The organism is Pseudomonas sp. GL_093 (assembly GCF_057837605.1).
In genome coordinates this window covers 2,241,812-2,295,656 of the sequence record NZ_CM174448.1, presented here as the reverse complement: position 1 = coordinate 2,295,656, position 53,845 = coordinate 2,241,812, and the positions used below count along the sequence as shown (strand labels likewise).

General features: G+C 59.1%; 62 protein-coding genes and 1 pseudogene (2 of these 63 cut by a window edge). 24 read left to right on the top strand and 39 right to left on the bottom strand.

The window, feature by feature from the left end; all coding sequences use genetic code 11:
* The 22 genes and pseudogenes from AC3IUE_RS10405 to AC3IUE_RS10300 all read right to left on the bottom strand — a co-directional run.
* A pseudogene (locus AC3IUE_RS10405) lies at nucleotides 1–69 on the bottom strand (phage tail assembly protein); its annotated part reaches 204 nt to the left of the window's first position; the annotation flags it as partial.
* 14 nt (nucleotides 70–83) lie between these two features.
* Nucleotides 84–587 carry a phage major tail tube protein gene (locus AC3IUE_RS10400; protein WP_347804527.1) on the bottom strand — a complete coding sequence of 168 codons (504 nt, stop codon included), beginning with the start codon at nucleotides 585–587 and terminating at the stop codon, nucleotides 84–86.
* Nucleotides 588–599: 12 nt separating this feature from the next.
* Nucleotides 600–1,766, bottom strand: a complete 1,167-nt coding sequence (locus tag AC3IUE_RS10395) for a phage tail sheath subtilisin-like domain-containing protein (RefSeq protein WP_489267172.1) — start codon at nucleotides 1,764–1,766, stop codon at nucleotides 600–602.
* 104 nt (nucleotides 1,767–1,870) lie between these two features.
* Nucleotides 1,871–2,302, bottom strand: coding sequence for a phage tail protein (locus AC3IUE_RS10390; protein ID WP_489267170.1), 432 nt, complete (start codon nucleotides 2,300–2,302; stop codon nucleotides 1,871–1,873).
* Nucleotides 2,299–4,686, bottom strand: coding sequence for a phage tail protein (locus tag AC3IUE_RS10385; protein ID WP_489267168.1), 2,388 nt, complete (start codon nucleotides 4,684–4,686; stop codon nucleotides 2,299–2,301). Before AC3IUE_RS10385 ends, AC3IUE_RS10390 begins: the two co-directional genes overlap by 4 nt.
* Nucleotides 4,679–5,290 carry a phage tail protein I gene (locus AC3IUE_RS10380; protein ID WP_489267166.1) on the bottom strand — a complete coding sequence of 204 codons (612 nt, stop codon included), beginning with the start codon at nucleotides 5,288–5,290 and terminating at the stop codon, nucleotides 4,679–4,681. Before AC3IUE_RS10380 ends, AC3IUE_RS10385 begins: the two co-directional genes overlap by 8 nt.
* A 1-nt stretch (nucleotide 5,291) precedes the next feature.
* A complete protein-coding gene (locus tag AC3IUE_RS10375; RefSeq protein ID WP_489267164.1) occupies nucleotides 5,292–6,173 on the bottom strand; it encodes a baseplate assembly protein in 882 nt (293 codons plus the stop codon).
* Entirely contained in the window at nucleotides 6,170–6,496 is a 327-nt protein-coding gene (locus tag AC3IUE_RS10370) for a GPW/gp25 family protein (RefSeq protein ID WP_489267162.1), read from the bottom strand. The genes AC3IUE_RS10375 and AC3IUE_RS10370 overlap by 4 nt, the downstream gene beginning before the upstream one ends.
* Nucleotides 6,497–6,500: 4 nt before the next feature.
* Nucleotides 6,501–6,779, bottom strand: a complete 279-nt coding sequence (locus AC3IUE_RS10365) for a hypothetical protein (protein WP_489267160.1) — start codon at nucleotides 6,777–6,779, stop codon at nucleotides 6,501–6,503.
* A gap of 56 nt (nucleotides 6,780–6,835) precedes the next feature.
* Nucleotides 6,836–7,369 (bottom strand): phage baseplate assembly protein V, encoded by a 534-nt coding sequence (locus tag AC3IUE_RS10360; RefSeq protein WP_489268784.1) that lies wholly within the window; start codon nucleotides 7,367–7,369, stop codon nucleotides 6,836–6,838.
* 29 nt (nucleotides 7,370–7,398) lie between these two features.
* Nucleotides 7,399–7,914 (bottom strand): hypothetical protein, encoded by a 516-nt coding sequence (locus AC3IUE_RS10355; RefSeq protein WP_489267158.1) that lies wholly within the window; start codon nucleotides 7,912–7,914, stop codon nucleotides 7,399–7,401.
* Complete coding sequence (locus AC3IUE_RS10350) at nucleotides 7,907–8,572, bottom strand: hypothetical protein (protein ID WP_489267156.1); 666 nt, start codon at nucleotides 8,570–8,572, stop codon at nucleotides 7,907–7,909. Before AC3IUE_RS10350 ends, AC3IUE_RS10355 begins: the two co-directional genes overlap by 8 nt.
* The gene (locus AC3IUE_RS10345; protein WP_489267154.1) at nucleotides 8,569–8,889 is read right to left on the bottom strand and encodes a head-tail joining protein; all 321 of its coding nucleotides are present in this window, start codon (nucleotides 8,887–8,889) and stop codon (nucleotides 8,569–8,571) included. The genes AC3IUE_RS10350 and AC3IUE_RS10345 overlap by 4 nt, the downstream gene beginning before the upstream one ends.
* A gap of 2 nt (nucleotides 8,890–8,891) precedes the next feature.
* On the bottom strand, nucleotides 8,892–9,887 hold the full coding sequence (locus tag AC3IUE_RS10340; protein WP_489267152.1) for a major capsid protein: 996 nt from the start codon (nucleotides 9,885–9,887) through the stop codon (nucleotides 8,892–8,894).
* A gap of 62 nt (nucleotides 9,888–9,949) precedes the next feature.
* Complete coding sequence (locus AC3IUE_RS10335) at nucleotides 9,950–10,294, bottom strand: head decoration protein (protein ID WP_489267150.1); 345 nt, start codon at nucleotides 10,292–10,294, stop codon at nucleotides 9,950–9,952.
* On the bottom strand, nucleotides 10,291–11,433 hold the full coding sequence (locus AC3IUE_RS10330) for a head maturation protease, ClpP-related (protein ID WP_489267148.1): 1,143 nt from the start codon (nucleotides 11,431–11,433) through the stop codon (nucleotides 10,291–10,293). The genes AC3IUE_RS10335 and AC3IUE_RS10330 overlap by 4 nt, the downstream gene beginning before the upstream one ends.
* Nucleotides 11,430–12,911, bottom strand: a complete 1,482-nt coding sequence (locus AC3IUE_RS10325; protein WP_489267146.1) for a phage portal protein — start codon at nucleotides 12,909–12,911, stop codon at nucleotides 11,430–11,432. The genes AC3IUE_RS10330 and AC3IUE_RS10325 overlap by 4 nt, the downstream gene beginning before the upstream one ends.
* Nucleotides 12,911–13,117 carry a phage head-tail joining protein gene (locus AC3IUE_RS10320; RefSeq protein ID WP_095128709.1) on the bottom strand — a complete coding sequence of 69 codons (207 nt, stop codon included), beginning with the start codon at nucleotides 13,115–13,117 and terminating at the stop codon, nucleotides 12,911–12,913. The genes AC3IUE_RS10325 and AC3IUE_RS10320 overlap by 1 nt, the downstream gene beginning before the upstream one ends.
* 1 nt (nucleotide 13,118) lies before the next feature.
* A complete protein-coding gene (locus tag AC3IUE_RS10315) occupies nucleotides 13,119–15,134 on the bottom strand; it encodes a phage terminase large subunit family protein (protein ID WP_489267143.1) in 2,016 nt (671 codons plus the stop codon).
* A 4-nt stretch (nucleotides 15,135–15,138) separates the two neighbouring features.
* A complete protein-coding gene (locus AC3IUE_RS10310) occupies nucleotides 15,139–15,741 on the bottom strand; it encodes a terminase small subunit (protein ID WP_489267141.1) in 603 nt (200 codons plus the stop codon).
* Nucleotides 15,742–15,986: 245 nt separating this feature from the next.
* Nucleotides 15,987–16,487 carry a hypothetical protein gene (locus AC3IUE_RS10305; protein ID WP_489267139.1) on the bottom strand — a complete coding sequence of 167 codons (501 nt, stop codon included), beginning with the start codon at nucleotides 16,485–16,487 and terminating at the stop codon, nucleotides 15,987–15,989.
* A 36-nt stretch (nucleotides 16,488–16,523) separates the two neighbouring features.
* A complete protein-coding gene (locus tag AC3IUE_RS10300; protein WP_489267137.1) occupies nucleotides 16,524–16,868 on the bottom strand; it encodes a phage holin family protein in 345 nt (114 codons plus the stop codon).
* A gap of 67 nt (nucleotides 16,869–16,935) precedes the next feature.
* Between AC3IUE_RS10300 and AC3IUE_RS10295 the strand changes: the two genes are divergently transcribed.
* Nucleotides 16,936–17,235 (top strand): DUF1883 domain-containing protein, encoded by a 300-nt coding sequence (locus tag AC3IUE_RS10295; RefSeq protein ID WP_489267135.1) that lies wholly within the window; start codon nucleotides 16,936–16,938, stop codon nucleotides 17,233–17,235.
* Between the two features lie 355 nt (nucleotides 17,236–17,590).
* Here the strand turns inward: AC3IUE_RS10295 and AC3IUE_RS10290 are convergent, their stop codons facing one another.
* The 5 genes from AC3IUE_RS10290 to AC3IUE_RS10270 form a co-directional block, all read right to left on the bottom strand.
* Nucleotides 17,591–18,073: a hypothetical protein gene (locus AC3IUE_RS10290; protein WP_489267133.1), complete on the bottom strand. Its 483-nt coding sequence runs from the start codon at nucleotides 18,071–18,073 to the stop codon at nucleotides 17,591–17,593.
* A 328-nt stretch (nucleotides 18,074–18,401) separates the two neighbouring features.
* Nucleotides 18,402–21,101 carry a bifunctional DNA primase/polymerase gene (locus AC3IUE_RS10285; protein ID WP_489267131.1) on the bottom strand — a complete coding sequence of 900 codons (2,700 nt, stop codon included), beginning with the start codon at nucleotides 21,099–21,101 and terminating at the stop codon, nucleotides 18,402–18,404.
* Nucleotides 21,098–21,304 (bottom strand): TraR/DksA C4-type zinc finger protein, encoded by a 207-nt coding sequence (locus tag AC3IUE_RS10280; RefSeq protein ID WP_290023711.1) that lies wholly within the window; start codon nucleotides 21,302–21,304, stop codon nucleotides 21,098–21,100. The genes AC3IUE_RS10285 and AC3IUE_RS10280 overlap by 4 nt, the downstream gene beginning before the upstream one ends.
* Nucleotides 21,297–21,785, bottom strand: coding sequence for a phage regulatory CII family protein (locus tag AC3IUE_RS10275; RefSeq protein ID WP_489267128.1), 489 nt, complete (start codon nucleotides 21,783–21,785; stop codon nucleotides 21,297–21,299). The genes AC3IUE_RS10280 and AC3IUE_RS10275 overlap by 8 nt, the downstream gene beginning before the upstream one ends.
* A gap of 323 nt (nucleotides 21,786–22,108) precedes the next feature.
* On the bottom strand, nucleotides 22,109–22,306 hold the full coding sequence (locus AC3IUE_RS10270) for a helix-turn-helix domain-containing protein (protein WP_489267126.1): 198 nt from the start codon (nucleotides 22,304–22,306) through the stop codon (nucleotides 22,109–22,111).
* 101 nt (nucleotides 22,307–22,407) lie between these two features.
* On the opposite strand from AC3IUE_RS10270, the gene AC3IUE_RS10265 reads away from it, so the two are divergent.
* From AC3IUE_RS10265 to AC3IUE_RS10220, 10 genes are all read left to right on the top strand, one after another.
* Nucleotides 22,408–23,070: a LexA family protein gene (locus AC3IUE_RS10265; protein WP_489267124.1), complete on the top strand. Its 663-nt coding sequence runs from the start codon at nucleotides 22,408–22,410 to the stop codon at nucleotides 23,068–23,070.
* A gap of 138 nt (nucleotides 23,071–23,208) precedes the next feature.
* Nucleotides 23,209–23,415: a hypothetical protein gene (locus tag AC3IUE_RS10260; protein WP_489267122.1), complete on the top strand. Its 207-nt coding sequence runs from the start codon at nucleotides 23,209–23,211 to the stop codon at nucleotides 23,413–23,415.
* Nucleotides 23,412–23,978: a deoxynucleotide monophosphate kinase family protein gene (locus AC3IUE_RS10255; protein WP_489267120.1), complete on the top strand. Its 567-nt coding sequence runs from the start codon at nucleotides 23,412–23,414 to the stop codon at nucleotides 23,976–23,978. Before AC3IUE_RS10260 ends, AC3IUE_RS10255 begins: the two co-directional genes overlap by 4 nt.
* 10 nt (nucleotides 23,979–23,988) lie before the next feature.
* Nucleotides 23,989–24,264 carry a hypothetical protein gene (locus tag AC3IUE_RS10250; protein WP_489267118.1) on the top strand — a complete coding sequence of 92 codons (276 nt, stop codon included), beginning with the start codon at nucleotides 23,989–23,991 and terminating at the stop codon, nucleotides 24,262–24,264.
* On the top strand, nucleotides 24,261–24,644 hold the full coding sequence (locus tag AC3IUE_RS10245; protein ID WP_145252686.1) for a hypothetical protein: 384 nt from the start codon (nucleotides 24,261–24,263) through the stop codon (nucleotides 24,642–24,644). Before AC3IUE_RS10250 ends, AC3IUE_RS10245 begins: the two co-directional genes overlap by 4 nt.
* On the top strand, nucleotides 24,641–24,883 hold the full coding sequence (locus AC3IUE_RS10240; RefSeq protein ID WP_489267116.1) for a pyocin activator PrtN family protein: 243 nt from the start codon (nucleotides 24,641–24,643) through the stop codon (nucleotides 24,881–24,883). Before AC3IUE_RS10245 ends, AC3IUE_RS10240 begins: the two co-directional genes overlap by 4 nt.
* Before the next feature lie 58 nt (nucleotides 24,884–24,941).
* Nucleotides 24,942–25,286, top strand: a complete 345-nt coding sequence (locus AC3IUE_RS10235; RefSeq protein ID WP_489267114.1) for a hypothetical protein — start codon at nucleotides 24,942–24,944, stop codon at nucleotides 25,284–25,286.
* Between the two features lie 51 nt (nucleotides 25,287–25,337).
* Nucleotides 25,338–26,159: a YfdQ family protein gene (locus tag AC3IUE_RS10230; RefSeq protein WP_489267112.1), complete on the top strand. Its 822-nt coding sequence runs from the start codon at nucleotides 25,338–25,340 to the stop codon at nucleotides 26,157–26,159.
* A gap of 77 nt (nucleotides 26,160–26,236) precedes the next feature.
* Nucleotides 26,237–26,653 carry a hypothetical protein gene (locus AC3IUE_RS10225; RefSeq protein WP_489267110.1) on the top strand — a complete coding sequence of 139 codons (417 nt, stop codon included), beginning with the start codon at nucleotides 26,237–26,239 and terminating at the stop codon, nucleotides 26,651–26,653.
* Between the two features lie 166 nt (nucleotides 26,654–26,819).
* Nucleotides 26,820–27,095, top strand: a complete 276-nt coding sequence (locus AC3IUE_RS10220; protein WP_123584670.1) for a pyocin activator PrtN family protein — start codon at nucleotides 26,820–26,822, stop codon at nucleotides 27,093–27,095.
* A 1-nt stretch (nucleotide 27,096) separates the two neighbouring features.
* On the opposite strand, the gene AC3IUE_RS10215 is transcribed toward AC3IUE_RS10220, so the two are convergent.
* Nucleotides 27,097–28,221 (bottom strand): site-specific integrase, encoded by a 1,125-nt coding sequence (locus AC3IUE_RS10215; protein ID WP_210688978.1) that lies wholly within the window; start codon nucleotides 28,219–28,221, stop codon nucleotides 27,097–27,099.
* 102 nt (nucleotides 28,222–28,323) lie between these two features.
* On the opposite strand from AC3IUE_RS10215, the gene dusA reads away from it, so the two are divergent.
* From dusA to tal, 4 genes are all read left to right on the top strand, one after another.
* Entirely contained in the window at nucleotides 28,324–29,334 is a 1,011-nt protein-coding gene (dusA, locus tag AC3IUE_RS10210; RefSeq protein WP_080932606.1) for a tRNA dihydrouridine(20/20a) synthase DusA, read from the top strand.
* A 37-nt stretch (nucleotides 29,335–29,371) separates the two neighbouring features.
* Nucleotides 29,372–29,560 carry an AbrB/MazE/SpoVT family DNA-binding domain-containing protein gene (locus AC3IUE_RS10205; protein ID WP_489267107.1) on the top strand — a complete coding sequence of 63 codons (189 nt, stop codon included), beginning with the start codon at nucleotides 29,372–29,374 and terminating at the stop codon, nucleotides 29,558–29,560.
* Between the two features lie 3 nt (nucleotides 29,561–29,563).
* Entirely contained in the window at nucleotides 29,564–29,875 is a 312-nt protein-coding gene (locus tag AC3IUE_RS10200; RefSeq protein WP_033061895.1) for a helix-turn-helix domain-containing protein, read from the top strand.
* Between the two features lie 208 nt (nucleotides 29,876–30,083).
* Nucleotides 30,084–31,010 carry a transaldolase gene (gene tal, locus AC3IUE_RS10195; RefSeq protein ID WP_046047819.1) on the top strand — a complete coding sequence of 309 codons (927 nt, stop codon included), beginning with the start codon at nucleotides 30,084–30,086 and terminating at the stop codon, nucleotides 31,008–31,010.
* 235 nt (nucleotides 31,011–31,245) lie between these two features.
* Here the strand turns inward: tal and rssC are convergent, their stop codons facing one another.
* The 3 genes from rssC to AC3IUE_RS10180 all read right to left on the bottom strand — a co-directional run bounded on the left by rssC (nucleotide 31,246) and on the right by AC3IUE_RS10180 (nucleotide 33,952).
* On the bottom strand, nucleotides 31,246–31,728 hold the full coding sequence (rssC, locus tag AC3IUE_RS10190; RefSeq protein ID WP_007935262.1) for an anti-sigma factor antagonist RssC: 483 nt from the start codon (nucleotides 31,726–31,728) through the stop codon (nucleotides 31,246–31,248).
* The gene (gene rssB / locus AC3IUE_RS10185; protein WP_309675646.1) at nucleotides 31,728–32,909 is read right to left on the bottom strand and encodes a two-component system response regulator RssB; all 1,182 of its coding nucleotides are present in this window, start codon (nucleotides 32,907–32,909) and stop codon (nucleotides 31,728–31,730) included. Before rssB ends, rssC begins: the two co-directional genes overlap by 1 nt.
* 353 nt (nucleotides 32,910–33,262) lie before the next feature.
* The gene (locus tag AC3IUE_RS10180) at nucleotides 33,263–33,952 is read right to left on the bottom strand and encodes an MlaA family lipoprotein (protein WP_489267103.1); all 690 of its coding nucleotides are present in this window, start codon (nucleotides 33,950–33,952) and stop codon (nucleotides 33,263–33,265) included.
* 181 nt (nucleotides 33,953–34,133) lie between these two features.
* Between AC3IUE_RS10180 and pcrP the strand changes: the two genes are divergently transcribed.
* A complete protein-coding gene (gene pcrP / locus AC3IUE_RS10175; RefSeq protein ID WP_489267101.1) occupies nucleotides 34,134–34,754 on the top strand; it encodes an HAD superfamily inactivated hydrolase PcrP in 621 nt (206 codons plus the stop codon).
* A gap of 110 nt (nucleotides 34,755–34,864) precedes the next feature.
* Complete coding sequence (locus AC3IUE_RS10170; protein WP_056744326.1) at nucleotides 34,865–35,128, top strand: DUF4404 family protein; 264 nt, start codon at nucleotides 34,865–34,867, stop codon at nucleotides 35,126–35,128.
* Between the two features lie 172 nt (nucleotides 35,129–35,300).
* Here the strand turns inward: AC3IUE_RS10170 and queF are convergent, their stop codons facing one another.
* Nucleotides 35,301–36,131, bottom strand: a complete 831-nt coding sequence (gene queF / locus AC3IUE_RS10165; RefSeq protein ID WP_046047822.1) for an NADPH-dependent 7-cyano-7-deazaguanine reductase QueF — start codon at nucleotides 36,129–36,131, stop codon at nucleotides 35,301–35,303.
* Between the two features lie 61 nt (nucleotides 36,132–36,192).
* Nucleotides 36,193–36,714: a copper-resistant cuproprotein CopI gene (gene copI, locus AC3IUE_RS10160; RefSeq protein WP_489267098.1), complete on the bottom strand. Its 522-nt coding sequence runs from the start codon at nucleotides 36,712–36,714 to the stop codon at nucleotides 36,193–36,195.
* Between the two features lie 155 nt (nucleotides 36,715–36,869).
* Here copI and AC3IUE_RS10155 point away from each other — a divergent pair, with 155 nt between their 5' ends.
* Nucleotides 36,870–37,550 (top strand): heavy metal response regulator transcription factor, encoded by a 681-nt coding sequence (locus tag AC3IUE_RS10155; RefSeq protein ID WP_489267096.1) that lies wholly within the window; start codon nucleotides 36,870–36,872, stop codon nucleotides 37,548–37,550.
* Nucleotides 37,550–38,899: a heavy metal sensor histidine kinase gene (locus AC3IUE_RS10150; protein WP_489267094.1), complete on the top strand. Its 1,350-nt coding sequence runs from the start codon at nucleotides 37,550–37,552 to the stop codon at nucleotides 38,897–38,899. Before AC3IUE_RS10155 ends, AC3IUE_RS10150 begins: the two co-directional genes overlap by 1 nt.
* A 125-nt stretch (nucleotides 38,900–39,024) precedes the next feature.
* Here the strand turns inward: AC3IUE_RS10150 and AC3IUE_RS10145 are convergent, their stop codons facing one another.
* The 3 genes from AC3IUE_RS10145 to AC3IUE_RS10135 form a co-directional block, all read right to left on the bottom strand.
* Entirely contained in the window at nucleotides 39,025–40,269 is a 1,245-nt protein-coding gene (locus AC3IUE_RS10145) for a lipoprotein-releasing ABC transporter permease subunit (RefSeq protein WP_489267092.1), read from the bottom strand.
* 64 nt (nucleotides 40,270–40,333) lie between these two features.
* A complete protein-coding gene (gene lolD / locus AC3IUE_RS10140; RefSeq protein ID WP_489267090.1) occupies nucleotides 40,334–41,017 on the bottom strand; it encodes a lipoprotein-releasing ABC transporter ATP-binding protein LolD in 684 nt (227 codons plus the stop codon).
* A gap of 7 nt (nucleotides 41,018–41,024) precedes the next feature.
* The gene (locus AC3IUE_RS10135) at nucleotides 41,025–42,275 is read right to left on the bottom strand and encodes a lipoprotein-releasing ABC transporter permease subunit (RefSeq protein WP_489267088.1); all 1,251 of its coding nucleotides are present in this window, start codon (nucleotides 42,273–42,275) and stop codon (nucleotides 41,025–41,027) included.
* Between the two features lie 94 nt (nucleotides 42,276–42,369).
* Here AC3IUE_RS10135 and AC3IUE_RS10130 point away from each other — a divergent pair, with 94 nt between their 5' ends.
* The gene (locus tag AC3IUE_RS10130) at nucleotides 42,370–42,951 is read left to right on the top strand and encodes a PilZ domain-containing protein (protein ID WP_046047829.1); all 582 of its coding nucleotides are present in this window, start codon (nucleotides 42,370–42,372) and stop codon (nucleotides 42,949–42,951) included.
* A gap of 14 nt (nucleotides 42,952–42,965) precedes the next feature.
* Nucleotides 42,966–43,688, top strand: coding sequence for a glycerophosphodiester phosphodiesterase (locus AC3IUE_RS10125; protein WP_056744312.1), 723 nt, complete (start codon nucleotides 42,966–42,968; stop codon nucleotides 43,686–43,688).
* Between the two features lie 42 nt (nucleotides 43,689–43,730).
* Here AC3IUE_RS10125 and sthA read toward each other — a convergent pair whose 3' ends face one another.
* Nucleotides 43,731–45,125 (bottom strand): Si-specific NAD(P)(+) transhydrogenase, encoded by a 1,395-nt coding sequence (gene sthA / locus AC3IUE_RS10120; protein ID WP_046047831.1) that lies wholly within the window; start codon nucleotides 45,123–45,125, stop codon nucleotides 43,731–43,733.
* A gap of 207 nt (nucleotides 45,126–45,332) precedes the next feature.
* Complete coding sequence (locus tag AC3IUE_RS10115) at nucleotides 45,333–46,319, bottom strand: FAD:protein FMN transferase (protein WP_489267084.1); 987 nt, start codon at nucleotides 46,317–46,319, stop codon at nucleotides 45,333–45,335.
* A gap of 261 nt (nucleotides 46,320–46,580) precedes the next feature.
* Here AC3IUE_RS10115 and AC3IUE_RS10110 point away from each other — a divergent pair, with 261 nt between their 5' ends.
* Nucleotides 46,581–47,879, top strand: coding sequence for an MFS transporter (locus AC3IUE_RS10110; RefSeq protein ID WP_489267082.1), 1,299 nt, complete (start codon nucleotides 46,581–46,583; stop codon nucleotides 47,877–47,879).
* 195 nt (nucleotides 47,880–48,074) lie between these two features.
* On the opposite strand, the gene AC3IUE_RS10105 is transcribed toward AC3IUE_RS10110, so the two are convergent.
* Nucleotides 48,075–49,538: a glyceraldehyde-3-phosphate dehydrogenase gene (locus AC3IUE_RS10105; protein WP_046047834.1), complete on the bottom strand. Its 1,464-nt coding sequence runs from the start codon at nucleotides 49,536–49,538 to the stop codon at nucleotides 48,075–48,077.
* A 362-nt stretch (nucleotides 49,539–49,900) separates the two neighbouring features.
* Between AC3IUE_RS10105 and mfd the strand changes: the two genes are divergently transcribed.
* Nucleotides 49,901–53,350 (top strand): transcription-repair coupling factor, encoded by a 3,450-nt coding sequence (mfd, locus tag AC3IUE_RS10100; RefSeq protein WP_489267080.1) that lies wholly within the window; start codon nucleotides 49,901–49,903, stop codon nucleotides 53,348–53,350.
* A gap of 10 nt (nucleotides 53,351–53,360) precedes the next feature.
* Nucleotides 53,361–53,845, top strand: partial view of a CsiV family protein gene (locus tag AC3IUE_RS10095; RefSeq protein WP_489267078.1) — the 5' portion only. The gene runs 82 nt beyond the window's last position; the window shows 485 of its 567 coding nt (coding positions 1–485); it begins with the start codon at nucleotides 53,361–53,363; its stop codon lies off the right edge, out of view.

The following is a 53,845-nucleotide window of genomic DNA, read 5'->3' as shown; positions in this document are numbered from 1 at the left end:
GAGGGTCACGACGGCGCTACCAGGGGTGACCGCCAGCCACGCCGGCAGTTCTTTATCAGTTGCTTTCATCTGGATCTATTCCCTTACATGCCGAGCGCGGTGCGCACTTCGGCGAGCTGGTCTTTGCCGTCGATCACCTGAATACCGGCGACCATGTCAATCTCGTACATCAGGCGCCCGTCGATTTCGAGCTTGTAGTACGTGACTGCAATGGCGTGTTTGATCTCGGCCGGATCACCGGCTTTCCAGTCGCCCAAGTCGACCTCTTTGAGCCGGCCGCGCAGGGTGGCGACCACCGCCGTCACGGTGCCCTTTTGCCCCCTGAACGCACCCCGGAAAGTTGCATTGAAGGCCGTACCATCGGCCAGACCGAAGTACTTCAACGACTCACGGCGCACGCCCTTGGTGACAAAGGACGCCTCCATTTTTTCCAGCCCCTGATCCATTTCGATGGCACCGGCCATGCCGCCACCGCGATACTCGTCGGTCTTGCTGGTCAGCTTGGGCAGCGTCAGGCTCGGCACGTCGCCGGAGAAGTTCACGCCATCAACGAACAGGTTCGTGTTAAACAAAGTTTGAGGAATCATTGACTAGGCCCCTTAGGCTGCTTCAAGAACTTCGGTCATCCATTGATCGGTGACTTCGAAAAGGAAATTCGGGTTTTCAGCCGGCGGCACGTCGGTGAAGCGAATGCGCCAATAGACTTTGCCCTGGGCGATTTGGCTGGCGGTGTTCAACTCGGTGTCCGGGTACACCTCGAAGTTGATGATTGCGCCCTGGGCTTTCAGGTCGCGCATGAACGCTTCCAGGCCGTCGGTCACATCCTTGACGTAGGTCTTGGTGATCGAGCGGTCAACGGCCCATTTGTGGCCGGCCTGCACGGCATCCATGAGGATGAACAGCGTGCGCACGCGGGTGACGAACGCCCATTTCGGATCGCTCGACAGCGTACGGTTGCCCCATAGGCGATAGCCGTCGTCGCGGATGATCGTCGCGATATTGGCGTTGTTCAGCAGGTTGGCCCGGCACGTCTCGTCGCCGTCCAGGTACTCGACCGCTCGGGTCGTGCCGGTGATGCCGACAAACTCCTTGTTCGACGGCGACGCCCAGAAGCCGTATTCCGCATCGGTCCAGGCAAACAAGCCCGCCGCCCAGGCCGAGCCCGGGGCATCGACCGTCTGGCTCAGGCCGGTGTCCCAGTACTGCACGCCCGGGTCAACCATGAACAGGTTGCGACTGCCGAAGTTATCGGCGTAGGCCATGGCGGCCTCATCCGTGGTGCCAGGCCCGTCGATAATGCCGATGGCGCGCAGCTTCTGCGCCAAGCCATCGAGCGCGGTGGCCACCGCCTGCGTGGCCGTGTGCCCCGGCGCGATCAACAGCCGCGGCTGGGCGTTAAACAGGCTTTTGCCATCGAGCAAGGCCTGTAGGCCGGTGCGTTTACCGGAAGCCAGAACCCCGCCAATGATCGCCGAGGTTTGCAGCGCCGCGTCTTCCAGCTTCGGCACACCGATGGCGACGATCACCGCCTTGGCCTTGGTGTAGATCGCCTGACAGGCCTTAGTGATCGCCGAGTCGGCGCCGAAGGCGACAATGGCTTCGCGCTCGGTGGTGATCAACTTCAGCTCGCCGGCCAACGCCGTACCGCCGCCGAGGACACCCGGGGTGAAGGTGTCGCACAGTCCAATGATGGAAGACGACGGCAAGGAAATGGTGCGCGCCCCGGTCTTGATATCGGTGGTCGTAACGCCGTGAAAGAAACTCATAAAGCTCAATCTCCAGAAGCGAAAAAGCCCCGCATAAGCGAGGCTGTGAGGGGTGTTCGTGTTACGCGTAACGGAAAAGAAAACGCCCCGTCAGTGCGGGGCGTTTATTGGGGCAGCGTTGAGAGCCAAGCCGGCGCTGGGGGCCGGTGTTCGCTCAAGGGGAACTCGCCAGCTTCTGGCCAGTTACGAAGCTCGCGGCGATACACCTGCAATTCGGTGTATTGCTCGACCGTGAGCGTGGTTGCAATGCCTTCCTCCAGCTCGTCACGGTGCCGGGTTACGACACCATCCGTTGCGGCCAGCTTGGCGTCACGCCAGACGCGTTCGATGGCGGCAGTCTCCTCCGGCGTCAGCGGCGGCGGATCAATCAGCACCGGATAACCATCAGGCCCCGCAACGATGCGCCGCCCATGAGACACAAGCGCCAGTAAGGTATCCCGCTCTTCAGCGCTGTACTCAAGGACGCCCTCCGGGATGACCGAATTCATCTCATCGTCGTAGAAAAAAGCCGTGTTCGGACAGAAATAAACAGTCATACCCTACCTTTCACTTTCCAGAAAAAAGAAGATGTCGCGGTGTGCAGATTTCGAACCGTAATGGTTCCTCCCGCGCTGCTCCTGGCCTGTAACACCGGCGCCGCCCCGACAGCTTCGCCGTTGGCAAAGTTGGCAAAGGTCAGGTCGATACAGGTCGGTGCCGCCAACATCGCCACCGGTAGCGTAATCACCACATCCGCCCCAGACGCAATCCCAACGTAGATTCCCCATTGCTCGATCTGGCCGCCTGGTAGCTTCTGGGAGCAGATAGAGCCTGCTAACGACGCGGCAAAGTCTGCGTTTTTACCCAGGCCGGCAGTAGAGTCCGTAACCAGCCACTGAGTAGGGCCAATCGCTACGATCTTTGCAGACTGTCCAATACCGATATTGAAAGATGTAACAAGAGCACCACCCTGATCCTGAATATTAGTGCCGCCCGAGGTCGCAAGAGATCCGCTAGTGGACGTCGCGAATATATTGAAACTTGAGCCGTCAGGAATTCCAAGGGACGTAGGCGATGGAAGCGTTAATACATAGCTCCCGGCCGAACTGAACCAAACAAGTTTGCCAATGTCAGCCGCCGTAAGACTGCGGCTGGCACCAACGTTCGTCCAGCCTGCAAAACTACCGCCCGCTCTCTTCACAAACTCCGTCGTAGCAAAAGACTTGTCGCTGGCGAACTGCGGCTGTGTGGTCCAGTTGGGGCCAGACATTGCCGAGGCGTAGGCAAGCTGCGAACTGCCGAACACGTACCATAAGTCAACGCCGTTGGAGACGAAGGTGAGAACATCCCCGTTGCCCAGATTGATCGTCAAGACTGGCGTGGACATCGGAACGATGTTGTCGGTACCTGCTCGCGAGATTGTTGCAACCCCGCCAGCCGTGCCCATGATGGTGAATGCAGCACCAGGCGGGACAGAGCTCGCCGCCGGCAGCGTGAGCGTCATGGCGACTGCGGAATTGGCTAAGTGCATCTTGCCCATGTCCGACGCCAGAATGTTCTCCGTGGCAGAGTGGACTTTTCTACCTGCAAAGTTTTGCCCGATAGACTGCGCAAACGCCGTCGTAGCGAACTTCGCGGTGCTATCGAACTGCGGCGGTGTGGTCCAGTTTGGGCCGGCCATTACCGCCGCATACTTGAGGGACATGGACCCGCCACGCAAGCGCCAGGTGCCCGACACTTTCACGAACTTGGCGTTATCCCCCATGCCCAAGACGACGGGTATCACTCCGGCGACCTGAGACGCCAACACGTCCAACCCGGCCGCCAGAACAGTGACTGCACCGGCCCCAGCGTTCACCACCTCGACCGTCGCCCCCTCAGGCACCCCGGCGGTAGGCGGCAACGTGATGTTGATCGGTGTAGCGGATGCGCCGGCCACAATCCCGCCAATGCTTGACGCCCCCAGCGCGGTGCTGGCGGTCAGTGGCGCGAAGCCCGAATACTCGACGCCCATTCGTTTGGCAAAGGCGGTGTTCACCAGCCTGAGCGAGTTGTCGAACTGGGGCGGGGTCAGCGCCGTTGGAGCGCCCAGCAAAGCCGGGGAGTTGATTGGCGCATAGCCCTGAGTGACGTTCTGAAAAGTCAGCGCCGTGGTGCCCAGGACAATCACCCCATCCGTGACCAACTGCCAGCGCGTGTCGGCCTGCGTCGTGCCTTGCTCGACGGACACCAGCAGCGCCGACGTCACCTCGGCATTGGTATCGGCATCCGGCGCGCGCGTCCAGACCGGCGCAGCGGCGATCCAAATGCCGTTGTCCTTGGCCACCGCCTGGTTTTTCACCAGCACCCGCGCGCCCGCCGGCACCGAAACACCGTCGATCACCTGAAGACCCGCCAGCGCGATGTTGGCCGTGGTCGCGACCAACACCGATTGCTTGCTGTCGAGCTTGTACAGCTCCTCCATAATCTTTGTGTCAACGTACGAGCGAGTCGCCAGCACCACAGACGGGTCGATCTTCAGCTGAATATTGGCCGTGCTGCTGGTGATGATGTGCATCCGCACCACCTGGTTGCGCCCGGAGTTCTGAGCCAGTTGCGGCTTGTAGCTCGGAGCCACATTGGATACTGCGGAGAACACGCCATCCTTGTCTTCGAGCGCCAACTCACGGACCCACCAACCACCGACATCGGGTGGCAACACCAACTCGGCTACAAGTACGTTGTTGTCAGTCGGAGATACGTAGAGCTGGTTCAGTTGAGCGCGATAGACCTGATTAACTAGCATCGTCTGCGAAGGATCGGGAACTGGGTCAGTCCCATTGGCATCGCCGATCAGCATGAAACGCGGCTCCCAGGGAATCCCCAAGGCGTCGCAATTGGTTTTCTTGGCGGCGCCAAGCAAGGTCAGCATGCCGCCAAAAATAGTGTTTTTATCAACCATGGGGATACACATCCATTTCGTCGAGAATGTAATGGCTAAGGCCGGTGTAGCCCTGAACCACCACGTCGATATCCGGGTTACTCCAGGGGTAAACGTCAATTTCGTCGCCGTCGTAAACAGCGACACCCACGTAAGCATCGACGTGGCTTTCAAGAACAATGTCCAACCCCACCAAGTGCCGGGTGACGGGCTTGGCGTCGTCAATCAGGCGCTCCAGCTCCTGATACATTTCCTCGGTGATCCCGGTATCGAGAACGCCGACCTTCAGCGCGAACGTGCCCGGCACGCCCTCAGGCACGGTGTTGAACCACTCGATAATTTCGATCAGGTAGCCCAAGGGCTCGACCACCCGACGCAGCGCTCCGATGGTCCCTTTGTGGGCATGGATGTAGTAAGAGGCCTTAATGGCGGCGCGCTTGGTCGCCTCAGTCCATCGATAGTCCCAGCGATCCACCGACCACGCCCACGCCAGATGCGGCAGCAGATGCACCGGACAGGTATCGGCGTTGTAGAGGTCACGCAGCGGGACAATCGTTTTCTCGAAAAACGTCGCCTCCATGGCCCGTTCTAGTTGCGTGCTGTTGATCGGCAGTAGGCTTTTCATGTCAGCCCGCCAGCGTCACGGTGTAGCTCGTACAGAACGCCGCTTGAGCCTTGGTCGGGGCCAGGTCCTGCCAGCCGACCAGCTCAACCCGGGAAACGCCGGCAACGTGCACCTGAGCATCTACGCCGGACCGTGCCACCTCAACGCCCAGCCTTCTGCGCGGATTGATCCAGGCCGCCAATCGACTTTTCGCCTCGGCCAAACTGGCATCCGCTTCGGGGCCGGCGCTGACCATGTGCAGAATCGCGTTAATTTGGTAGCGGATCACTTGCGCACTCTGCACCGTCACCCGATCCCCTACCGGACGCACGTCGTCGTCATTCAGCGCGGTGGCCACCGTGGCCAGCAGCTCCGGCGGCGCCTCGCCCTCCCCATCCAAACACAGCACCGTTACCGTAACGCAACACGGTGCCGGGCTTTCGGCCGTGGCATCCGCCACCAACCCCGAGGCGTTGCGAGCGTGCAGGATGTAGCTGTTACGCGGACCGGCCGTGGTCAACCCTTCATAGGCCAACTGAATACGCTCGCGAAACGGGTCGTCGTCCTCCTTGACCTCCGGCACCGGTGGCACCGCCAGCAGATCCTCGGCTTGAATGACCAGGCGCTTCAGATTGACGTTGGCCCCCAGGTGATCGAGGTCGCCCTTTATGGCGTGTGCCAGCAATACCGCTTTGCCGGCGTCATTCACCCGGGCGCGGTTGCCGACCTTGATGTACGCGCCAACCTCCAGCACCTTAACCACCGGATCGCTTTCCAGCGCGGCGGTCCAGTTGCCGCCCATGTACCCGCGAAAAACCCCCAGCCCCTCCTGATAAACCTCTTCGAAGTCCAGAGGCTCCAACACAGTCGGCGCCGGCAGCGACGACAGATCCACGATACTCATACGGCTACCTCCAACGTAACGCCGTCGCCCAGGTACTCGCCGACAATCTGCAGGTTGATTTGCCCGCTAATAACGGAAATGACGCGCACCTGATCCAGTTTCAAACGCGGCTCCCAGCGCCCCAAGGCGCGGGCGACTTCAGCCTGTACGGCGCTTTTCCAGCCCTCGTTAACGGGCAAATCGACAAACCGCCGGAGCTTGCTGCCGTACTCCATACGGTGCCGGCGACTGCCCAGCGGCGTGCCCAAAATGTCTGGAATGGATTGCCGCAGGTGCTTGATACCGGAAATGGGTAGGCCGGTATGGCGGTCCATTCCGATCATTTCGTTACTCCGGCAATTGCTGCAGATCTGGATGCGCCTTCAAAAACGCATATTGATCATCACCACATGCGGTGACACGACCACCAACAACAGGAAGCGTGCCGCCGCCGGGCAAAATCAAAGTGCGCGAAGTGAAAACCTTGTCGCGAAAAACACGCGGTGGTCCGATGGACTCAACCGCGTCAGCAGTAACGGGAAAACCCAGAGGCGCCGGTTTCAACCCCGGAACCGCAATGGCTTCGGCGACCCCGGCCGAATCGCCATCAGCTCTAGACTTACTCATAAGGCAGACTCCAGATGTGAAAAAGCCCGCACTGGGCGGGCTGTGGTGAATTGAAATTAATGCGTGTGGTGGTTGCTGTTGCCGCCGGCATCGATGATCGCGCCGGCACTGGTGATGCCCTTCGTGACGTGTAACGCGCCGTCGATGGTCACCGCCGCTTTCAGGTTGATGTTGCCGGTGGTCACGTTCACGGCGCTGTCCGTTATGACCGCCTCCGTGCTGGCGACTTTGATGGTCACCGTGCCGGTGGGCAGGTTGATGCTGTAGCTCTTGGCCTGCCAGTCGTAAATCAACGAGCCACCATCATCAAACCGCCAGACTTCCACATGGTCGCGGTTATCCGGCGGCGGGCCGGCATTACCGTACAAGCCCGGGATAAACGTGCCTTGTGACACGTCACCACTGGCACTGACCAATGTCCCCTGCTCGCCCATGGACGGCGCCCGCCAGTGCCTGGCCTTACCGGCAGCAATACTGTGCCAGCGCACCCATGCACTGGTCCATTCGCCATCCGAAACGCGGCACACCGGCGGGGAGGCGGTCAGGTCGACCGCCACCACATAACAAGCCTTCACCACCCCAGCGAGCATGCGGTCATGCTGGGCGCTTGCGTAGCCGCTCACATGTCCTCCGCCGGGACAAAGTCCTCTTTGACATCGTTGTTAAACCCAAACAGCAGCATGCCCGGCGGCTGATCAGGCCAAGGCCACTCCTCAACACCGAGGTACACCTGCTGAGTCCACTCCACCAGCCAGACGGTGTAGCCATCCAACGCCGGCTGGGTCCAGTCCTGCAGCGCTTGTACAAACTCGGCGGGTTCGACCGGTAACCCCCATGTCTGTGCGCGCAGCAATACGGCGAGCTGGGTCGCCAATTGCACGGCCTGCCGTTGGTGGTGCGGCTTGATCGGGTCGACGATGATGCGTGCCTCGAACTTGCACACCAACGTGGTTTCACCCGTGCCAATTTCGGTACCCGGCTCGATCTCGGCCAGTTCCAGAAACACCGCTGGCAGAGCCACGCGGTCCGAAATGTTCGGCCAGACCGTCACTGCCTGCACACCTGGCAGATGGGTCTTCAGATGCTGCTCAACTGCCTGATAAAGCTGGTCCAGGCTCAAAGGCTCGTCAGACATTGCCTATCCTCTTGAGGTACTTCTGCAGCTCAAAGTTGAGCTCCTGTTTCAGGATCTCCAGCAGGCGCTCATCCGCCTTTTGTACCCAGCTATCAAAGTGTGGCCGCGCCTGCTCCAGCGAGACTTTCGCCTTGGCCAGCGGAAAGCGACTGCCATTTTCCGCCACCCACCCCGAACTCGGCCCGCGACCCGGTGACACCGTGCTGTCGGGGTAGTCGTCCGCGTTGAAGTGCTTGCTCGCCGTGCGAATCCAGATGTCGGGCTTGTTGCCGTAGACCTTCTTGAGGAATGCCCCCTGGTACCGCCGCCCGGCTACCGATACGCCGCTGCCGGTCTGCCGAGCTCGGCCGATCCGACTGGACTCGATGGCGTTTAGACCAAACCAAAGCTTGCCGCTGGAAGCCCCGCCGGAAACCGGGTAACTGCGCAACCGTTGACGCACCGCCGCGACAGCGATGCGCTCCTGCCGGCTGACGGCCCGGGCGATGTGCGTGCGCAACCAACCCAACGTCTTGTTGATCGCGCGGCGGTGCGCCGTTGCCGCCGCCTTGGGTACCAACTTGGCAAAGTCCTGAAACGCCTGAAGGTCCGTGGCCGAGGACTGGATGGAAATCATCCCGCCGCCGGCCGAGGGTTTGAAATAGCTACCGACACTCATGGACGCATCCTCAGGATCAAGGCGACCAAGCCGTCGCCGCTCGGCTCCAGCTGAAACAGGTCGTAGTCGCCACCGCCATCCAAGGCCGGCAAATCGATACTGACCAACAGGCCCGGCTCCAAGCCCTGCGAATCGCTGACGCGGATCTCGAAACGCGGCTCACGCAACCCGGTGTTGAGCTTGCCGAACTTCGGCTGCAGCCAAGGCGCGGCAAACATACCGAACACCGGCTCCTCGCGACCCTCGATCCGTGCGGTGTCGCCCAGCGTTTCGAACACCACCGCGTCGACCTCAGCGACCAGATCGCGAAAGCCCATGATCAGAGCTCCAACAGGATCTGGGCGCGAGGTCGGGTGCACAAGTGCAGCGGGTTGGACTGGGCTTCACCGGCCATGCCTTTGTTGAACGGCAGCGGCTCGATCATGCTGTAGTAAGGGATTCCCTGAGTGTTGACCGTTTCCATGTAGTCCGCCGGAGCAAACACCGAGATGTACAGATCAGGCACACCCTCAGGGACCAGCAACGCCTTGTCGTCGTGGACGAAAGAAACACCCGCCACCTTGCCACGGTAACGCTCCCAGATAATGCCGCCGAACTCGAAGCTTTCCCGGGCATCACCACGCAATGCTGCTGCTTGTTGGCTGTTGAGGTAGGTTTCCTTGACCGCCTTGTGAACGATCAACTTGTTCCAGAAGTTCTTGCCGCAGAAGGCGCGCGAACTGGTGCTGGTCACACTGCCGAGTGCGTCTTCCTGCATATCCAGCGCTTCGCCACATTTAACCCGCAGCTCGGTACTCTGATCGGCCAGGCCCATGGGCAGCTTCTGACGCTGCACTCCGAAGGACGCATAGATGTCCAGCAGCGGGGTTTGGCCATCGGCATCCAGGATCAGGCCATTGAGAGCACCCATGCGCTGGAACTCATGGGTCGCATCCAACTGCCGACGCGCTTTCGCCAGACGGGCGTTGACCACATCCTGCACCGCCTGCAATTCGGTGCGGGTACCGAAGGCGCGAATGCCTTGGATCTCGTCGGCCTTGATGGTGAAACGCTCTGGCAAGTGGACGGTGTTGAACGGAATCAGGTTACGCTTGCTGGCCGCAACCACCAGACCAGAACTACCGCGCTCACCTGCAGGCACCAGCGCCAGGGTGTCGCCGTCCTTTTCAATCTGCACGGTCAAGGTCGTAACCCCTTCCTCGCGAAACAGGCCCAGCGCACTGATGCGGCCCGGCAGGTACGGTTGTTCGTTGAGTGCAGCGGTGAGCGCAGTAACGGTAAACGCTTCGTCGTCAAAAATGGCGATATCGGCCATGGGTACTCTCCAGAAATGAAAAACCCCGCTCAAGGCGGGGTGCATGAAGTGGGCTGATCGACTTATCGGACGATCAGAAAATGGGCGGCCAAGTCTTTTTCGGCGTCGGCGTCGAGTCCGGTCAGGTGCGTTTCGCTAACTTCCGCCAAGCGCACGACGGCGCGACCACGGCGCACCACATCCGACTCACCGAGCGGACCGAAGAGAATCGCCACGGCCGTCTCGCTACCATCTTCGGCAGCCGGAGCGTACGGCGCGAATTCGCTGGTGGCCGTCACCAGGCCGAGGACCTGGCCGGGATTCAGCGCAGGACCAGCGGCAACGTTGATCGTTTCCCGCGAGATGTTCCCGGCGCCCTCGGAGAGGAGAAATTCACCCGCGTGGGTCGGCTCTTTTTTAATGGTCATTGTCTTGCTCCTTTCGCGCCGTGCGCGGTTCCAGAGTGAGCGGCTTGTCGAGCGGCCCAGATCGAGGTGGGATCAGTTTGCTTGGCCAGCACCTTCGGCGCCGGGTCGTTGTCCAGCGGCAAGCTGCTGTCGATTTCGAAGCCCTTGCCGCTGCTGACAATCTTGTCGAACAGGCGCGCCCGCACTGCCGCTGCGTCCAGTCCAGCAGCGACGTACTCAGCACTGAACTCGGGCAAGCGCGCGGCCACGCAAAGATCGTTCACCGCCTTGGCCCGTGTCAGACCAGCCTGGACGATCTCTTCGCTTTCGAGCTTGGTCGAACTGAGTAACGGCGCGACCAAGTTGCTGATCCCCGCTTCCGCGCATCGCTGGGTGATCATCAGAGCTAGCTTGGTCGAATCAACCACCGGCGGATCGGTGGGCTCTAACTCCGGGTCCGACTCCGGTGGTTCGTTGAACTGGGCCAGCAGTTCGGCCGGTGCGTGCTGGAAACGCTGCAGCACGCCACCCTGACCAAGGCAGGCTTTGACCTTGAGCCCGCCGCCGACTTCATCAGCCAAGCCCAGGGCTACCGCTTCATTAGCGGTGAGCCAGGTTTCAGCGGCAACCAACCGCCGCAACTCGACCTCATCAATGTCCGGCGCCTTCGCCTTGTAGGCCGCGATGATTGCTTCCATGGTCTGGTCGAGAACATCGGCCACCTGACGAAAGTCTTCGGCATCCCCAGCCGCGTAAGTCCATGGGTTGTGAATCATCAACATGGCGTTGGCCGCGATGACGACCTTGTGTGCGCCGCACACCGCGACGCTGGCCGCACTGGCCGCCAGCGCATCAATGCGTCCGGTGCAGCGCTCGCCCAAACGCGATAGTGCGTTGTGCATCGCCAACCCGTCAAAAAGGTCGCCACCGATGCTGTTGAAGGCAGCGATCACGGGTGAGACGCCGTCATCCATGGCGCGCAGATCCTGCACGAACTGATTGGCAGTGATGCCCCACGCGCCGATCTCGCCATAGACGAAGACTTCGATCACTCGCTCGGCAGGCTCCCCGCTGGCTTGCACGGCGTACCAGGTGTTGTCCTGCACCTGCACCCGCTGACCCGCCCGATTGTAAATGCGCGGTCGCGCTTTTTTGCTCATGGTTGCTCCTTGTCGTCGATGGGCTCGACGGCGTCGAGAGTGTTGTAGTTGAGGCCCAGACGCGTGGCCCGGGCTAGATCGGCGGCGTTTTCCGCGTCGACCGTTTCGGCGTCGTAGCCGGTGCGCAGAACCATTTCGCTGCGCGAGGCGAAGCCCGCTTGGACTTCCATACGCCGCGCTTGAACGTCCTGCACTGGCTGGATGTAGGCCCAACCTTGTGGCACCCAGCGGGTGCGCAGGTATTCGCGGCGCCGCTGCGCGTAGTCCTTCAGCACCAGGACACCCGACAACACGGCCATGTCCATCCAGGCGGCCCGCACTGGGCGGCAGAGTTGGTGGACGTAGACACCGAATTGCAATTGCTCCAGACGGCGTCGAAACTCGTTGAGCACCACACGCAGCGCCCGGTCATTGACCTCGCGCATGTCGCCGGTGAGGATCTCGTAAGGCGTACCCGTCCCCGCCGCTGCTGCCATCAGCTGCTGTCGCATGAAGTCCGGATAGTTGTTGCCCGCGTCCGGCGGTTTGGAGAATTCGACTTCTTCACCCGGGCCCAGCTCCTGCATGGTGCCGGGCTCCAGCGCGACCATCGGCGTGAAGCCGTCGCGATCGGTATCCAGTAGTTGGCCGGTGATTGGATCTCGGGGAGTCTGTCCAGAGTCCGGCGCTGGCCGACTGATGAACCCGGCAAACAGATTGGCCACCTCTTGGCGGAACAACACCGCGTCGTCGTAGTTGTCGAGACTGCGCAGACGCTTGAGCACCGGCGACAATCGCGGCACGCCGCGCAGCTGGCCAGGCTCGACCGGCTCAAAGATATGCAGCACCTGAGCGGCCGGCACGCGTACCAACTGGTTGTAACCGGCGTTCAGTGACGATGCATCACGCGGGTGCGACAGGTACATCCAGTACGCCACCCGCTTGCCACCTGGCGTGAACTCGATGCCGGCGCGGATGAGGTTGCCGGTTTTGGTGGTTTCAAACTTGTCATGCGGTACGAACTCCGGGGCCAGGATTTGGAGCTGCAGTGGTACTGCGAGGCCTTCGTCCAAAGCGCGAGGTCGTAGCCGCACGAAACATTCGCCAGAGGTTTCTACCGTGCGCGCCGCCAGCGCCTGCTGGCCGTAGAAGTCGGTGCGCTCATCGGCGTCCGACTCGTCGACCCAGTCCTCCCAGAGTTCCTGCAGCAATTTGCGCAGGACTTCGTCGTCGGTTTTCGGTCGCGGCGTGATACCGGTACCGATCAGGTTGCTGACGCGCTTATCGATCACGTTGAAGGCATACGGGTCATTACGAACCGCTGCCCGGGAACGCGAACGCAGATTGCGCAGTGCTGGGGTGTTGATGCTATTGACCCCGTTGTCGGGAGCATCCCAGCCAGTGGAGCGGCGGCCCTCTCCGGCACCTTCGTAACTGGCCTTGATATTCGACGGCAACACGAATCCGTTACGGGTGAGCGTCGGAAAGTGACGGGCCATTAGAGTCCTTTGCCTCCGTGGGTCAGCCGAACCACCCGAGAGCGTGGCCCGGCTGCACTGATCAGTGACGTACGGATTTCTTCGCGCGCCTTGAGCAGTTCGTCGATGGTGCGGTATTCCACGGTACGGTCGGTGTAGCGCACGACTTTTTCACCGCGTGCGATGGCCGCCTCAACCGCGTCGAGGTGCTTTTGGGTAAAGGACATATCAGCGTCTCTTCAGGTAACCGCTGGTGGAGCTGCGGCGTTGAGGTGGCGGTGCTGCCGGTCGCGATTGCACGATCGGAGCAGTAGGTTGTGGAGCCGATTGCGGTGGAGCAATTGGTGTTGCTGGTCCGGTGACGCGTTCGCCTTGAACAGGCTTGATGCCCAATGCGTCGTCGAACAGACCAGACTGTGCCAGGGACTGACGCACTCGCTCCCAGTCGTGTTCCTTGTAACGGTTGAGGCCCAGGTAATGCGCCATGGCCAGGCAATACACCATCAAGTCGAGTGCTTCGTTACGCTCGGCCTTGCCCTTGACCCACTCAATGCGCTTGTGTCCACGTATGTAGCGCGCAACCTTGCGCTCCGCGACGCACTGGTCGAAGAAGTCGTCAGGCAGGTCATTGGCGAAGTGCAACGCACCCGGCCCGGATTCGAACGGGTAGCGGTTGTAAATCCAGTCTTTCGCCGTGTCGGTACCGACGAACCAAAGCTCGGCACCGTTGCGTTCGGTCTGGCCTTTCCACGTCACGTCGACCATGGACGGACGTTGAGCAATGACGGGCTTGCCGGGTTTGCTTGCACCTTTGATGGCGAACACGTTGCGCCAGCGACGAACACGGCAGAACTGGTAAACCTCATCGGTGTGGTGACCGCCGGAGTCGACGGCTACCGCGAGAATGCCAAGGCCGACACCACACGGGTGGCGGTATTTAGCCTTGAGCAATTCGTCCAATGCAGCCCAGGTGCGTTCGTCTGAGGGATCCCCCGAAACCACCTGGTAATCAACAACCCAGCGCTCCATGCCAACGCCCCATCCCATGGCCATGAACTCCAAGCGGTTGGCCTGAACATCGACGGATCCGGTGATCATCAACACGGCAGCCGATAGCGAGCCGAGGGTGAAGTCTTCCAGCCGCGCCCGTTTCCTCAGCACATCGGCTTTGGTTTGCTCTTGGGCTGCGTCCCAGACCTTCGCCAGACGGGTGTTGTAGAACACCTGCATCGGTTCAAGGTCGCCTTTGGCCTGGGCCTTCTTGGCCTTTTCGAATTGTTTGGCCAGCGATTTCCAGTCCATCCAGCCGAGCGGCGAATACAGCGCATTGAGGTGGAAGCCCACCGTCTCACCATCGCCTTCGGCATGGGCACGCCATTCGCCTTTGGCGAGCATTTCGCCCTTGTGGTACTCCTCGATCAGCACGTCACACTCGGGCCCGGCACACTGGTAATGCACGACGCTGAAGTCGTTCGAGTAGTGCAGTCGTTCCCACTCCAGGGTTTGCATGTGCCCGCAGGTTGGGCATGGGACGTAGTAGTGACGCTGGTCGCTGCCGTCGAACAAGTCGGAGATCCGCGAGGCACCCTTGATCGTCGGCGAGCTGGAAAAGTAGAACTTCGCGTTGCGGCCGAAGGTACTGCCCCGGGTTTCCGCCAGCTCGATGGGGTCGCCCTCTTCGCCGATGTCCACTTCCCAGCGGTCGATTTCGTCGCCGTAAACGTAGCGCGCCGAAAGCTCCGATAGGTTGGCGGCCGAGCCGGCGGTGGTGACGTACAACGTGCCACCCTCGAACTCCTTGGTGTCCATGGTGTTGCGCGAATCCCGCGAGCGGTTGGCGGCTACACGTTCGCGCAGTACCGGCGTCGCTTTAATCGTTTTGCCGATCCGCGAGGACACCCGTTTGGCCAGGCCGAGGCTTGGCAGCAGCGCCAGAATATTCGACGGCGCCATGTGCATCAGACCGCCGATCCAGTTCAGTCCGATCTGGGTTTTCATCAACTGCGACGCGACCATGGTGATCACGCGCTTGCAGGGGTGAGCCGGCGACAAACAACGCATGGGCTCGCGGGCATACGGTGTGCGCGAGGTGCGGTACTGTCCTGGCTCAGCGGCACCGGTGTCACGCGGGATGCGCATGTACTCATCGGCCCACTGATCGATCCAGACGTCCGGGTCGGGTCGTAGCCCACGGAAATACGCCTCGCGGTACACCTCTGCACCGTCAGGAATTTCCGTGGGCATGGGCTTAACTCGTGGTCAGTGCGTGTTCAAGGTCCGCTGAAGACATGCGTTCGGCGTCTTCCAGCGAGCGGCGAATCGCCGCCGTGAGGTGCTTTTCGATTTCCCATGGGTCGGTCATCGATGCCAGTTCGGGAGCCAGTTGCGGAGGCATTCCCAGCAGTTGATCGCGCAGCATGCGACCGGCGTTGTAGGCGCCGGACTGAACCGCCGACAGGGCCACCAACGAGCCCTTGGCCTTGTGCAACTCGATCTCGGCGAGCTGTGCCAGGTTGTGCTCGCGCAGTGCGCGGGCCTTCTGGAAGTCGGGGAGCTGCCCCGCAGGGGTAATCGCGAGCGGCGGCGCAGCCGTTGAAGTCGACTCGGCCTGGCTGGATAGCTGGCTGTAAACGTCACGCTGAAGCCGGTCTTGGTGGTGGCGGTCGGCGACGGCGGTCTTGCTGGGGTCAGCGGTGTCGCGAATCAATGCTTCACTGGCCGTGACATCAACCTGTTTACCGTCGGCGGTCAACACCAGGCGGTTGTTGTTTTTCAACCAGGTGATGTAGCTGGGCGCCCTGCCAATCCGAGCCGCGAAGGCGCTCTTTGACAGGTACATTGGTTCTGTCATAAGCCCTCCTTTTCAACGGCTTTTCAATGGAACCTTTCGATTTCAATGGATTGAATTTCAGTAAGCTGGCAACCCTGCCGCTAACACTTTCCCGCGGGTTTCCGACCCCGTACCCCCTGAATACCCCCAGGGTCCCCGGCAGTTTTCGACGCCCCAAACCGGTGCGCCCCCCTGCTTGCCACTTGCGGGGTGGCACTTCGAGGACACGCGAGCGCTAGGCCGTCCCCGGACCGCAAGGTGGGTGCTTACGCAAACTCTCGCAGCGCCTCTTGCAGTCGCTTGGCTTTGATGATGGCTTCAGCATTACTTTCCCGCTCAGCCTCTACCGACAGGGCTACCTCTTCGATGCGGCCCGCCAATGCCTTCATGCGCTTGCTGAACTCTTCAGACAGGCTCACCACTTCACCCGACAGGGTCGCCAATACGTCCAGCGCGCCATCGGTTGTTTTGGTCGATGCAACGGACTGCTTGGATGCCTGAGGCATGGTTGTCTCCTTCTTGGTTTTGGGTGTGACTACAGCACGCTGAAACTTCCCGCCGATTGGCTCCCTGATAATCCCGGCATCTTTGAGTTCACCAAGAGCGCGGCGTATAGCGTAGGCAGATGCGCCACTGACATTGGCAGCCAGGACGGCGCCGTGAATATCACGGGCGGTCCAGCATGATTGAATGGGTACATACCCAAAGATTTTTTGAGCTATGGAAGATTGCCCTGCAAGCATCTGCTGCTGCCTGGATTCATTCATTGCTAGAGACCTGCTAAATAAGTGGCTGGGTGAGAGTTATTCCGAACGATTAGATTCGGTGGGCATTTCACTGACGCCCAACCGCTTGGCGGCCCAGCGCTCGTACAACCCGATGGCGACATCAGCGCCGGCCATCGCGGTCAGGCAACCCAAGCTGCCGGCCGTCCAGATCGTCATGCCCGCGCCGATCATCAGCATCATCGCCGACACGCCGCAGACAATGCAGGCACCGGACCGAAGCGCGAGTCGGCGCAACAACGCCCAGCCTCGCGCCCCGTCTTTATCGGCGCGCCACATCTCACCCGACACACCGCCGACCAGGGCCAGGACGATAACTAACCAAATCGGCATCTCTGCCAGCGCTTGCTGTTCATTTGTCATTCGTTCATATCCATCGAGTGCTCTTACTGGAGCAATGGGCAAGAAGGTCCTGCGGTGATAGTGTCAAATGGCAATCATCAAAAAACGGCTAGGAGGCCATATGCAATTTGTACACTCGCGTGAATATCTTTCAGAGGGCGACGTCGTTGTGGTGGAGTGCACCCACCAATGCAACGTTCGTCTGACTGATGATTCAAATTTCTCTAAATTCAAAAGTGGAGCTGCACACCGGCATTACGGTGGCTTCTACAAAATGCTACCGGCACGGATTGTCGTTCCACGCACAGGTAACTGGAACATCACAATTGACCTAGGTGGCGGGACTGGCCAGTACAGGTACTCCATCAACATTCTCAAACAAGGCTAACTCGCCAACGCACTGCTCTAATGCAGTCTCGAGAGCGTCCTTGATATCTTTCAAGGTCGAATCCAAACCATAGGCGGTGGACGTAACGCCGCCTATGGCATTCCGGGCCCAGACTAATTTCCCCTGGGTGCTCCTTACCTGGACTTCCATCGCTAATCTCCTCGCGCAATTGATCGGCGTCTCTTCTTTCGTACACCGAAAAAGAAAACCCCGCCGGGTGGCAGGGTTTCAGTGTCATGACATGAGCCAGGACGAAGTGCACAGCACGTGCTCGGGGGAAGCGCCGAGGCGCAGAATTCATATCTTGGTGACTTTTTACCCCCAGAGTACGGAACCGAAAAGAGGGCATTTTCGGTTAACCAGCTCGACGCAACTTTGACGCAACTTTGAGGAGACTTTGAGGTAAAACGCCCCGACCAGCGGTAAGCCACTTACGTGCGTCTTTGCGTTCGGCCAGCACTTCAAAGAGTCGCACATGAAGACTGTGCACAAGGTCGTAGTAGGTTTGCTTCGCCTTGGACACATACCCCAGCTCATGCATTTGCGAAATCCAGGTCGGTGCCGGGTCGTCGCCGTAGCGCAAGACCGCCAACTGTTGCAGCCTTTCTCCCCGCCCATCTTGTCGAGCGATCTCGGAAAGAGCCGCACCGACTTCCTGAGCAACTGCATCAGGCCCCGCACCAGCGCCCATAATGATCCGAGATCCGGGGGTGCCGCGCGGCGCACATCCGCCCCACTCCATGATCGTTGCCATCGGGCTACCCATGCCCCCCACTTCACCATTACTCCGAAGTTGCTCGCCCCAGTGCTTCAGCAGCACTTCCATTGCCTCGATCATTGCCCTTCCCCCCGAAAAACCGAACCCAACACAGAAAACCCGCTACCCAACACAAACCCAACACAAATAAATCCCTTTAAAATCAATACTTTTATTAACTTTGAGTTGAGTGTGTTGGGTTTGTTGGGTTTTTCTGTCCTCGCATAAGAAAAAATCCTTACCGTTATCTTCAGTGCAAATAACGTCACGCATGCGCGCACGCGACGCCAAACCCAACACACCCAACACAACAGCCGGAAGCCCGCGTAAATAAAGGACTGAAACTGTGTTGGGTAGTCAAAACCAACCCGACACACACCCGACACACCCAACACACTTTTAGGCGTAGTCATGCGGCAACTGCCTTAATGTGGTCCCAGCTGTCCACATTCCACCCTGCCAGCTTCGCGTTTGCCCGCCAGTTGACCACCACCGCGCCAAGCACGGCCGACGCCAGTGATGGGGGCTGGGAAGCGTCCGGGTCAACTGGGAAGAAGAACGCACCAAACTTGCGATTATTGCCATCGGTCCAAGGTATCGATCGCGTTTTTTCCACTTCGGAATTGATGAACAGCGAGAACTTCGTCTGACTCATCACGTGTTCCTTGTTGCGCTGACACCACTCCAAGAACAACGAGTAAAGGTCAGTGGAAAGACACGGCCCCCAGAGTCCTTGACCCAGCTCGCTGTATTTCCACAGGTGCAGGAACGTCTGCCAGCCGGCGCGACTCAAGGCCACCAGCCGCTCACGGGCGTCAGTGGATGGTGGACGTGTTCGCTGATTGAAGTCGCCCAAATCAACCGACAACAGCCAGCCGTAAAGGGCTGCGACCCCACCTTGTTCCAACTCCTGGCCGATGGCTTTTTGGCGCGCCACCGGCAAAGTATCCAAGGGCCAGACAACCAGCATCCGGCGGTCGCTATCACTGATCGGCCACGGCATGATCTCGTTACTCAAGAAAACCGCGTTCATGTGGTTGGACTCCTCCCAGCCATTGATGAACTTAGATTCCATCCGTACCGTTTTGCCCGTGACCAGGTGCTTGATCTTGCCCACTTGGTTGTAGCGCTGATCGCGGCTAACCACCTCTTCGAACACGGCCCAAAGTTTCCGGCTTTGCCAGGCGTTGAAGTTGCTTTCCAACTGGGTCTGTCCGACTGTCGCGGCGTACTGGCCATACAACTTGCCCATGGTATCGGCGAAAAACAGACTCTTACCCGAGCCCTCCATGCTGGAGTGCATCAGCACAGCGGTATCCATCTTCGCGCCCAGGTGCTGCAACGGAAACGCCAGCCAGCGAGTCAACCAGAGCGCCGCATTTTCATCGTGGTTACATAGAAACGAGATCAGCCACCGTAAGTTGGCACATGCGGCATCGTCCCTGAGCGGCTCCAGCGGCAGACCATCAAAGGTATTGATGTAGACGCTCGGGTCTTTGGTCATCGTCGGGTCAAAGACAATGTGGTCAACGTCGACCACCCGCCGTTCGCTGCTGTTCAACCACAATGGGTACGTGTCACCGAGGGCCATTTTCACGGCACCCTCGGCAACACGGCGCTTCTTCTCACGATCCCAAACGTCCTTGGTGCCATCGATGTACACGTAACGCTCGGTTGGCGGCATCCCGAAGGCTCCGCCCTTCTTGCCCGCCATCCGCCGCGACTGCTCGATTTCGCGCACATGGTCATCGGATATCAGCTTGCGGTGCTCGGTATCTTCCGCCCATTGTTTCGCCAGAGGCTTGCCGACACGCGCTTCGAACGCCGACTTCTTCATCACCCGCGACTGATCGAAATCCCACACGTGAGTGGTGCCTTCCACCAGCGCATACCGCCGAAGGATCTGTTCAAGCGTCAGCACCTCCCCCGCCCCCCCGTCAGAAGCCGGAGCGGCCTCGCTGGCTTCGTCTGGCGCACAGCTCGGCTCGCTCGGGTCACCAGATGGGGTCGGGGGAAGATCACGCGGGTCCGGGCGCGAAGAATGCTGCATCCCCAACAATCGCGCGGCGTCCTTCACCGCTCGCGACTGATCGCCACCGTGTTGCAACAAGCAGAACACCTCGAACGCGTCGTTCTGGTGCCCGTTCGCGAGCGGATCAGCGCCGTGGTGCGAATAGACCTTGCCATCATCACTGACCGTCACACCCGGCAGCCCGGTGCTGCTGTGTGGATACAGCCACTTACTGCCGCGCTTGATGTAGTCGTGGGCACGCAGCAGCTCTTCAACGTCGTGACTGCGATTGAACTCGTCGATCACCGAGGGCTTACCGGCTGCCGGTGGCGCACGTTTGATGACCTTGGCCGGCGGTTTTTTCGGCTTTGGCGCCCATGGACACGCAGCCTCGGCATCTCGCTTGAAGATGTCCCAGTTGTTCCAGATGGACAGCAACTCCGGAGTCAGCATCGGCAAGCCATCACTCACACTCGGCGGTGTGCGCCAGGTGTAAGGTTTACCCGTGCCTGGGTGGATCGATGGTGGCAATACATCCTGCACCAACCCGCCGCGCAGCTCGAACACCGTGATGCGCTGGTATTCGTCCGCCTCAGCCCGCGCCTCGGCTTCACCCGCCGCATCACCGGCTTCCTTCGCGGCTTTTGCCTTGGCGGTCAGCGCCTTGTGTATCGATCCATCAGGGTCTTTCTCGTTGGGCCACGCCAGCGAATGACGGCTCAGTTCAAGACCGTCAGGGACGCGGAACATAATGCGAAAGCGCGCTGGGTTGCCCACCACCGTCGGAAACACCAACGCCATCGCATCAAGATCAATTTCCAGCTGGTCATAGAGAACATGCCGCGTCCACTGCACGTCATCGACGTCCAGGGAACAGATACGGCTGGGGCCAAGCACAACACCAAGGTTGTGCTCAGGTTTCTTTGTCCAGAACGCCGCAGCCTTCGCCGAATCGGTGAAGTACCCACCCGGCTTGTTCCAACCCATCCCCTTCGGGCCTTTCTGACCTGGCTCAATCGGAACCAGCGCCAAACCAAACGTATCAACGTAAAACTGAGCCCAATCAGCAGTAGGCAATCGGTTGTCGTGATCAGTCATCTGCGCCGCTCCCGCAACCCCTGGCAACTGACACAGGTCTGGCAACCCTGAATCGTCTGCTGTCGAAGCAACGGGATTGGCTCATCGCAGTCTTCGCAGAATTGAGCGCTGACGCGATTTGAAGGGATACGGCGACTACGGTGAAGAGCAATGTCGAGCAGATATTGAGCTTGGTCGTTAGCGCGATCGATATCGTCAGCCATTGTCCTGACCCTCCATCGCTTCCCGGGCACCAGCCATGATGCCCAGTACCGCACGGATCACATCAGCTCCGTGCTTCTCCAGCGCGAGGACCTCATGAAGCTCCCAGACGTTGTCCTTTGCAGCTTCATGCATGCTCGATACGAACTCTGCAGTCTCACCCAAAACATTTCCAACGGCCTTCAACGCTTCCGAGGTTGCTGGTACCGGCACTGGCTTGTACCAAACCACCCCGGCAGGGCGCATCAGCGCATCCAACAGCAATGGATTGGACGTCAGCCGGACAACTTCTTCCAGCTCATCCGGCGTCAGCCAGCGGCGCTCTTCGTCGAGCTTCAGTTTCTTCTGAAGCGCGTCGTTATCCATGACCATGTCGAAAGCCAGGGCTGTGATGCCACCCCGATAATCACGCCCGGCGCGGTAAAGCGCATGACGCAGAGAAAGGACCGGACCAGCGTCCGGCAAAAGATCTGTGCGACTCATAACCGTAAATCCCCTGTTTACGGTGTGGCCGTAGAGTCAAACACGCTCTATTCTACGACCACGACCGATGTGCTGTGCGAATCGTGCTGTGCAGCACGGTTCATCGTTCCAGTCGGCCCAGGGGATTCTTATGGTGAGAGGTCCTGGGCCGACGCGCTGTGTAGCGACTTGCATGTTCCTTGTGTAGCTCGTTACTTCCGGCCTGGAGTTTCTTTGGTGAGAGGTTCAGGCCGGTGTTTCATGTGGCGTTACGGTGTGTGCTGCGTATCGCCACCGCTGGGCTGGGGGATTCTTATGGTGAGAGGCCCTAGCCCGGCACCCTTTCAAGCTTTGGGCTCGATGCCCCCAGCCTCTTTAACTTCGATGTATAAGCGCTCAATCGCCTTCCCAGTTACATATCGAACATCTGCACCTTTCGCGGCCCGATTAATAGTCGGCTGCGTTGTTCCCACGCGCTCCGCAATTACCCGCTGGGATAAACCAGCTTCCAGCAACTCCGCGAGCATTTCTTGGATAGTCATCTCATTCACCGATGCGCTTTCGCATTGGACGCAACAATACACAAACGTATTGATTCATTCAATACAATTGGCGATACGTTTATGAATCAAAGGGCAAAAAAGTGATTGGTGACCGCATCACTCAACGCATGGCCGAACTGAACCTATCCGAGGGTGAGCTCGGCCGACGCTCTGGCGTTCCTCAGCCAACAATTCATAGGATCGCTACAAACGCCGTAGCCAGCCCTCGCCAAGAGAATGTTGAAAAAATTGCTAAAGCTCTAAAAGTCAGCAGTGATTGGCTATGGAAAGGAGGCATCCAAAAGGAAACAAGCCCCACCGGTCCCGACACAAATATTGAGCCCGGCCCAGCCATCAAAGGATATGTTCCACTGATTTCGTGGGTCCAAGCTGGTGCCTGGTGCGAGATATCCGATGTCCGCACCCTGGATGACGCAGAACTCTGGCTACCGTGCGCCGCCTCACATAGCCCCCAGAGTTATGCCCTCCGAGTTCGCGGCCTTTCCATGTTCAACCAACACGAACGGCGCTCATTTCGAGACGGAGATATCATCTTTGTTGATCCGGCAAAGGATGCCGAGAACGGCTCTCTTGTTATTGCCAAGCTAATGGATAGCCAAGAGGCAACATTCAAACAGCTGGTCATGGAGGGGAGCCGCCGATTCTTAAAACCGCTGAACCCAGCATGGCCAGACCCGATAATTGAATTGGACGGCGATGCAATGATCTGTGGTGTTGTCTTCTCGAAACTAGAAATTTTCTAATACATTTGACAGCGTCCAAGCCCGCACATGCGCGGGCTTTTTTGTGGCCCACAAAAAATCAATACATATTAGTATTGACTGGATCGATACGAATTTGTATCGTTTGCCTCGTACACCTCTCACCAAAGAGTACGAGACATGCAAACCACACAGCACAGCAACACCCGCAGCCCTCTCTACCTGCACCCAGCGGTCTGCAGTAGCCGCGCAGCAGTAGAAGCCATCCAGCACCGTACCGGGCTGCTGGTGATCACCACCCCCAAAGGTCGCACCGAGGCCATCCAGGCTCTCAAAACTGCCCCAGCCGATGACAGCCACTCGCCGTTCGGGGGTGATGCAGCATGACGACACTTCTGATCGGCCTTGCTGGGCGGGCTCGCTCGGGCAAAGACACTGCGGCTCAACACCTAGTTAATAATCACGGATTTCAGTGCTACGCGTTCGCTGATCCGTTGCGTGACGGCCTTATGCACATCCTCAATCTGAGCCCGTGCGACTTCGAAGGCGAGCAAAAGGAACAAGCGTTGCCATGGTTGGGACGCTCACCCCGCGAACTAATGCAGTCCCTAGGCACAGAGTGGGGCCGCGACAACGTGCACCCTGAACTGTGGCTGCTACTGGCCGCGCAGAACCTAGACCTACTGGCACGCACCCACGACACCGCACGTGGCTTCGTCGTCAGCGACGTTCGGTTCAACAACGAAGCGGACTTCATTCGTAAGCGCGGCGGCGTAGTACTTCACATGAATCGCGTGGTGGCATCACCCGTAAAACCGCACAGCAGCGAAAACGGAATCCAGATTGCTCTTGGCGACTTGCGGCTGAAAAACGATGGCTCCCTCGATGAATTGTTCACGAATGTCAACGACATCGTGGACACGCTGCACGCCCGTGCAGCAGTCGCCTGAGGACAGCGCCATGAACCGCACCCTGGACGAAACCGCCGCAGTGCTCGGCCTCAAACCTCGGAAATTCCGTGAGCAACTGCGTGCGCTTCGCGTACTGACACAAAGCGGCGACCTGGCCAGCCACCACCGTGGCGGCGGCAATCTGTTTTCAGACCCGCGCAGCGTCCAGATCGGGACCACCAACAGTTACAAGCATTACGCCGTGGTGATGGTCACCGAGGCTGGCGTGCAATGGCTGGCCAAGAAGCTGGGTATCACCATCACGCACAAGGACGCCGCCGCATGAAAACTAACTACTTCAACGCCTACACCCAAGCCCTCGGCGCCCTGAGACTGATCCCCATCTACCTGGACAGCCCGGGCGTAGTCAGCCGCGCCACACTGATCGGCGCCGCGAGTGAAGCGATTGACCTGCTGGACAGCATGCCTTGCCGCACAGTGGAACTGGCTGAAGTCTTTCGCTGTGTCAACAACGTGATTCAAGAAGGCCAAGTGGCCTATGTCACCCCGACCAACTCACCCGAGTATCCATTCGGCGCCGTTGTCGCTGATGCAAAAGGCAACGTCTGCGCCGCCGGAATGGGCAAAAGCAAAGAAAGCCTCGCTGAACTGATCCGCCTCAAGTTGGTGCCCCCTGCGGAGGGGTTCGGGGAGGTCGCTGCATGAGCAATACCCTCGACCAGCTTCGCAAGCAGTTCGCCACACCCTGCCCGTCTCTGACGGCAGTGCGGGAACAGTACTTCCCGCACATCCGCACGGACCGCTACCTGCTGAGTGAGATCAAGGCTGGCCGCATTGCTTTGGTCGTGACACATCTGCACAGGTCAGTCCGGACTAAACCGGTGGTGTACCTACACAACCTGGCCGCCTTCCTCGACGCCCAAGCGGCGCAGGAAGCAGCCTGATTCAACGGTGCCCCTGCCGTCCAGGGGCAGACAACATCCACTCAATGAGGCACAGCACATGAGCAAAGCTCGCCCCTTCATCGATACGTTACGGGACATCGAGGCCGGAGGCTTACTTGATGAACTCAGCGAAACCCAACATAGCCTGATCGATGCCATCCGCCAGACCGGCAAGGGCGGTGAACTGACCATCAAACTCACCTACAAGCCTGATGGCAGTGGCCAGATGACCATCAAGGCCGACGTTAAAGCGAAAGAACCGATCCTGTCTCGCGGCACATCACTGTTTTTCCTGACCCCTGAGGGCAACTTGACCCGCCGCGATCCACGACAACAGGACCTAGCGTTGCGCACAGTCAGCGAAGACCCAGCGCCGGAAAAACTGCGCCACGTCAGCCCGTAACACCCGAGTCGAAAACCTCTCACCACAGCATCACCCAACGGAGCACTTCCAATGCAACAAGCCATTCAACAACTGGTCACCCTCGCACAGGCGATCGGCAAACCGATTGATCATCAGGGATTAGCAGCCCCCATTTCCCTGCTACCTGACGGCGTGAGCGTCCAATCGCTTGAGCACTTGCTACCGAACCCTACCCGCACGCGCCAGAAACTCACCGTGCTCGATGCCGAGTCCTTCATTGCATACGTGAACCGCTTCGCCGATGCCGCGACTGCAGTGTTCTGCAACGGCCCCGAAGGCCGTACCTTCTTGGCAGTCATTGACTACCACCAGCCAACTGCACCCGCCTGGCGCGACCACGTGGCCACGTACCGATGCCCTACCAGCATCGAGTGGGGCCGCTGGAAAGAGAACGACCGTAAGCGCATGGATCAGGCAACGTTCGCCGAGTTCATCGAAGAGAACGTCAGGGACATCACCCAGCGCTCAAACGAAGCGAACGACCCAAGCCCTGCCGACATGCTGGAAATTAGCCGCACCTTGGAAGCCAAGAAAAACATCACCTTCCGCCAAGGCACCCGCCTCGACAACGGCCAGGTTCAACTGACCTACAACGAAGAAATCGACGGGCGTGCCGGCGAAGCAGGCCAACTGCGCATCCCTGAACAATTCTTCATCGCCGTGAAACCGTTCCTCGGCGGTGACGCTTTCTGCGTCCCTGCCCGCTTCCGCTACCGCATTCTGGAAGGCCGCCTGCAAATGTGGTTCGAACTGGTACGCCCGGACAAAGTGCTTGAAGAGGCCTACAACGCCGTTCGCCAGAAGATCCAGAGCGCAATCGGCGAAGTACCGCTGTACGAAGCCACCCTGTAACTAATCCCCAAGTAACACCCCGCCGCCAGCCTCTCACCAAAAATCCTGACGGCGGGCTTTACCGAGGTACACAGCACATGACAGCAATTCAGATTTGCGCACTGATCGTTCTGATCGTACTTGTTGGCCTTACCTATTGGGCAGGCTATCGCGGCGGCCTGAACGATGGCCGCATCGAAGGTATCGACGAAGGCAAGGCCATTCAGCAATCAGATAGTTTAGGGACGATCCAGGACCTTAAGCGATCGCTTGATCAGGCGCAGGACCACCATAAGCAACTGCACTCCCACTATGAGCGCGCATTGACCGCCTCAAAACTAGGGGAACCAGAACGCCAGACTCTGCTGGCCATCGCCGAACAACTGAGAATTGCGGCAGAGACATTCAGCGCATTCCGCACAGGCAAAAAACTCGAACGCGATTCACTCGCCCTCCGCGATCAAGCGCTCGAAATGGCCGCCCTCCTGAAGCAAGTAGCACAGGAGGCCGCATGACAGCCCTTCGCCGAACAGTCCGAATACGCAGCGGGCAAATGCCGCCTCTCGATTTACAAACCATCTGCGACCAATGCCACAAATCGCGAGCACATGGTAACCACCGAAAATGCAGCAAGCAGCGCAAGGCCGACGGCATAGAGCGGCGTGCCAAGGAGATCAACCCATGAACACCGCCTTTATCTTGATGGCCCAATACAGCGGTCGGGCAATTATCCCTCTGGATCAGGTGTGCAAGGACTACTTCACACACCTGACCACCGAGATGTTTCAGCGCAAAGTCATGGCCGGCCAAATTAAAATCCCTATCACCCGCCTAGAGCCAAGCCAGAAAAGCGCCAAGGGCATCCACATCACTGACTTGGCAGCGTACCTAGACCTGCAACGCGCAGCAGCAGTGAAGGAATGCAATCAGCTCAACGGGTTCCGCCGAGCCAGTTAACTTACTGCTTGCCCCAGGCGCCTAGCTTCACAGGCGCCTGAATGATCCTCTCTAACCACGGCCATTCGGCATAGTGGTCACCTCGCCCGCGCAGATGGGTGTATCTACGCAATGAGTTCCAATCCCGATGCCCGGAAACACTGGCCACTCGAGGGATATCCCAGTCCATCTCAAATAACCGGCTCACGCCGTCGTGCCGCAGATCGTGGAAGTGCAGATCTTCAATCATCAGAAACTTGCACGCCTTTGCCCAGGCAGTGGCGATCGATGACGAGTTGTAGGGGAAGATCTCTGCACGCTCCTTTGGCATGCTCTTCAGAATGCGCCAAGCTTCATCCGGGAGGTGACACCAAACATCGTTGCCAATCTTCTGGCCTGGGTTCTTCATATCCCGCACCATCACCCGCTGACGCTCTTCATCGACGTCCTCCCAAAGCATTCGGCCGATCTCGTCTTGCCTACGCGTGGAGAACAACGCGAAGCCGGTTACTTTGAGCATGTTGATCGAACTAGGGCGACGTTGCTGAATACCTACAAAGTGCTCCAGCACCTTATCCAGCTCGTCCTTGGTCGGCCTCCGATCCCGCTCGCGGCTTTTCATGTTGTAACCTAGCTTTCTCAACACCTTTCGAGCATCCGCCATCGCGTGGATATCGACCTCATACCCCCAAGCTGGCCGTGCAATCGATAGGACAGCCCCAAGGTGCGCCAGATCGTTGCCGGCCGTCTGCGGCTGGACACCGCCGCCCTCTTTGCTCATACGCCATAGTGCAAAATCCACCAATCGCTGACTGTTGATGGCGGAATCAACGGTCTGGCCAAACTCCGTCGCAGCGATAGCATTTAAAGTGGCTTCCTTGGTTTTACCCAACGGCCGGACTTTCTCCATTTCATCCAGGTACTGCTTGATCATGTCCTGTACGGTGACGCCCTTGCGGTTCGCCCGCTCAATCGCACCAGGCTGATCTAGCTCTGCCTCACGTCGCCGCACCCACGCTTGTGCCGCCTGTTTCCGGGCGAAGGTCTGGCTCTCTTGGTAGACTTGCGCTCCATCGCGAAACAGGCGTATCTGTGCCGTGTAACTGACTGAGCCATCGGTGCGTTTTCGTGCTCTGATCGTTGCCATAGTCGACTGGTACAATTCCGAAAGTGATTGGTACATTGTACCAGCGCCATCGAAAAAACGCCTGAAAACGCCTAAAAACACGCTATAAATACGTTGAGCCAAATGGTACCAAACACCCACTCCAGCCCAGTAAACTCAAGCCCTGCGCTATCTCGGCGGTTTTCCGTTGCGCCTATGATGGACTGGACCGATCGCCATTGCCGTTTTTTCCTGCGCCTGCTCTCCAAGCACGCGCTCCTCTACACAGAAATGGTCACCACCGGCGCGTTGCTCAACGGCGATCACGACCGCTTCCTGCGTCACAACGAAGCCGAACACCCGCTCGCCCTGCAGCTCGGCGGCAGTGTGCCGCTGGACCTGGCGATGTGCGCGCGCATGGCGCAGGAGCACGGTTACGACGAGGTGAATCTTAATGTCGGCTGCCCGAGTGATCGGGTGCAGAACAATATGATCGGTGCGTGCCTGATGGGGCATCCGCAGTTGGTGGCTGATTGTGTGAAGGCGATGCGTGATGCGGTGTCGATTCCGGTGACGGTGAAGCATCGCATCGGGATTAATGGGCGGGACAGTTACGAGGAGTTGTGTGATTTCGTCGGCACGGTTCGGGATGCCGGGTGCACGAGTTTTACGGTGCATGCGCGGATTGCGATTCTGGAGGGGTTGTCGCCGAAGGAGAACCGCGACATTCCGCCCCTGCGTTATGACGTGGCGGCGCGGTTGAAGACGGATTTTCCGGAACTGGAAATTATTCTCAACGGCGGGATCAAGACGCTGGAAGCCTGTCACGAGCATTTGCAGACGTTCGACGGCGTGATGTTGGGTCGTGAGGCCTATCACAACCCTTATGTGATGGCCGAGGTGGATCAGCAACTGTTCGGCAGCACGGCGCCGGTGATCAGCCGGGCCGAGGCGCTGGCGCAGTTGCGGCCTTATATAGCCGCGCATATCGATGCGGGCGGCTCGATGCACCACATCACTCGGCATGTGCTGGGGCTGGGCACCGGTTTTCCGGGGGCGCGCAAGTTTCGGCAGTTGTTGTCGGTGGATATACATAAGGCTAAAGAGCCTTTGGTGTTGCTGGATCAGGCGGCGGAGTTGCTTGAGGGGCGGTAACCGGAAAATCCCTAGCTACGTTAATGGAGTGTCATTGATGGCAACTGCGAGGCTAACGACGCAAGGACGAATTACCATTCCGGCGCAGATTCGCACCTCGCTCGGGTTGGCCGCAGGTGATCACGTCGAATTTGTAACGTTGCGAGACGGCAGCGTTGAATTTTTGGCCAAGACGGGCTCGGTTCATGCGCTCAAAGGTCTTATCTGCAAGCGGCAAAGGAGCTGAATCATGCCCCTAACTGAAAAAGAACTGATGGAACGGGATGCCAAACGCAATATTGGCGAAGAACTGTTGGCGTCGATTCTTGAAGTCAAAGCCGGCCTACACGGCGACGTTCACAAAGTTGAAGTAACCGAGGCTGCAGAGGCCCGAAGCAAAACCGGTCTATCGCAACCGAAGTTTGCGGAGCTGCTGGGCGTTTCCGTACGCACTCTGCAGGAGTGGGAACAAGGACGACGGTCCCCTTCTGGGGCTGCACGATCGCTCCTTCATATCGCCGCTATTCGCCCTGACGTTTTCCGAGACGTATTGGCGAACTGAAGTCATGACTGTGGACCTTCTGGGCGTTAACGGTCGCCTGGGTTGAACCTGTGGTCTGATTTGGCATCGTATTTACCGATACCGCGCCCTGCCATTCAAACAGCCGTTTTCCGGATGTTGCCGCTGGGGCCCTCGATACGTACACGCACCCTTGAGTGGCTGTCAGCGCTCGGGTAATGTCATTAGACCCATAGGACAGAGCACGCCCATGACTTCCAAGCTGGAACAACTCAAACAAATGACCACCGTAGTTGCCGACACCGGCGACTTCGAAGCTATCGCTCGCGTTAAACCCGTGGACGCTACCACCAACCCTTCCCTGCTGCTGAAAGCGGCGGCCATTCCCGGTTATGCCGAGTTGCTGAACGCTTGCGTCAGCGACTGCAAGGGCGATGTGGGCTTGGCCAGCGACCGTTTTGGCGTTGCGGTAGGGCAAGAAATTCTGAAAGTGATCCCTGGCCGTATTTCCACCGAAGTGGATGCGCGCCTGTCGTTCGACACTGACGCCGTATTGAAGCGTGCGCACCGTCTGATCGAGCTGTACGACAAGGCCGGCATTGGCCGTGACCGCGTGCTGATCAAGATCGCTTCCACCTGGGAAGGCATCCGCGCTGCCGAGAAGCTGGAAAAGGAAGGCATTCAGTGCAACCTGACTCTGCTGTTCTCCTTCGCTCAGGCTGCCGCCTGTGCTGACGCCGGAGTGTTCCTGATTTCGCCGTTCGTGGGTCGCATCTACGACTGGTACAAGAAAGCCAACGGCAACGACTACACCGGTGCGGATGATCCGGGCGTGCAGTCGGTAACGCGCATCTACAACTACTACAAGGCCAATGACTACAAGACTGTGGTCATGGGCGCGAGCTTCCGTAACCTGAATCAGATCGAGCAGTTGGCCGGTTGCGACCGTCTGACCATCAGCCCGGATCTGATCGATAAGCTGGCGGCGGACACTGGCAAGCTGGAACGCAAATTGGCGCCGGGTCAGGCCGGTGAAGCTCGTTTGAGCTTGAATGAAGCACAGTTCCGTTGGTTGTCCAACGAGGACGCGATGGCGACCGAGAAACTGGCTGAGGGTATTCGTCAGTTCGCTCGGGACCAGGAAAAACTCGAAGCATTGCTGCAAGCCAAGCTCTGATTTGATTTAGCTTGATGCAAAAAGGGCGAACCTTGGTGGGTTCGCCCTTTTTTTGCGTTGAATTTGGGTAGTGGCTTCGCGCTGAAAGATGTGGTGATTGTTATGGCGCCTTCGCGAGCAAGCTCGCTCCCACAGGGGATTTTTGGGGCAGCCGGGATGGTGTGTTCGACGCAAGACTAATGTGGGAGCGAGCCTGCTCGCGATGGGGCCTTCAGACCCACATCACTTCAAGCAATCAATGACGCTCGAGGGCGTTCACCAGATCATGGAACGCTTCACGATTGGAGTCGTTCAGCCCCATGAGGATCTTGTGCGCTTCGAGCACTTTGATCCGCACCACTTCTTCGGACTGATCCTGGTCTGGCAGGTCGGTCAGGCACTCAGGGCACGGGATCGGGCGGTCAACGATGTTGAACACTTGCTCGAAGCCCATGGACTGCAGCAGACGGGTGATGTCTTCGTGGGTGGTGACGACGGTCGGCAGCAAGCCGACCTTTTGCCGCGACAGGATCGACAGCTTGGCCAAAAGGCCAAGGGTGGTGCTGTCGATGCTGCGGGTTTCGGTCAGGTCGATCACGATCGCGTTGAAGTTCAACGCCGTGAAGATCCGCTCAATAGTCGCATCCAACGCCGAACACAGGGTCAGGCGAACTTCACCGACGAACTTCAGGACGAAGGTGCCATCCTGCTCGGCGAACTGGATTCTACCGGTACTCATTAAAGATTCCTGCTCAACACCAACAGGGCGATATCATCCGGCATCTCCCCTAGCGTGGCCAATCCAAAAACCTGCCGCAGACCATCCAGGCTGCCGCCCGCTGCCTTGACCCGTTGGGGCAAAGCCGCTTCTTTTTCTTTGAGTGTAGGTTCTGGCAAAAGGTCCAGAATGCCATCGGACATCAGCGTCAGGCTGAACGTCGGCGGCAGCTCCAGTACGTGATCTTCGTAGGTGGCTTCATTGAAGAGGCCCACCGGCAGACCACGCCCTTCCAGATAACGAACACTGTCTGGCGTGTACAACACTGGCAACGGCAAATGACCGCCGATGCTATAGGTCAACAAACCTGTCTCCTCGTCGATGACTCCACCGACCATTGTGACGTGTTTACCCAGCTTACAACTGATCAGGCCTCGGTTGATATGACCAAGGACCTCTGAAGGCTTGAATTCCGGCAATGTACCGCTGCGCTTGGATTCGAACAGCAAGCGCGTAGTCATGAACTTCAGCAGCACGGTAACGAAGGCTGAAGAGGCGCCATGACCGGAAACATCCGCCAGGTAGAAGGCTACCCGACGCTCGTCGACCCGAAAGTAGTCAACGAAATCACCCGACAGGTACAGCGACGGGATGATCTGGTGAGCAAACTGGAACTCGTTGATGGTCCAGGGACTGACCGGCAGCATGTTCATCTGCACCTGGCGACCGGCGTTCTGGTCTTCCTGGAGCAGGTTCAGGCTGGCAGCGAGCTCGCGGTTGGCCTTTTCCAGCTTCTCGCGGTAGCGCTGGTTTTCCAGCAGCAGGCGCGCACGATCCAGGGCCCGGCGCACAGAGTGCTCGAGCACAGCCAGATCTTCGAGAGGCTTGATCAGGTAGTCCGCCGCGCCCAGGCGCAGGGCCTCGACCGCGTCGTTCATCACGCCGGCGCCCGAAACCACGATCACCGGGGTTTGTGGCGACAGCTCGGTGACCTGGCGAATGAGTTCGAGTCCGCCCATCTGTGGCATGCGCAGATCGCAGATGACCAAGTCGGGCTTGTCTTGCTCGAATACCTGAAGACCCTGCTGGCCATTGCTGGCCTGCAAGACGCTGAAACCACTGTCTTCCAAATAGGCGGCGAGGCTCGCGCGCACTACTTCGTCATCATCGATTATCAGCAGCGTGGCACTGGTTTTTGGCATGTGGGCAAACGGCGCCAGAATTAGGTTGGCGTAGCAGGCAGGGGCTTTGTCCCGGCTCACACTACTGGATTCGCTTTCTAGCCTCTCTACTGCACTGTTTTCGAGCGTTTGCCCTACACACAGGTACACCAGAGGTGCCCTTCTAAGGCGCAGACGGTACTCCCATCCGCGGGGCGTTTCAAGCTCACGCCGATGGTCGCTTGACGACTTTCGATTTCAAATCACCGGGAGTTATAAGAACCGGCAAAACCGTAACGTAATGGAAGGTTAAAACCCATGCGTGAAACCGGTCTCGAAAGCCCAAACGAAAGAAGGCGGCCCACTGGCCGCCTTCCTCGTTTTACCGGTCGAGATCAAAAATCGTCTTCGACCTGGCCGTCTTTGACTTTGAATTCGCGGTTCTGCAAGTACGCATTGCGGATGAAGGTGTACTTGTCGCCGGTGATCAGCTTCTCACTCGACAGCAGATTGGCGCGGGTGTCGATGAGGTTCAGGCCGAAGATCGAGTTACGCACAGGCACGTCGTTGATGTACGGGTACGGGCCGGTGTAGCCGTCGACATACTTGGACGGCGCGTCACGCAGGGTGCTTGGGCCCAGAAGCGGCAGCATCACGTACGGGCCGCTGCCTACGCCCCAGTAGCCGAGGGTCTGGCCGAAGTCTTCGTCATTGCGTTGCAGGCCCATCTTGGTGCCCACATCAAAGAAGCCCAGCAGGCCGAACGTGGTGTTGAAGATCAAGCGTGCGGTGTCGACGCCAGCGGCGGCCGGTTTGGCCTGCAAGATATCGTTGGCAAGGTTGGTGACTTCACCGACGTTGCGGAACATGTTGTGGATGCCGTCTTCAAGGAACTGCGGCGTCACGAACTGATAACCCTGGGCCAAAGGCTTCAGCGCATAGGTGTCGAGCACATCGTTGAACTTGTAGATCGGGCGGTTGATGCTTTCCCAAGGGTCGTCTTCCGAGGCTGCCTGGGCAACGAACGGAACCAGCAATACGCTGGTAAACACACAAAACTGAGCTAGATGATTGCTCCAGCGCATAGAAAAACTCCTTGGATTGTACTGGCGCGGGCCCTTGGCCCAAGCGTTAAGCGGGCTAGTATAAGACGGAATAGCCGCTTTAGGCAGCACCGCGCGAGGCATGTTTGTGAGCGATTCATATCAGTGTCACTCAACTGTCACCGTCGCCCCCTAGCCTTGAGGCTATTTCAGGGACGTTGATATGCCGCACGCCGAAACCTTGCCCCACGTTGCGCCCAGCCTGACCGCCGTCCTGTTCGGCCTCAGTGGTTGCCTGGTGGATTTCGGTGCCCGCACACGCGCCCACGGCATCCCCTCTGCCATACACGCCGAGGCCACGCCCGGCGCGCTGGATAGCCTGCGCAGCTTGCAACATCAGCAGATTCCCTGTGCCTGGCTCGATGAACTCCCCCCCGCCCTCAGCCATTCCCTGGCCGCTGCCTTGCCTTCATGGATCAAACCCTCGCAACACCCCGAAACAATCAATCCATGGCCGGCACCGCATGCCTGCTGGCAAGCCTTGATGACGTTGAATGTCGAACGACTGGAGGGTTGCGTGCTGGTCAGCGGCGAACCACGATTGCTGCAAGCGGGGCTCAATGCCGGATTGTGGACGATTGGGCTGGCGTCCTGCGGCTCACTCTGCGGCCTGGCACCCAACGACTGGCAGGCGCTGACTCAGCAGGAACGGGAATTCAAACGCGGCAAGGCAACGATGCAACTGTTCGGCCTGGGTGTGCATTCGGTGATTGATCACCTTGGTGAACTCGACACCTGCCTGGCCGACATCAGCCTGCGCCGGCTCAAGGGCGAAAAGCCCTGATCGAGATCATGCAGGTTGCGCGCGAGTGGATTAATCTAAAGGTCAAGCCATAGACCTTTGGCGTGCTGCTGCGGTCTATGCCAGTGCCTATCGATAAAAGGAAGAACGCCATGCCTGCCCGCGAACTGCAACAACAGCTCAATACTCTGCGCGAGCAATTGGAACAGAATCCACCGCTGACCGAAGCCGAGCGCGAAGACCTGCACGCGCTGATGCAACAGATCGAACTCGAAATTGAGCTCGAAACCAAAACCCAGGACTCCAGCCTCGCCGACAATGTGAACCTGGCCGTCGAGCGCTTCGAAATCGAACACCCGACCCTGGCCGGCACCTTGCGCAACATCGTGCAAGCCCTGGCGAATATGGGAATCTGAACCCGCCGAATACAAAAAAGCCCCGCTAGTGATAGCGGGGCTTTTTAATGTCTGCGACTTGCAATGCAACCCCCTGTGGGAGCGAGCTTGCTCGCGATGACTGAGTGTCAGCCAATATCAATGTTGAATGTGCCTGCCTCATCGCGAGCAAGCTCGCTCCCACATGAGAACTTCATTGGCGGACCAGGCGGTGATTTGGCAGTTGAACGGTTTCAGTGCTGCGATACGGGTTGATGTCCAACCCACCGCGCCGCACATACCGCGCATACACCGTCAATTTCTCCGGTTTCAACAACCGTTGCAGGTCGAGGAAAATCCGCTCCACGCACTGTTCATGGAAGTCGGAGTGCTGACGGAAGCTCACGATGTATTCCAGCAAACTCGCGTGATCCAGCGCCGCGCCACGGTATTCCACCGCCACGCTGCCCCAGTCCGGCTGACTGGTGACCGGGCAGTTGGATTTGAGCAAATGACTGTGCACGCTCTCCTCCACGATGCGCGATTCATCGCAACGCAGCAGTTCCGGACGCGGATGCTCATAGTTGCTGACGCTGATATCCAGATCATCAATGCACACACCGGGCAATGCCACGACGCCTTCGGCCTCGACGTCCTTCAGGCTACGAATCCGCACGCCGACCGGTTTACCGGCAGCGGCCGACAGGTCTTTGGCCAACGTCGCTTCAAGGCTCGCGGTGTCGGCAAACGGTGTCTGGTTCAAGGAGTTCAGGTACAGCTTGAACGACTTCGATTCGATGATATTCGGCGAATCCGCCGGGATAGTGAATTCGCCAATCGCCACCACTGGCTTGCCGGACGGCAACAGCCACGACAGTTCGAAGCAGTTCCAGAAATCCACGCCCTTGTACGGCAGGGTTTCAGCCGTAAGGCCCAGCTCGGCCCATTTCGCGGTGCGCGGGATCGGGAACAGCAGAGACGGCGTGTAGGTGGCGATGTATTCGCTGGATTTGCCCAGCGGCGAGTGTTCGGCTGCGGGATGCATGGCGGAAACCTGACTGAAGAATCAGCGGATTCTACCAGCCTTTGCTCCCGCCTTTGAGTGCTTACTGACTGACAGTCATCTTGCCGACCATGCCGGCCTGGTAATGGCCGGGGATGTTGCAGGCAAATTCCAGGTTGGTGGCCTTGGTGAAGGTCCAGGTCAGCTCGGCGGTTTTGCCCGGATCAACGAGCACGCTATTGGGGTCGTCGTGTTTCATTCCATGCTCCATACCGGCCATGGCGCCGTGATCCATTTCCTTCATGCCTGTAGGCATCAGCATGCCGCTCTGCTGCATCTTCATCATTTCCTGCTGATGTTTGGCATGCATTGCCGCGTCACCGAGGTTGAATTCGTGCAACAACTGACCTTTATTCACCAACACAAAACGAACCGTCTCACCGGCCTTGATATCAATCGCCTTGGGCGTGAACGACATGTCGCCCATGACGATTTCAATGCTGCGAGTCGCCTTGGCCGCCGGGGCAGGCTGACCGAAGTCGTAGGTATGCGCCGGGGAAGCCCACGCCGGTGAGCTCAACGCCAGCAAACACGCAACGCGCACCAGTGATTTGCGCAAAAACATAGTCGTACTCCAACAAGATAAGGTTCAGCCTGTGGAAAACTCTAAACTGCTGCGACTGCCCGCAACCTGACAGCCAGATTACAACTTTGTCAGGTTGACCTGTATTAACGCCGCCCACGGTATAAAGCGTTCGTTCCATTTGCCTCGAGTCGCCCATGAAACTGCTGATCGTCGAAGACCAACCGAAAACTGGCCACTACTTGCGCCAGGGCCTGACCGAAGCCGGTTTCAATACTGAACTGGTGGCGGACGGCAGCACCGGCCAACAATTGGCGCTGACCGGCGATTACGCGCTGTTGATCCTTGATGTGATGCTGCCCGGTCGCGATGGCTGGCAGATTCTGCAAGCGGTGCGCGGCGCCGGCCTCGATACGCCGGTACTGTTTCTGACAGCGCGCGACGCGGTGGAGGACAGGGTCCACGGCCTCGAACTGGGCGCCGACGATTACCTGGTCAAACCGTTCGCCTTCTCCGAACTGCTGGCCCGGGTCCGCAGCCTGTTGCGCCGTGGCAACGCCACACCTCAGGAAACCAGCCTGCAACTGGCGGACTTGCGTCTGGACCTGATCCGCCGCCGGGTCGAACGCAGCGGTCAGCGCATCGACCTGACGGCCAAGGAATTCGCCCTGCTGGAAATGCTCCTGCGCAGGCAAGGCGAAGTCCTGCCCAAGTCGTTGATCGCTTCCCAGGTCTGGGACATGAATTTCGACAGTGACACCAATGTCATCGAAGTGGCGATCCGTCGTTTGCGCCTGAAGGTCGACGATGAATTCCCCAACAAGTTGATTCACACCGTGCGCGGCATGGGTTACGTCCTTGAAGAGCGCCCCGCCTGATGCGTCGACTTTCGTTAAGCAGTCGCCTGGCGCTGCTGTTTGCGGCGTGCACCGCCGTGGTGTCGCTGTTCGCCGGGGTGTTGTTCAGCCGGGCCAGTGAAGCGCATTTCGTTGAACTCGATCAGCAGTTGCTGGACGGCAAATTGATTGGGTTGCGTAGGGCACTTCATGACATTCAGTCGAGTGAAAGCGAAGTCAAACTGGCCGATGAATTGAGCCGACAGGCTGATCTGTCGCTGCGGATCACTGGCAGCGACGGCAAGCGCTGGTATGACAGCTCGACGCACCTGCCCCAGGCATTGCCGACCCAACCGGGTTTGTCCACGGTGAGCAGCGAAGGTACCGACTACCGCGTCCTCAACGCTCCGTTGTACCTCGACAAACCTGACTCGCCGCAGTTGACCTTGCTGCTGGACATCACCCATCACCAGCACTTTCTGCAACGCATGCAGCACCTGATCTGGCTGACAGTTGGCTTGTCGGCACTGGCCACCGCCCTGCTCGGTGCCTGGGCCGCGCGCAGTGGGTTACGGCCGTTACGGCGCATGAGTGCGGTTGCCAGCGGCGTTTCAGCGCAATCGCTCAATGCACGCCTGCCCGAAGAAGACATGCCACCAGAACTCGCGGAAATGGCCCACAACTTCAACGCTATGCTCGGACGCCTCGACGACTCTTTTCAGCGGCTCTCGGCCTTCTCCGCCGACATCGCCCATGAATTACGCACGCCGTTGTCGAACCTGCTGACCCACACCCAGGTCACCCTCACCCGCCCACGTCCCATCGAGGATTACCGCGAAGCACTGCACAGCAACCTCGAAGAACTGCAATGGATGGCGCAACTGGTCAACGACATGTTGTACCTGGCCAAGGCTGACCACGGGTTGTTGATACCCAAGCGCGAACCGTTGGAACTGGCGGAAGAAGCGGATCTGTTGCTGGAGTTTTTTGCGCCGTTGGCGGAGGACGCTCAGGTCAGGTTGAGTCGTGAAGGCAGTGCGCGCATGGAGGGCGATCGCAGCATGTTGCGTCGGGCGCTTTCCAATTTGCTGGACAATGCGCTGCGGTTTACGCCGGTCGAAGGCGAGGTTCGGGTGCGGATTGTTGATCAGCCTAAGGGGTTGAGCTTGACGGTGGAGAACAGCGGCGACGGAATTGACGGGGCGTTGCTGCCGCGTTTATTTGATCGCTTCTACCGGGCTGATCCGGCGCGTCAGGAAGGTAGTAGTGAACATGCGGGATTGGGGTTGGCGATCACTCAGTCAATCATCCGCGCCCATGGCGGGCAGATTCGTTGCGAATCGGATAACGGGTGGACCAGGTTTGTGATTGAGTTGCCGAAGGGGGATTGAGGCCAGCAGGACTGGCCCCTTCGCGAGCAGGCTCGCTCCCACATCAGATCTGAGTCGTTCACAAATGTGTGATTCAACTCGGTCACCTGTGGGAGCGAGCCTGCTCGCGAAGGCGGTGTAACGGCTTACGAATACCGCAACGCAGTAGCCGGCTCGACTTTCGCCGCACGCCATGCCGGGTAAACGGTGGCGAGGAAGCTCAGAATGAACCCGGCGGAGCAGATCAACAGCACATCCGCCCCCTGCAGTTCGGACGGTAGGTTACTGACGAAGTACACGTCTGAACTGAAGATGTGCTGCCCGCTGACCCGCTCCATCCAACCCACCAGTTCACTGACGTTCAGCGCCGCAATCACGCCGAGCACACCACCAATCAACGTACCGACAACCCCGATCACGGTGCCCTGCACCATGAAGATCGCCATGATCTGCCGCGGCGTGGCGCCAATGGTGCGCAGGATCGCGATGTCCGCGCCCTTGTCGTTCACCACCATGATCAGGGTTGCGATGATGTTGAACGCCGCCACCGCGACGATCATCAGCAACAGCAAACCGATCATGGTTTTTTCCATCTTCATCGCACTGAACAGACTGCCCTGTGTGTGAGTCCAGTCATCAGCCTTGTAAGCGGTGCCCAGCCCGCCAGCAATATCGCTGGAAACCTTCGGCGCAGCGTACAAATCCTTCACCGCCAGGCGCACGCTTTGCACTTGATTCGGCGCCCAGTGCTGCATCTGCGCGGCATCGGCCACGTGGATCAGCGCCATGGAACCGTCCAGTTCGGCGCCGACCTTGAACACGCCGACCACGTTCAAGCGCTGCATGCGCGGGGTGATGCCGCCCGGTGCAGTGCTGACTTCCGGCACGATCAGGGTGATCTTGTCGCCGACGTTCAAGCGGAAGCGACGTGCCGTGATCTCGCCGATCACCACACCAAACTCACCCGGTTTCAAGGCATCGAGACGGCCCTGAACAATGTGCCGGGCAACGATCGACACCTTGCCTTCCAGCGCCGGATCAACGCCGCTGACCTGGATTGGCTGCATCGTCCCCTTGTAGGACAGCATCCCTTCCATCTCGGTGAACGGCACGGCGGCTGTCACTTCAGGATTCTTCATGGCCGCAGCGGCAACGGGCTGCCAATCGTCGATCGGATTGACACCGACGATAGTCGCGTGAGGCACCATGCCGAGGATGCGCGAGCTCATTTCGCGCTGAAAGCCGTTCATCACCGACAGCACCACGATCATCGCAAGCACGCCCAGGGCGAGGCCGATCATCGAGGTCATCGAGATGAAGGAAACAAAGCGATTGCGGCGCTTGGCGCGGGTATAGCGCGCGCCGATAAAGATCGATAACGGTCTGAACATTCGCTGGGCACCGTATAAAAATAAAAGACCCGACGTACTGTTCAGTACGTCGGGTTTCGGTCAATCAGATGGGCGTCAGGTAACCTTCCTGCAAATGCAGGACGCGATCCATCTGGCGAGCCAGGTTCATGTCGTGAGTCACCACCAGGAACGCTGTGCGCATCGAGGTGCTGAGTTCCAGCATCAAATCCTGAATGCCCTGGGCGGTGTGGGAATCGAGGTTGCCGGTCGGCTCGTCGAGCATCACCAGGCCTGGATTGTTCACCAGGGCGCGGGCGATGGCCACACGCTGACGCTCACCACCGGACAGTTCCGACGGTTTGTGTTCCAGACGATGGCCCAGCCCTACCCGCTCCAGCAATGCCGTCGCACGCTGACGCGCTTCCGGAATAGCCGTCTTGCCGATCAGCAGCGGCATGCAGACGTTTTCCAGCGCGGTGAACTCAGGCAGCAAGTGGTGGAACTGGTAAACGAAACCCAGCGACCGATTGCGCAGCAAACCGCGAGCCTTTTCGTTCAACGCCGAGAGCTCTTCACCGGCCAGCCAGACGCTGCCCTTGGTCGGTGTATCGAGGCCGCCCAGCAGGTTGAGCAAGGTACTTTTGCCCGAACCCGAGGTACCGACAATCGCCACGCGCTCACCCGGATGCAGCTCCAGTTGCAGGCCGGCCAGAACCTCTACCGACTCCGGGCCTTCCTCGTAGGATTTGCCCAGGTTGCGGCAGCTCAAGATTGCTTTATCACTCATGCCCAACTCACTCATAACGTAGCGCCTCCGCAGGCTGGGTGCGCGCGGCACGCCAGGCTGGATACAGGGTGGCGAGGAAACTCAGGACCAACGCGGCGGCGCAGACCATCAACACATCCTGGCTCTGCACTTGCGACGGTAGGTAATCGATGAAGTACACGTCGGCGTTGAGGAATTTGTGCCCGATCAGCCCTTCGAGGACCGAGATCGCGGCGCTGACGTTCAACGCGGCGAAGATCCCGACCACGGCGCCGATCAGCGTCCCGACCACACCAATGACGGTGCCCTGCACCATGAAGATCGCCATGATCGAACCCGGCGTGGCGCCAAGGGTGCGCAGAATCGCGATGTCGCCCTTCTTGTCGTTCACCACCATCACCAGCGTGGAAATGATATTGAACGCGGCAACAGCGACGATCAGCAGCAACAGCAAACCGATCATCGCTTTTTCCATGCGGATCGCCTGATACAGGTTGCCGTGGGTGCGCGTCCAGTCGCGGGCATAGAAATGGTCTTCGCCGAGTTGCTGGGCGATGCTCCACGCCACGCGTGGCGCCTGGAACAGGTCGTCGAACTTCAGGCGGATGCCCTGGACCTGATCCGGTTTCCAGCGATGCAGCTTGGCCAGATCCTGCAGATTGGTGATGCCCAGATAGCCGTCCAGCTCACCGGCGCCGACATGGAAGATGCCGACCACGGTAAAGCGTTTCATGCGCGGGAACATCCCGGCCGGGGTCACGGTGACTTCCGGCGCCACAAACGTCAGCTTGTCGCCGATCGCAGCACCCAACTTGGCCGCGGCCTTGTCACCGATGACGATGCCGAAACTGCCCGGCGCCAGGTCATCGAGTTTGCCCTGCTGCATGAAGTTATCAATGATCGAGACCTGCCGTTCCAGCGCAGGATCGATGGCATTGAGCAGGACTTTGGAGACCTTGCCGTTGTTGGTCAGCAAACCCTGCATCTGGGTAAACGGCGCCACGGCCGTCACCTGCGGGTTCTGCTTGACCTTGGCGGCCAGGCTTTTCCAGTCGCTGATCGGTTCACCGGACTCGATGGTCGCGTGGGGCACCATGCCCAGCACGCGGGTGCGCATCTCATGATCGAAGCCGTTCATGACCGACAGCACCACGATCATCACGACCACGCCAAGGGCGAGTCCGATCATCGAGGTCAGGGAAATGAATGACACAAAATGATTGCGACGCTTTGCACGGGTATAACGCGTGCCAATAAATACGAAGAGAGGTCTGAACATGTCGGGGCTTGTTCGGAGGGAAAAGGAACGTCCTTGTGGCGGGGGTCGATAACCAGCTTTACACTCAGACCACCGCCGCTACCATGGGTTCGCCATGTCGACATTAGATGAAGAAGATCGCCGCGAATACTACCGTATCGAGGACACGATCGCACTGGAAATTCGGCCCCTGTCCGCTCCCGAAGCCGCAGGCCAGGAAGTGTTGCAGGATGCTTCCCCTCTGTTCAACTTGCTCAGCGAACTGCACCTGAGCGAATTCGAGTCACAGCACCTGCTGCGCCAGATCAGTGAGCGCGACCGGAACCTCGCGGCGTTCCTGAAATCCCAGAATAAACGCATCGATTTGCTCAGCCAGGTGATCGCAATCACCGTGCTCGGGCAGATCGGCGAGCCGCAGCCGGTGATCATTTCCGAAGGCGGGATCGAATTTCAGCATCCGACACCGATTGCCGAGGGCGCGCACCTGTCGGTCAAACTGGTGCTGATGCCGCAAGCCCTCGGCCTGTTGCTGCGGGCTCGCGTCACCCATTGCGATCGCAAAGGCGACGGCTACGACGTCGGCACCGAGTTCGAATACCCGACCGATGCCCAGCGCCAATTGCTGGCTCGCTACATTTTGCAGAAGCAGGCCCAGGAACGACGTCTGGCCCGCGAACAAAACGAATCAGGCATTTAATTTAAGGAAGAACCGTGACTCTCATCTACGGCCATCGCGGCGCCAAGGGCGAAGCACCGGAAAATACGCTGACCAGTTTTCAGCAATGCCTCAAACACGGCGTGCGCCGCTGCGAACTGGATTTGCACCTGTCCATGGACGGCGAGTTGATGGTCATCCACGACCCGACGCTCAAGCGCACCACCGACCGTCGCGGCAAAGTCGTCGAGCACACGGCGGCCGAGCTAGTGACCTACGATGCGCGCACTGGCGGACCGGGCTGGATCAAACCGTGCCCGATTCCAACACTGGAAGAACTGTTCGAGAAATGCGATTTCGAGCACTGGCAACTGGAAGTCAAAAGCGCTTCACGCACCCGCGCTGCGACTACCGTGCTGGCGATTCGCGAAATGGCTCAGCGTTTCGGCCTGCTCGACAAGGTCACGATCACCTCGAGTTCGCGGGAAGTATTAAAAGCTGCGCTGGACTTCGTGCCAGATGTGTCTCGTGGATTGGTGGCCGAGTACGCCTGGCTCGACCCGTTGAAGGTCGCGCAAAGCTATGGCTGTGAGATTCTGGCGCTGAACTGGACCCTGTGTACGCCGGAACGCCTGCAGAAGGCGCAGCGTCAGGGGCTGCATGTGTCGGTATGGACAGTCAACGAGCCCGCGCTAATGCGCAGACTCGCCGACTTCGGCGTTGACAGCCTGATTACAGACTTTCCCGGTTTGGCCAGCGCCACGCTCGAGAATTGCTGAAATCGGTCTCCCCGGCCGGCTCAGGCCACCGGCCGGAGCCGCTCAAAAAAGCCGGTTGAGGCCATCGTACGCCGCTACCCGATAGGCTTCGGCCATGGTCGGGTAGTTGAACGTCGTGTTGACGAAGTACTTCAGCGTGTTCATTTCGCCCGGCTGGTTCATGATCGCTTGACCGATGTGAACGATCTCCGACGCCTGATAACCGAAGCAGTGAACGCCCAGCACTTCCAGGGTTTCGCGGTGGAACAGAATCTTCAGCATGCCCTGAGGCTCGCCGGCGATCTGTGCACGCGCCATGCCCTTGAAGAACGCCTTGCCCACTTCGTACGGCACCTTGGCCTGAGTCAGCTCTTGCTCGTTCTTGCCGATCGAGCTGATCTCCGGAATGGTGTAGATGCCGGTCGGCACGTCGTTGACGAAGCGCCAGCTATTGTTGTCAACGATGCTGCCAGCAGCCGAACGACCCTGGTCGTGAGCAGCACTGGCCAGGCTCGGCCAACCAATCACGTCACCGGCGCCGTAGATGTTCGGCTTGCAGGTACGGTAGGCCTCGTCGACTTCGATCTGGCCGCGGCTGTTGACCTTCACGCCGACGTTTTCCAGACCCAACTGATCGGTGTTACCGGTACGACCGTTGCACCAGAGCAAGGCGTCGGCCTTGATCTTCTTGCCGGACTTGAGGTGCAGGATCACGCCGTTGTCCACGCCTTCGACGCGGTCGTAGTCTTCGTTGTGGCGAACCGTGATGTTGTTGTTGCTGAAGTGATAGCTCAGGGCCTGGGAAATTTCCGAGTCGAGGAAGCTCAGCAACTGACCGCGGTTATCCACCAGTTCAACCAATACACCCAGACCGCTGAAGATCGAAGCGTACTCACAACCGATCACGCCAGCGCCGTAAACGATGAGTTTGCGCGGGGTGTGGCCGAGGCTGAGGATGGTGTCGCTATCGTAGATACGCGGGTGGTGGAAATCGATGTCCGCCGGACGATAAGGGCGCGAGCCGGTGGCGATGATGATGTGCTTGGCCACCAGCTTTTCGACCACGCCGTTGGCGCAGACCACTTCAATGGTTTGCTCGTCAGCGAAGCTGCCGGTGCCGAAGAACACGTCGACGCGGTTACGGGCGTAGTAGCCAGTGCGCGATGCGACTTGTTTGGAGATGACTTTTTCAGCGCTTTTCAATACGTCCGGGAACGAGAACCAGCGTGGCTCACCAATGGCCCGGAACATCGGGTTGGTGTTGAACTGCATGATCTGCCGGACCGAGTGACGCAGTGCCTTGGACGGGATGGTGCCCAGGTGGGTACAGTTGCCGCCGACCTGGCGACGGCTATCGACCATCGCCACCTTGCGCCCTGCTTTGGCGGCGTTCATTGCCGCGCCTTCTCCCGCCGGGCCGGAACCCAGCACCACCACGTCGTAGTTGTAGACAGCCATGCATACTCCTCAGAACAGGCCGCGGCGCCCTCGGCACCTGCGGCTAAATCACGCCGATCTGCGGCGTGAAGGAACAATTTGGGGCCAGTGCAGAACCCGGACACAGTCTATATAAGCGTCAACGCCGCGCACATTAACCCTTGGTCGCGTCGTAGGCTAGTTTTGCCTGCACTACAACGCCAGTCTTTGCTGCTTGAATCGCCGTCGTCACTCGGTTTTTCCGCCACTCAGGCGTTCAAAAGCCTGATTGGTTCGTGTGACGAATCCTGTATCGGCACGAATCACAAAGAATGCACCGATGTCATGCGTTTGGGCATAGTCCCAACCCCTTTCGGGCCCCAGAATCAGCAACAGCGTCGATAGTCCATCGGCCATCAACGCGGAAGGATGAATTACTGTGACTGACGCCAGGGTGTGTAGGACCGGCGCACCGGTGCGGGCATCGAAGGTGTGGGAATAACGCCGACCGTCCTGCTCGAAATAGTTGCGGTAATCGCCGGAAGTGGAAACGCCATAGCCGTCGACGGCGATGATGCGCTCGGCCACTTGCTGGTCGTCGCGGGGTTCTTCCAGGGCGACGCGCCACGGCGAGCCGTCGAGTTTCTTGCCGGCAGCCTTGAGTTCACCGGTGGCTTCGGCGAGGTAGCTGTGGATGCCCATTGCTTCGAGTTTTGCGGCAATCGTGTCGACCGCGTAACCGGCGGCGATGCTGTTGAAGTCGACCTCGACCGCGGCGTCCTTGCATAGCTGATCGCCGTCGATGCGCAGGTGCGCGTGACCGACGCGCTGCCTTACTTCGGCGAGCGCTTCGACAGTCGGGACTTTTTCCTCACGGCCCTGCGGGCCAAATCCCCAGAGATTGAGCAGCGGTTCCACGGTCAGGTCGTAGGAGCCTTCGCTTTGCGAAGACAGTTGCTCGCCGACGCGAACCAATTCGAGGATCGGCTCGGGCATTTTCTGACAATGATTGGCGGGCAGATCGTTGAAGCGTTCGATGTCCGAGTCGCTGCGATAGGTCGACATTTGCTGATCGACTTCGGCGAGGATCTTTTCTACTTCGACCTGCACCGCTTTCGGCCCGGGCGTGGAGGAATGTCTTACGTATTGAATGGAATAACGACTGCCCATGGTCGGGCCGTCGAAGCGTTCCAGGCTGTCGCCGTTGCCACAACCGGACAAAATGCCGGCCAGCACCACAAGTCCACTCCACCGTCCAGTTAACAATTCTTCATCCCCCTCAAAACAGCGCCCGCCATTATGAGCTTCAGAGCGCATGAGAGCGAGGTCTGCCAGCGCCCGCCAGCCAGACGCAAAACCTGTGGGAGCGAGCTTGCTCGCGATGGCGTGGGGTCAATCAGCATTGAAATTGGCTGACACACCACCATCGCCGGCAAGCCTGCTCGCTCCCACAGGTGCAGCGTCTCAAACAAGATTTACCAGCGTGAGTACCTACAAATGTCTTCCAATACGAGCAAAGGCAAAGCGATTTTTCGCGTTGTCAGCGGTAACTTTCTCGAGATGTTCGACTTTATGGTCTACGGCTTTTACGCCACGGCCATTGCCAAAACTTTCTTCCCTGCCGACAGCGCTTTCGCTTCCCTGATGTTATCGCTGGCCACCTTCGGGGCCGGCTTCCTGATGCGCCCATTGGGGGCGATTTTCCTCGGCGCCTATATCGACCGCCATGGTCGACGCAAAGGCCTGATCATCACCCTCGCGATGATGGCGGCCGGCACGGTCCTGATTGCCTGCGTGCCGGGTTACGCCACGCTGGGTGTTGCGGCGCCGCTGATCGTGCTGTTCGGTCGCCTGCTGCAAGGCTTCTCGGCCGGCGTGGAACTGGGTGGTGTGTCGGTCTACCTCGCCGAGATTTCCACCCCGGGCCGCAAAGGTTTCTTTGTCAGCTGGCAGTCCGCCAGTCAGCAAGCGGCGGTGGTATTCGCCGGCCTGCTCGGCGTGGGTTTGAACCACTGGCTCAGCCCGGAACAAATGGGCGACTGGGGCTGGCGTGTGCCGTTCCTGATCGGGTGCATGATCGTGCCGGTGATCTTCGTGATTCGACGCTCGCTGGAAGAAACCCCGGAATTCCAGGCGCGCAAACATCGCCCTACCCTGCGGGATATCGTTCGTTCGATTGGGCAGAACTTTGGCATCGTCATCGCCGGCATGGCGTTGGTGGTGATGACCACCGTGTCGTTCTACCTGATCACCGCCTACACCCCGACCTTCGGTAAAGCCGAACTGCATTTGTCGGACCTGGACGCGCTGCTGGTGACGGTGTGCATTGGGCTTTCGAACTTCTTTTGGCTGCCGGTCATGGGTGCTGTCTCCGACAGGATCGGACGCAAACCCTTGCTGCTGGCGGCGACGATTCTGGCGATCCTCACCGCCTACCCCGCCCTGTCGTGGCTGGTAGCGAACCCGAGCTTCAGCCACTTGCTGATCGTCGAGTTATGGCTGTCGTTCCTGTATGGCTCGTATAACGGCGCCATGGTCGTGGCGCTGACCGAGATAATGCCGGTGGAAGTTCGTACGACTGGATTCTCTTTGGCCTACAGCCTGGCGACTGCAACGTTCGGAGGGTTTACACCAGCAGCCTGTACGTACCTGATTCATGTGCTGGATAACAAGGCTGCGCCAGGGATCTGGCTTAGTGGTGCGGCGGTGCTGGGGTTAATCGCAACCTTGGTGTTGTTCCGTGGCAACCGTCATGAATTGCGGACGGCGCAGGCAGCTGAGGTCGGCGGCGCCTGATCCATCGCCATCGCGAGCAGGCTCGCTCCCACAGAGGTCTGCGGCGCTCACACATTGGTGATCACACCGCAACTCCAATGTGGGAGCGAGCCTGCTCGCGATGAGGCCATCACAAACACCACATCTCTACCTGACAAACCGCACAAACAAAAACGCCCCGACCAAAGTCGGGGCGTTTTCATGTGCAGCTAACGCTTAGCGCGGGAATGCTGGCGGGTTTACACCGGCCATGTCTTCCATCACGCGAACCACCTGGCAGCTGTAACCGAATTCGTTGTCGTACCAAACGTACAGAACAACGCGGTTGTCTTGGCTGATGGTTGCTTCAGCGTCCACCACGCCTGCGTGGCGCGAGCCAACGAAGTCGGTGGACACCACTTCCTGCGAGTTGACGTAGTCGATTTGCTTATGCAGATCGGAGTGCAGCGCCATGTAGCGCAGGTACTCGTTCATCTCTTCACGGGTGGCGGCTTTCTCAAGGTTCAGGTTGAGAATGGCCATCGACACGTTTGGCGTCGGAACGCGGATCGCGTTACCGGTCAGCTTGCCGGCCAGTTCAGGCAAAGCCTTGGCAGCAGCGGTGGCAGCACCGGTCTCGGTGATTACCATGTTCAACGCAGCGCTACGGCCACGGCGATCGCCTTTGTGGAAGTTGTCGATCAGGTTCTGGTCGTTGGTGTACGAGTGAACCGTTTCAACGTGACCGTTGATGATGCCGAACTTGTCGTTGACGGCTTTGAGCACCGGCACGATGGCGTTGGTGGTGCAGGAAGCCGCGGAAACGATCTTGTCATCAGCGGTGATTTCACCGTGGTTGATGCCGTGAACGATGTTCTTCAGCTTGCCTTTGCCAGGCGCGGTCAGAACAACGCGATCGATACCCGGGCAAGCCAAGTGCTGGCCCAGACCGTCGGCGTCACGCCATACACCGGTGTTGTCCACCAGCAGCGCGTTTTTGATGCCGTACTGGGTGTAGTCCACTTCAGTCGGGTTTTTCGCGTAGATAACCTGGATCAGGTTGCCGTTGGCGGTGATGGTGTTGTTGGCTTCATCAATGGTGATGGTGCCATTGAACGAACCGTGTACCGAATCGCGGCGCAGCAGACTGGCGCGTTTGACCAGATCGTTTTCGGCGCCCTTGCGGACAACGATGGCGCGCAGACGCAGGCCGTCGCCACCACCGGTTTTCTCGATCAGGATGCGCGCCAGCAGACGGCCGATACGACCGAAGCCGTACAGAACAACGTCGGTGCCTTTGCGGGCGGAAACATTTTGCTGACCAACGACGTCAGCCAGTTCTTCACGGACGAACTGCTCGGCAGTGCGGCCATTGCCTTCAGCCTTGAACTTGACTGCAAGCTTGCCCAGGTCTACCGAAGCAGCGCCGAGTTTGAGCTCGCTCATTGCCTTGAGCAGCGGGAATGTTTCGTGGACGGACAATTCGCTGTCATCGGACTGGCGATGGCGAGCAAAGCGGTGAGCTTTGAGAATCGCGATGACAGACTGGTTGATCAGACTGCGGCCATAGATCGAGCTCACCACGTTGTTATTGCGGTAGAGCTGACCGATAAGCGGAATCATCGCTTCTGCGAGTGCTTCACGGTCGATCCATTCACCAAGACACTGGTCGGGCTTCTGAGTCACGGGAACCTTCCACATGTAGGGGCAGAAAAAAGGGGCTACATTATGCCGCCGAGTGACTCCCGTAGCAATGCGCGCCTGTCGCGCGACCAGTAACAAAATCCGCTTCAAAAAAATGACGCACGGCTCAAGCCCAATAAAACCGTGGCCTGCAGCGCAGTCATTTTTTGGGAGACAACGCTGTCTTGTCTGTAACCCTCCGTAACACTCGACCGTTTTGCCACTACATATTCAGTCTTTTTTACTAAAAAACGGGCCGATTTTGTCTTTACCACTACATTTCGCCCAACCTGCGTAATAGACACATCTGCAACTGACAGGCGGCACCCGGGACCGCTACAATTACCGACTTTGTCGCAACGCTTGGAGCTCAACCTTCCGTGCCCGTTCTGCGTCTACCGCTTCTCCCTGCTGCGGCAGGTAAACAGCACTGGGGCAACCTGCCCGGTGCCGCCCTGAGCCTGGCCATTGCCGAGGCCGCCAGCGCTGCCAAGCGCTTCACCCTGCTACTGACTGCCGACAGCCAAAGTGCCGAACGGCTGGAACAGGAGCTGAGTTTCTTCGCCCCGGATTTGCCGGTGCTGCATTTCCCGGACTGGGAAACGCTGCCCTACGATCTGTTTTCGCCGCACCAGGACATTATTTCCCAGCGAATCTCCGCGTTGTATCGATTGCCGGAGCTGAGTCATGGCGTTTTGGTCGTGCCGATCACGACGGCCCTGCATCGCCTGGCGCCGACCAAATTCCTGCTCGGCAGCAGCCTGGTGCTCGACATCGGCCAGAAGCTCGATGTCGAGCAAATGCGCACGCGGCTTGAGGCCAGCGGCTATCGCTACGTCGACACCGTCTATGAGCATGGCGAATTTACCGTGCGCGGCTCGTTGATCGATCTGTTCCCGATGGGCAGCAAACTGCCTTTCCGCATTGACCTGTTCGACGACGAAATCGAGACCCTTCGTACCTTCGACCCGGAAAACCAGCGTTCCATCGACAAGGTTGAAACGGTTCGCCTCCTGCCAGCGAGAGAGTTTCCGCTGCAAAAGGATGCGGTCACCCGCTTCAAGGCGCGCTTCCGCGAGCGTTTCGATGTCGACTTCCGTCGCTGCCCGATCTTCCAGGACTTGAGCAGCGGGATTACCCCGGCCGGCATCGAGTACTACTTGCCGCTGTTCTTCGATGAAACCTCCACGCTGTTCGATTACCTGCCGCAGGACACGCAAGTGTTTTCCCTGCCCGGCATCGAGCAGGCAGCGGAAAACTTCTGGAACGATGTGCGCAATCGCTATGAAGAGCGTCGCGTCGATCCGGCCCGTCCTTTATTGCCGCCGGCTGAGCTGTTCCTGCCAGTGGAAGATTGCTTCGCTCGGTTGAAGAACTGGCCGCGCGTGGTCGCCAGTCAACAGGACGTGGAAACCGGCGTTGGCCGCGAGCGCTTCCCCGCTCGGGAGCTGCCGAACCTGGCCATTGAAGCCAAGGCCACCCAGCCGTTAGCGGCGCTGGCGGGTTTCCTCGACGAGTTTCCCGGTCGCGTGCTGTTTACCGCCGAGTCCGCGGGCCGTCGCGAAGTGTTGCTGGAGTTGCTGGAACGCTTGAAGCTACGACCGAAAACCGTCGACAGCTGGCCGGACTTCGTCGCGAGCAAGGATCGCCTGGCGATCACTATCGCGCCGCTCGACGAAGGCCTGGTGCTTGACGACCCGGCCTTGGCCCTGGTCGCCGAAAGCCCGCTGTTCGGTCAGCGCGTGATGCAGCGCCGTCGCCGCGAGAAACGCGCCGATGCCAACAACGATGCCGTCATCAAGAACCTCACCGAGCTGCGCGAAGGCGCGCCAGTGGTGCATATCGATCACGGCGTCGGTCGCTATCTCGGGCTGACGATCCTGGAAATCGATAGTCAGGCCGCTGAGTTCCTGACCCTCGAGTACGCTGAAAACGCCAAGCTTTACGTGCCGGTGGCCAACCTGCACCTGATCGCCCGATACACCGGCAGCGACGATGCCCTGGCCCCGCTGCACCGTCTCGGCTCCGAGACCTGGCAGAAAGCCAAACGCAAAGCCGCCGAACAAGTGCGCGACGTGGCCGCCGAGTTGCTCGACATCTATGCCCGCCGCGCCGCCCGCGAAGGTTATGCGTTCGCCGACCCGAAAGCCGATTACGCGACCTTCAGCGCAGGCTTCCCGTTCGAAGAAACTCCGGACCAACAAACCACCATCGAAGCCGTGCGCACCGACATGCTCGCACCGAAACCGATGGACCGGCTGGTCTGCGGCGACGTTGGTTTTGGCAAGACCGAAGTGGCAATGCGCGCAGCGTTCATCGCGGTGCATGGCGGTCGTCAAGTGGCGATTCTGGTGCCGACCACCCTGCTCGCCCAGCAGCATTACAATAGCTTCCGCGACCGCTTCGCCGATTGGCCGGTGAGCGTGGAAGTGATGAGCCGCTTCAAATCGACCAAGGAAGTCAACGCCGCGGTCGCGGACCTGGCCGAAGGCAAGATCGACATCGTCATCGGCACGCACAAGCTGCTGCAGGACGACGTGAAAATCAAAAACCTGGGGCTGGTGATCATCGACGAAGAGCACCGTTTCGGTGTCCGTCAGAAGGAACAGCTCAAGGCCCTGCGCAGTGAAGTCGACATCCTGACGCTAACCGCCACGCCGATTCCGCGCACGCTGAACATGGCCGTGTCGGGCATGCGCGATCTGTCGATCATCGCCACGCCGCCGGCCCGTCGCCTGTCGGTACGGACGTTCGTCATGGAGCAGAACAAGAGCACGGTCAAAGAGGCCTTGCTCCGCGAGTTGTTGCGTGGCGGCCAGGTCTATTACCTGCACAACGACGTGAAGACCATTGAGAAATGCGCCGCCGACCTCGCCGAACTGGTGCCAGAAGCACGGATCGGCATCGGCCACGGGCAGATGCGCGAACGCGATCTCGAACAAGTGATGAGCGACTTCTACCACAAGCGCTTCAACGTGCTGATCGCCTCGACCATCATCGAGACCGGCATTGACGTGCCGAGCGCCAACACCATTATCATCGAGCGTGCCGACAAGTTCGGTCTGGCTCAACTGCACCAGTTGCGCGGCCGGGTCGGTCGCAGTCACCACCAGGCGTACGCTTATTTGCTGACGCCGCCGCGCCAACAGATCACTCCCGACGCCGAAAAACGTCTGGAAGCGATCGCCAATACCCAGGACCTCGGTGCGGGCTTCGTGCTCGCCACCAACGACCTGGAAATCCGTGGCGCCGGCGAATTGCTCGGCGACGGGCAGAGCGGACAGATCCAGGCCGTCGGTTTCACGCTGTACATGGAGATGCTCGAGCGCGCGGTGAAGTCGATCCGCAAGGGCGAACAACCGAACCTCGATCAACCGCTCGGCGGTGGTCCGGAAGTCAATCTGCGAGTACCGGCGTTGATTCCCGAGGACTATCTGCCGGACGTGCATGCCCGACTGATTCTCTACAAACGCATCGCCTCGGCCTCCGACGAGGAAGGTCTCAAGGACTTGCAGGTAGAGATGATCGATCGTTTCGGCCTGTTGCCGGAACCGACCAAGAACCTGATGCGCATTACCGCGCTGAAATTGCAGGCCGAGCTACTGGGCATCAAGAAAGTCGACGGCGGCCCGCAAGGTGGCCGAATCGAGTTCGCGACGCAAACCCCGGTTGACCCGCTGACGCTGATCAAACTGATCCAGAGCCAGCCCAAACGCTACAAATTCGAAGGCGCCACGATGTTTAAATTCCAGGTGCCGATGGAGCGCCCGGAAGAGCGCTTTAATACTGTAGAGGCGCTGTTTGAGCACCTCATTCCGAAAACTGCTTGAAGGACGCCGCATGCGCCTGTTTCGCTCACTGATCCTGTTGATGACCCTGGTTGCGCCAACGACGTTTGCCGATGACCTGTATCAGATAGAAATGATTCTGGTCCGCCAAAACGCCGTGCCCGCGATCGTCAGCCGCGCCGCGCCGGAAGACTGGGCGGCTGGATCTCAGCCCATCAACCCCGACAGCCTGCGCACACCGAGCCTCAATGCTGAAGTGGAAAAACTCACCGCCAGCAATGAATACACGGTATTGCTGCACAAGGCCTGGCAACAGAACCTTGGCGAAGAAGCCAGCAAAGTTGCGATCAGCGAGGGCAAAGAACAGTTCGGCCAGTTCCCGATCGAGGGCACGCTGAGCATGAAACTGGGACGATTCACCGATGTGGATGCAGACTTCTGGGTCAACCAGATCGACGCCAACGGCATGGTCACCGCCAGCGAACGCATGAAACAGGAAAGCCACACCAAGAACGGCCAGCTGAACTTCCTCGACAA

What these genes read in the sequence shown, in the direction of transcription:
- AC3IUE_RS10270 (WP_489267126.1), bottom strand. Translation starts at nt 22,306, where the DNA reads ATGACTATCCAAGAAATGCTCGCGGAGTTGCTGGAAGCTGGTTTATCC.
- AC3IUE_RS10340 (WP_489267152.1), bottom strand. Translation starts at nt 9,887, where the DNA reads ATGGCCGATATCGCCATTTTTGACGACGAAGCGTTTACCGTTACTGCG.
- AC3IUE_RS10385 (WP_489267168.1), bottom strand. Translation starts at nt 4,686, where the DNA reads ATGGTTGATAAAAACACTATTTTTGGCGGCATGCTGACCTTGCTTGGC.
- AC3IUE_RS10260 (WP_489267122.1), top strand. Translation starts at nt 23,209, where the DNA reads ATGCAAACCACACAGCACAGCAACACCCGCAGCCCTCTCTACCTGCAC.
- AC3IUE_RS10220 (WP_123584670.1), top strand. Translation starts at nt 26,820, where the DNA reads ATGAACACCGCCTTTATCTTGATGGCCCAATACAGCGGTCGGGCAATT.
- queF (WP_046047822.1), bottom strand. Translation starts at nt 36,131, where the DNA reads ATGCATCCCGCAGCCGAACACTCGCCGCTGGGCAAATCCAGCGAATAC.
- AC3IUE_RS10235 (WP_489267114.1), top strand. Translation starts at nt 24,942, where the DNA reads ATGAGCAAAGCTCGCCCCTTCATCGATACGTTACGGGACATCGAGGCC.
- AC3IUE_RS10305 (WP_489267139.1), bottom strand. Translation starts at nt 16,487, where the DNA reads ATGAATGAATCCAGGCAGCAGCAGATGCTTGCAGGGCAATCTTCCATA.
- AC3IUE_RS10105 (WP_046047834.1), bottom strand. Translation starts at nt 49,538, where the DNA reads ATGTGGAAGGTTCCCGTGACTCAGAAGCCCGACCAGTGTCTTGGTGAA.
- tal (WP_046047819.1), top strand. Translation starts at nt 30,084, where the DNA reads ATGACTTCCAAGCTGGAACAACTCAAACAAATGACCACCGTAGTTGCC.
- AC3IUE_RS10330 (WP_489267148.1), bottom strand. Translation starts at nt 11,433, where the DNA reads ATGAGCAAAAAAGCGCGACCGCGCATTTACAATCGGGCGGGTCAGCGG.
- AC3IUE_RS10170 (WP_056744326.1), top strand. Translation starts at nt 34,865, where the DNA reads ATGCCTGCCCGCGAACTGCAACAACAGCTCAATACTCTGCGCGAGCAA.
- AC3IUE_RS10110 (WP_489267082.1), top strand. Translation starts at nt 46,581, where the DNA reads ATGTCTTCCAATACGAGCAAAGGCAAAGCGATTTTTCGCGTTGTCAGC.
- AC3IUE_RS10395 (WP_489267172.1), bottom strand. Translation starts at nt 1,766, where the DNA reads ATGAGTTTCTTTCACGGCGTTACGACCACCGATATCAAGACCGGGGCG.
- AC3IUE_RS10135 (WP_489267088.1), bottom strand. Translation starts at nt 42,275, where the DNA reads ATGTTCAGACCTCTCTTCGTATTTATTGGCACGCGTTATACCCGTGCA.
- AC3IUE_RS10375 (WP_489267164.1), bottom strand. Translation starts at nt 6,173, where the DNA reads ATGAGTATCGTGGATCTGTCGTCGCTGCCGGCGCCGACTGTGTTGGAG.
- AC3IUE_RS10325 (WP_489267146.1), bottom strand. Translation starts at nt 12,911, where the DNA reads ATGGCCCGTCACTTTCCGACGCTCACCCGTAACGGATTCGTGTTGCCG.
- AC3IUE_RS10390 (WP_489267170.1), bottom strand. Translation starts at nt 2,302, where the DNA reads ATGACTGTTTATTTCTGTCCGAACACGGCTTTTTTCTACGACGATGAG.
- AC3IUE_RS10250 (WP_489267118.1), top strand. Translation starts at nt 23,989, where the DNA reads ATGAACCGCACCCTGGACGAAACCGCCGCAGTGCTCGGCCTCAAACCT.
- AC3IUE_RS10275 (WP_489267128.1), bottom strand. Translation starts at nt 21,785, where the DNA reads ATGAGTCGCACAGATCTTTTGCCGGACGCTGGTCCGGTCCTTTCTCTG.
- AC3IUE_RS10345 (WP_489267154.1), bottom strand. Translation starts at nt 8,889, where the DNA reads ATGGGCTTTCGCGATCTGGTCGCTGAGGTCGACGCGGTGGTGTTCGAA.
- AC3IUE_RS10245 (WP_145252686.1), top strand. Translation starts at nt 24,261, where the DNA reads ATGAAAACTAACTACTTCAACGCCTACACCCAAGCCCTCGGCGCCCTG.
- AC3IUE_RS10180 (WP_489267103.1), bottom strand. Translation starts at nt 33,952, where the DNA reads ATGCGCTGGAGCAATCATCTAGCTCAGTTTTGTGTGTTTACCAGCGTA.
- AC3IUE_RS10370 (WP_489267162.1), bottom strand. Translation starts at nt 6,496, where the DNA reads ATGATCGGAATGGACCGCCATACCGGCCTACCCATTTCCGGTATCAAG.
- AC3IUE_RS10365 (WP_489267160.1), bottom strand. Translation starts at nt 6,779, where the DNA reads ATGAGTAAGTCTAGAGCTGATGGCGATTCGGCCGGGGTCGCCGAAGCC.
- dusA (WP_080932606.1), top strand. Translation starts at nt 28,324, where the DNA reads ATGGTACCAAACACCCACTCCAGCCCAGTAAACTCAAGCCCTGCGCTA.
- rssB (WP_309675646.1), bottom strand. Translation starts at nt 32,909, where the DNA reads ATGCCAAAAACCAGTGCCACGCTGCTGATAATCGATGATGACGAAGTA.
- AC3IUE_RS10320 (WP_095128709.1), bottom strand. Translation starts at nt 13,117, where the DNA reads ATGTCCTTTACCCAAAAGCACCTCGACGCGGTTGAGGCGGCCATCGCA.
- AC3IUE_RS10130 (WP_046047829.1), top strand. Translation starts at nt 42,370, where the DNA reads ATGTCGACATTAGATGAAGAAGATCGCCGCGAATACTACCGTATCGAG.
- AC3IUE_RS10300 (WP_489267137.1), bottom strand. Translation starts at nt 16,868, where the DNA reads ATGACAAATGAACAGCAAGCGCTGGCAGAGATGCCGATTTGGTTAGTT.
- AC3IUE_RS10355 (WP_489267158.1), bottom strand. Translation starts at nt 7,914, where the DNA reads ATGTCTGACGAGCCTTTGAGCCTGGACCAGCTTTATCAGGCAGTTGAG.
- AC3IUE_RS10295 (WP_489267135.1), top strand. Translation starts at nt 16,936, where the DNA reads ATGGCAATCATCAAAAAACGGCTAGGAGGCCATATGCAATTTGTACAC.
- AC3IUE_RS10335 (WP_489267150.1), bottom strand. Translation starts at nt 10,294, where the DNA reads ATGACCATTAAAAAAGAGCCGACCCACGCGGGTGAATTTCTCCTCTCC.
- AC3IUE_RS10315 (WP_489267143.1), bottom strand. Translation starts at nt 15,134, where the DNA reads ATGCCCACGGAAATTCCTGACGGTGCAGAGGTGTACCGCGAGGCGTAT.
- sthA (WP_046047831.1), bottom strand. Translation starts at nt 45,125, where the DNA reads ATGGCTGTCTACAACTACGACGTGGTGGTGCTGGGTTCCGGCCCGGCG.
- AC3IUE_RS10230 (WP_489267112.1), top strand. Translation starts at nt 25,338, where the DNA reads ATGCAACAAGCCATTCAACAACTGGTCACCCTCGCACAGGCGATCGGC.
- AC3IUE_RS10285 (WP_489267131.1), bottom strand. Translation starts at nt 21,101, where the DNA reads ATGACTGATCACGACAACCGATTGCCTACTGCTGATTGGGCTCAGTTT.
- AC3IUE_RS10215 (WP_210688978.1), bottom strand. Translation starts at nt 28,221, where the DNA reads ATGGCAACGATCAGAGCACGAAAACGCACCGATGGCTCAGTCAGTTAC.
- AC3IUE_RS10290 (WP_489267133.1), bottom strand. Translation starts at nt 18,073, where the DNA reads ATGATCGAGGCAATGGAAGTGCTGCTGAAGCACTGGGGCGAGCAACTT.
- AC3IUE_RS10350 (WP_489267156.1), bottom strand. Translation starts at nt 8,572, where the DNA reads ATGAGTGTCGGTAGCTATTTCAAACCCTCGGCCGGCGGCGGGATGATT.
- AC3IUE_RS10380 (WP_489267166.1), bottom strand. Translation starts at nt 5,290, where the DNA reads ATGAAAAGCCTACTGCCGATCAACAGCACGCAACTAGAACGGGCCATG.
- rssC (WP_007935262.1), bottom strand. Translation starts at nt 31,728, where the DNA reads ATGAGTACCGGTAGAATCCAGTTCGCCGAGCAGGATGGCACCTTCGTC.
- AC3IUE_RS10200 (WP_033061895.1), top strand. Translation starts at nt 29,564, where the DNA reads ATGCCCCTAACTGAAAAAGAACTGATGGAACGGGATGCCAAACGCAAT.
- AC3IUE_RS10280 (WP_290023711.1), bottom strand. Translation starts at nt 21,304, where the DNA reads ATGGCTGACGATATCGATCGCGCTAACGACCAAGCTCAATATCTGCTC.
- pcrP (WP_489267101.1), top strand. Translation starts at nt 34,134, where the DNA reads ATGCCGCACGCCGAAACCTTGCCCCACGTTGCGCCCAGCCTGACCGCC.
- lolD (WP_489267090.1), bottom strand. Translation starts at nt 41,017, where the DNA reads ATGAGTGATAAAGCAATCTTGAGCTGCCGCAACCTGGGCAAATCCTAC.
- AC3IUE_RS10360 (WP_489268784.1), bottom strand. Translation starts at nt 7,369, where the DNA reads ATGCTCGCTGGGGTGGTGAAGGCTTGTTATGTGGTGGCGGTCGACCTG.
- AC3IUE_RS10255 (WP_489267120.1), top strand. Translation starts at nt 23,412, where the DNA reads ATGACGACACTTCTGATCGGCCTTGCTGGGCGGGCTCGCTCGGGCAAA.
- AC3IUE_RS10240 (WP_489267116.1), top strand. Translation starts at nt 24,641, where the DNA reads ATGAGCAATACCCTCGACCAGCTTCGCAAGCAGTTCGCCACACCCTGC.
- AC3IUE_RS10155 (WP_489267096.1), top strand. Translation starts at nt 36,870, where the DNA reads ATGAAACTGCTGATCGTCGAAGACCAACCGAAAACTGGCCACTACTTG.
- AC3IUE_RS10145 (WP_489267092.1), bottom strand. Translation starts at nt 40,269, where the DNA reads ATGTTCAGACCGTTATCGATCTTTATCGGCGCGCGCTATACCCGCGCC.
- copI (WP_489267098.1), bottom strand. Translation starts at nt 36,714, where the DNA reads ATGTTTTTGCGCAAATCACTGGTGCGCGTTGCGTGTTTGCTGGCGTTG.
- AC3IUE_RS10310 (WP_489267141.1), bottom strand. Translation starts at nt 15,741, where the DNA reads ATGACAGAACCAATGTACCTGTCAAAGAGCGCCTTCGCGGCTCGGATT.
- AC3IUE_RS10205 (WP_489267107.1), top strand. Translation starts at nt 29,372, where the DNA reads ATGGCAACTGCGAGGCTAACGACGCAAGGACGAATTACCATTCCGGCG.
- AC3IUE_RS10400 (WP_347804527.1), bottom strand. Translation starts at nt 587, where the DNA reads ATGATTCCTCAAACTTTGTTTAACACGAACCTGTTCGTTGATGGCGTG.
- AC3IUE_RS10150 (WP_489267094.1), top strand. Translation starts at nt 37,550, where the DNA reads ATGCGTCGACTTTCGTTAAGCAGTCGCCTGGCGCTGCTGTTTGCGGCG.
- AC3IUE_RS10225 (WP_489267110.1), top strand. Translation starts at nt 26,237, where the DNA reads ATGACAGCAATTCAGATTTGCGCACTGATCGTTCTGATCGTACTTGTT.